A 55,633-nucleotide genomic window follows, 5' to 3' on the forward strand; every position below is an offset into this window, starting at 1 on the left:
GACGGCATCTTAGGCAAGACGCGCGCAAAGGTCATTCGGCGTGCGCACGGCCGCGCTGGCGATGGCAGATCCGCACAGCCTGCCAACCCGGGGGTATCCCTTGGGATGGTCTGATCAATCCCGCAACGGCGCTGGCCGACCCGACGCGCCGCCCGGCGCACCCGTGCGCTGCGACCCTTGCAGATGCAGTGACGCCATTGCAGCATCCCCGGCGTGCGCCGTACACCCCGATAGCACAGGTCACGCCATGAACATCCGCCCGTACAAGGGCATCGTCCCCAGCTTGGGCCTCAACACCTATGTCGACCCGGCCGCCGTCGTCATCGGCGACGTCGACATCGGCGACGACGCATCACTGTGGCCATGCGCTGTCGCGCGCGGCGATGTCCACCGAATTCGTATCGGTGCGCGCACCAACGTGCAGGATGGCGCCGTGCTGCACGTGACCCATGACGGGCCGTACACGCAAGGCGGCTTTCCGCTGCTCATCGGCGCCGACGTGACCATCGGCCATGGTGCCATCCTGCATGCCTGCACCGTGCAGGACGCGGTGCTGATAGGCATGCACGCCACCGTGCTCGATGGCGCCCTGGTGAAGAGGCACGCCATGATCGGTGCCGGCGCGCTCGTCGCGCCGGGCAAGGTCGTCGGCGAGGGCGAACTGTGGCTCGGCAACCCGGCACGCTGCATGCGGCGCCTGAGCGACGACGAGATCGAGCGCCTGTACTACTCGGCACGACACTACGTGAAGCTCAAGGACGAGTATCTCGTCGGCACCGCCGGTTGAATCGCGCCATGTCGTGCAGCCGTGACGATATTGAGCGGCCATTGGCCGATAGACGATCAGGAGTTGATCAAAGCATCAAGCATCGACAAATCCGGGCTTGACGGAGCAGTCAATACACGAATTGTCAGGCGCCAATGCCAGGCATGCTCTGATCAATCCCGTAATGGCGTCACCGTCCTGGGCGGGATTGCTCGGAGCACGCTCAAGGCTTCGCCTTGGCGGGAACGGCTTCCACAGTGATGGGGTTTGGTGCGGGGACTTTCAGTCCTCGGCATCACCGGGAACGTAGGCGCGCAGTTCCGCGTAGACCGGCTCGGTATCCGGGCGCTGACCATGCCACAGGACGAACGATTCGGCGGCTTGCTCGACGAGCATGCCGAGGCCGTCGAGGGCCTGTTCCGCACCGGCGCTGCGCGCCCAGGCGAGGAAGCCGATTGCGGCCTTGCCATAGGAAAGGTCGTAACAAAGCGTGCGCGGCGCGACCAGCGAACGTGGCAGGTCCAGGTCATGCCCGTCATGGCCGGCCGAGGTCGCATTGACCACCAGATCGTAGGCACCCCACTGGCCGAGGTCATCCCAGTAGCGCGTATGCACGCGCCCTGGCGCGCCGATCACGTCGGCCAATACGTCGGCGCGCTCAGGGGTGCGATTGGCGATGGTCAGTTCGGCGATGCCGGCATCGAACAGGGCGAACGCAGCCGCACGCGCGGCACCGCCGGCGCCGAGCAGCAGGGTACGACGCTCGCGCAGATCGAGATGGTGGCGCTCGGTTATGTCGCGCACGAGGCCGGTGCCATCGGTGCTGTCGCCGTACCAGCCGGCGCCTTCACGCAGCAGGGTGTTGACGCTGTCGGCACGACGCGCGCGATCGCTGAGGCGAAGGCACAGCCGCGCGGCGATGGCCTTGAGCGGCAGGGTGATGTTGGCACCGCGACCGCCGGCATCGGCGAAGCGTGCAAGTTCGGCGACGAAGCTGTCCGCCGAGGCTTCGATCGCGCGGTATTCCATGGCGATGCCGAGCTGGCGTGCGAACGCGGTGTGGATGCGTGGCGACAGCGAATGCGCAATCGGCTGGCCGAACACGGCGTACTGCTGGGTCGGTGCGGTCATCGACATCCTCCCTCGATGGTGAAGTGTGCCAACGCAATGCGCGTCAACGTGTCTCCCGCAGCCAGCGTGCTGCGTCGAGTGCATGGTACGTCAGGATCGCATCGGCGCCGGCCCGCTTGATCGAGGTCAGCGCTTCGAGCACGACGGCACGTTCATCGAGCCAGCCGTTCTGTGCCGCGGCCTTGAGCATCGCGTATTCGCCGCTGACCTGGTAGACGAAGGTCGGTGCGCCGAAGCGTTGCTTCACGCGGTGCACGACATCGAGGTAGGGCAGTCCCGGCTTGACCATGACGACATCGGCGCCCTCGGCGAGGTCGAGTTCGACTTCGCGCAAGGCCTCGTCGCTGTTGGCGATATCCATCTGGTAGGTGTGCTTGCCGCCCTTGCCGAGGTTGCCGGCCGAACCGACCGCGTCGCGGAACGGGCCGTAGAACGACGAGGCATATTTCGCCGAATAGGCAAGGATGCGCGTGTGCACGTGGCCGGCGGCTTCGAGCGCGGCACGGATGGCGCCGATGCGCCCGTCCATCATGTCGGAAGGCGCGACGAAGTCAAAGCCGGCGTCGGCCTGGGCCAAGGCCATCTTCACCAGGGCGTCCACGGTGGCGTCGTTGACGACGTAGCCGGATGCGTCGATGAGCCCGTCCTGGCCATGGGTGGTGTACGGGTCGAGGGCGACGTCACCGATCAGACCGAGGCCCGGATGGCGCGCCTTGAGCGCGCGCGCGGCACGCTGGAACAACCCATCGGGATTCCATGCCTCGCGTGCGTCGTCGGTCTTGACCTCGGGTCCGGGTGCCGGGAACAGCGCGAGCGCGGGGATGCCAAGCTCGACGCAGGCATCGGCGAGGCCGAGCAGGCGGTCGATCGAGAGGCGCTCGATGCCCGGCATCGAGGCGACCGGTTCGCTGCGGCCTTCACCATTGACGACGAAGGCAACCATGATGAGATCGTCGACGCTGAGCACGGTTTCGCGCACGAGTGCGCGCGAAAAGGCATCACGGCGCAGGCGGCGCAGGCGGGTGTGCGGGTAGGCCATCGCGGGGGTCCGACGGAAAAAATGGCATTGTAATGACGCCGGCGCGGCTGCGGCGTGCTTCGCGACGGGATGCCACACGCACCGCGGCGCTATAGTCGGCGTTCCTTTCGCATCCGGTCCTGCCCATGAACCGCCTCGCCCCGCTAGCCCTCGCCCTGCCCTTGCTTGCCGCCTGTTCGCCCTCGTCGACGCCGCCGCCGCAGGCCGCCGAGGCGGCCAAGCCGAGCGGACCGTCGGCAGCGCAGTCGTTCGCGCTGTACCAGCAGATGGTCGAGGCCGGCAATGCCGAACTGGCCGTGCCGCTCGGCGACGAGATCCTGGCGAAGTTCCCGGACAGCGCCGAAGCCGCGACCGTGCGCGAATCGATCGAGGCGCTGCGCGAGAAGGCGCGCACCGAAACCGAAACGCGGCGCCTGTCGCGGCTATGGGCTTACCAGGTCGCGCCGATGGGCGGCGGCCGGCAGAGCACGGCCTCGATCAACGCGCGCGATGCCGAAGCAGCCGGCAAGGAGCGTGTGCGCCTGGTCCTGCGCCGGCATACCGAGTGGGGCGAAAGCGTGTTCCTCTACGGCAACGAGCCGGGCTTCGGCTGCGCCAAGCCGTGCCGCATCACCATGCAGTTCGATGACCAGCCGAAGAAGACCCTCGCCGGCAGCATCCCGCCGACCGGCGAACCGGCGATCTTCATCGAAGACGACAAGCCCTTCGTTGCGGCAATGCAGAAGGCGAAGAAGGTCGCGATCGACGTGCGTGAGAAGGGCGGGGCCGCGCGTACCCTGGTGTTCGAGGTCGGCGGCTTCGACGCGACGAAGTTCGAGCCGATGCCGAAGAGCGCGAAACAGTAGGGCCAGGTACGGCCATCGCCTCGCGCCAATCGCCCATCGCCACGGATGCCTTGGTTGCGCAGGTGCGGCCGGCATCGCCAACGCATGGCTTCGGTGGAGTGCACCGGGGCCTGCGTTGATGTGGCCACCAGCGAGAAAACCCGCGACGCCGGTACGGTCCTGCCGTTATAGTCACCCATCCCCGCGCACCGCGCGCCCGATGCCGAGGATGCCCCCGCATGCCGCACCACACGCCCCTCATCGCCATGCTCGTCGGCGGCATCGTGCTCGCCTTCGTGTTCGGCATGATCGCGCAGCGGTTGCGGCTGTCTCCTCTGCTCGGCTACCTCGTCGCCGGAATCGTCGTCGGCCCGTTCACGCCGGGCTTCGTCGCCGACATGAGCCTCGCCCACGAACTGTCCGAGATCGGCGTGATCCTGCTGATGTTCGGCGTCGGCCTGCATTTCTCACTGGGCGACCTGCTCTCGGTGCGCACGATCGCCATTCCCGGCGCACTCGCGCAGATCGCCATCGCCACCGGCCTTGGCATGCTGCTGGCCTGGGGCCTGGGCTGGACCTGGGGCGCCGGCCTCGTGTTCGGCATCTGCCTTTCGGTCGCCAGCACGGTCGTGCTGTTGCGTGCCCTCGAGGAACGCCGCCTGCTTGAAACGAACCGCGGCCGCATCGCCATCGGCTGGCTGATCGTCGAGGATCTGGTCACCGTACTCGTGCTGGTCATGCTGCCGGCCGTGGCCGGCCTGCTCGGCGGCAAGGTCGAAGAAGGTGCTTCGACTGACACGATCGACATCCTCAAGGCGCTGGTCTGGACGATCGGCAAGGTGACCGTGTTCATCGTGCTGATGTTCGCGGTCGGCCGGCGCGTCATCCCGTGGCTGCTCGAGCGCACCGCCACGACCGGCTCGCGCGAACTGTTCACGCTGGCGGTGCTGGCGATTTCGCTCGGTGTCGCCTACATGTCGGCGGCGCTGTTCGACGTTTCGTTCGCGCTCGGCGCCTTCCTTGCTGGCGTCGTCCTCAACGAATCGAAACTGAGCCACGAGGCAGCCAACGATTCGCTGCCGATGCGTGATGCCTTTGCCGTGCTGTTCTTCGTCTCGGTCGGCATGTTGTTCGACCCCAGGATCATCCTCGAGCAACCTCTGGCGATCCTCGCCACATTCCTTATCATCACGGTCGGCAAATCACTCGGCGCGCTGTTCATCGTGCGCGCGTTCGGCCATCCGATCCAGACCAGCCTGACCATCGCCACCGCACTTGCGCAGATCGGCGAGTTCTCCTTCATCCTCGCCGCGCTTGGCGTCAGCCTCGGCCTGCTCAGCGAGGAAGGTCGCAACCTGATCCTTGCCAGCGCCCTGCTCTCGATCATCGTCAACCCGATGTTGTTCGTCGCCCTCGACCGCTGGTTCGCGCGACGCGAGGCCGTACAGGACGCCGCCGCGAAGGAAGGTGTGTCGATGCCACCCGACGAAGACGATTTCCTGCCCGACCGCGCACTGATCCCGGCGGCTGGCCACATCGTGCTGATCGGCTTCGGCCGCGTCGGTTCGCGCGTCGGCCGCTCGCTGTACGAAAAGAAGCTGCCACTGGTGCTGATCGAGTCCGACCGCGACGATTGCATCGAGGCGCGCAAGCTCGGTATCCCGTGCATCCTCGGCAACGCGGTCAGCCCGGGCGTGCTCGCCGACGCCCACCTGTCCACCGCCAGTGCCTTGCTCGTGGCCATCCCGCAAACCCTCGAGGCCGGCCCGATCATCAAGCAGGCGCGCGAGGTCAACCCCGGCATTGCCATCCTTGCCCGCGCCCATTCCGACGAGGAAGTGGCCTACCTGCTCAAGGCCGGCGCCGATGCGACGATCATGGGCGAGAGCGAGATCGCGCGCAGCATGTGCGATTCGGTCGAGGCGCTGGTCCGCCTGGTGCCGAAACTCGAGGAAGCGCAGCGCCGCGGCGACGTGCCGCCGGCGGAGCCGGTGCCGGCCGTGTAGTCGTGACTCGTGATTCGGGCAGGGCGTCGCTCTTGCCTTCGCTTTCGCCAATCACGGTCCCGCTTCAAATCATCCGCCGCAGCGTATCGTCGCGGCGGCCGAAGTGGTGGTACAGCGCGGCCAGCACGTGCAGACCGACCACGAGGTAGAAACCGTTGGCGACGAGCTTGTGGATGTCCTCGAGCTGGTCCGCGAGTGCCTTGTCGGTTGCGAGCAGGGCCGGCAACGCGATCGACGTGAAAGGCACGAGGATCGGCTTGCCATCGGTCCACGCGGTGGCAATGCCGAGCAAAGGCTGGACGACCAGCATCGCGTACAGCAGCACATGCGCGGCCTTGGCGGGCACGGCCTGCCAGCGCGGCAATGGCGGCGAGACCGGCGGCGCCGGTTTGCGTATGGCCAGCAGCAGGCGCGGCAGCATCAGGGCGAGGATGGCGATGCCGACCCAGAAGTGCCCCTGCACCATCGCCGCGCGAGGCGCCGTGCCGCGCTCGAACACGACGCGGAACTCGATCAGCAGATAGGCCGCGACCATCAGCAAGACGATGCTCCAGTGCAGCCAGCGACGGGACAACGCGTACTTCAAGGCGGCCATGATCAGTGCTCCCGGGACGACGACCCTGTTCGCGACCGACACTGGCGCAGACGCATCACCGCGGTCAAGCCGCCGCGCCGCCGGGTTTCATCCGTCCGCTCGGCGGACCGGTAAGATCGACACACCGTCGCGGACCAGACGCCCATGAAAATCGCCAGCTGGAACGTCAATTCGCTCAACGTGCGTCTGGCGCATGTCGAGCGCTGGTGCGGCCTGGCGCAGCCGGATGTGCTGGCCTTGCAGGAAACCAAGCTCGAGGACGCGAAGTTTCCGCGTGCCGCGATCGAGGCGCTCGGTTACACGGTGCGCTTTTCCGGACAGAAGACCTACAACGGCGTCGCCCTGCTCGCGCGCGCGCCGATCGAGGATGTCGTGACCGACATTCCCGGCCTCGACGATCCGCAGCGGCGCGTGCTCGTGGCCAGCGTCGGCGGCCTGCGGGTGGCCAACCTCTACGTGGTCAACGGCCAAGCCGTCGGCAGCGAAAAGTACGCCTACAAGCTCGACTGGCTGGACAAGGTCACGCGCTTTCTCGAAGGCGAACTGCGCAACGATCCGCGTCTGGTCGTGATGGGTGATTTCAACATCGCTCCGGACGATCGTGACGTGCACGATCCGGTCGCCTGGCATGAGCAGATCCTGTGTTCGACGCCCGAGCGCGAGGCGCTGCGCCGACTGCTCGATCTCGGCCTGATCGACAGTTTCCGGCTGTTCGAGGCCGATGGCGGGCACTATTCGTGGTGGGATTACCGCCAGGCCGCGTTCCGGCGCAATCTCGGCTTGCGCATCGACCTCGTGTTGGCCAGCGAAACCTTGAAGCCGCGCGCGCGCGCCGCCACCATCGACCGCTCACCGCGGGAATGGGATCGTCCGTCCGACCATGCGCCCGTGCTGCTGGAGCTTGCCGATGACTTCTGAATCCTGGCCCGCCTCGCTCGCCGACAGCGAGCTCGAGGAACTCGACGAGTTCCTGCGCGCGCACGCCGAGGAGGACACCTTGCTGCTCGACGGTGTGCACGGCCTGCTCACTTCGCTGGCGATCGGCCCGCAGCCGCCCAAACCCGACGAGTGGCTGGCCGAGGTGCTGCACGAACCCTTCGCCGATGCCGAGGAGGGCGAGCGCGTGCTGACCCTGCTCGCCCGCCTCAACGATTCGGTGCTGCTCGAGATCGAGACCGGCGCCTACGAACCGATCCTCGGCGAGATCGACACCGACGACGGTGACACCGCCTTCACCTCACGTGGCTGGTGCGAGGGCTTCAGCCGTGGCATCGACCTGCGCGCGTCGGTCTGGGAAGCCCGTCTCGGCCAGGATTCCGACCTCATGCAGCATCTCGGCCCGATCATCGCCCTGTCGATCGAGGACGAGGTGTTCGAAAGCGATGCCGACTTCGCGCCGCTGACCGACGAGGAATACGACGAATGCATCGCCCGCATTCCCGAATCGGTCGAGGCCGTGGCCAGCTACTGGCGCGAGCATCCGGTGACCCACGAGGAGAATGCCCGCTTGCACGGCACCGAGCCGCGCACACCGCCGCGGCGGCGTGCGGGGCGCTGGGTGCACTAGCGGTTTTGCCTTTCGGGGCTGACGCCGCCTCCATGCAATCAGCCTCTTGTGCGAGCGGCTGCAGCAGTGAAAGGGTTGGATCAGGCCCTGCCCGGATTCGGCGCGGATCAAACTGCCGGCGTGCGGAAGCCGTTGCCGCCCTGACCCTTGATCTCGTAGAGCATGAGGTCGGCTTCGCTGTACCAGACCGCCCAGTCGTTGGCCTCGGTGCACAGGCTGGCGCCGATGCTGACGCTGACGTCGACGCCGTTCACCGCGGCAGGGAAACGCAATGAACGCACCGAGCTCACGATCTGGCTGGCACGCGCAGCCAGTTCCTCGACACCGGTGACCTGTACGAGCAAGGCGAACTCGTCGCCGCCCAGGCGGCACGGCAGGTCGCAGGGCGCTGCCACATTGAGCACTTCCTCGGCGATCGCGCGCAGCACGAGGTCGCCGACGAGGTGGCCACAACGGTCGTTGATCTGCTTGAAGCGATCGATATCGATCAGCATGAGGCCGAGCACGGTGCCGGGCAGGCGCGTGCGCTCGAGCTGATCGAGATAGGTGTAGAGGCCGCGACGGTTGCACAGGCTGGTCAACTCGTCCGTCTGCACCAGACGCTGCGCCGTGTTGAGCTGGGTCTGGGTCTGGCGCAGCGAATCGAGGGTGACCATGAGGTCCTCGTTGCGCCGCTTGAGACTGGCGATGAGCTGCTGTTCGCTGGCGACGAGATAGGCGAACGAGCGGCGCATGAACTGCGCGAGCAGGTGTGGTTCGGTGTCGAGCAGCACGTCGAAGGCCTGCTGCTCGATGACGTGCATGACGGTCGGCGCAGTCGCCACCGCATTGGCGACACGCGTGTGGTTGCCAATGAACAGCGTGAGCTCGCCGAAGAACTCGCGCGGACCGATCAGCTTGTCAGGCATGCTGCTGCCGAACTCGAGTCGAACCTGGCCGGATTCGACGATGAACATGCTGCGACCGAGCTCGCCGAGACGGAAGATGACCTCGCCATCGCGTACCTCGCGCCGGTCGCTGGCAGCGGCGAACAGGTTGAACTCGCGCTCGGACAACTCTCGCAGCAGCAGCGGTGACCGCTGCCTGTTGGCTCCGAACCTTTCGAGCGGCGTGACGCTTATTGCCGAAGGGCTGCTTGGCATCCTCGTTCCCCCGCACCGTCCCATGCGCCGCGAGATGGTAACCGATTGCTGCATTTCGCCAAGCAGGTCTTGGCCGGACTGCGCCGAAGGCCGTTGCGCGCCGCAACACCCCAACCCCGCGGTGCCGTGGATAGCGCGCGGATGGAACACGTTCCGGCCGCGCTGCCGGAACGCGGGGCCCGAGGCCTCTTCGGCTCCTCCAACCCCACGTTCCGATACCGACGCCGAATGCGACCCTCAGGCCGCGCTCTTGTGCTCGCCGTGGAACTGCGCTTCCTCGGTCGAACCCTTGAGCGCGGTGGTCGACGACTGGCCCTGCTGGATGGCCTGGGTGACCTGATCGAAGTAGCCGGTGCCGACTTCACGCTGGTGCTTGACCGCGGTGAAGCCGCGCTCGGCGGCGGCAAACTCGGCCTCCTGCAGTTCAACGAAGGCGCTCATCTGGTTGCGCGCATAGCCATATGCCAGGTTGAACATCGAGTAGTTGAGCGCGTGGAAACCGGCCAGGGTGATGAACTGGAACTTGTAGCCATAGCTCGCGATTTCCTTCTGGAACTTCGCGATGGTGGCGTCGTCGAGGTTCTTCTTCCAGTTGAACGACGGCGAGCAGTTGTAGGCAAGCAGCTTGCCCGGGTACTTGGCATGGATCGCCTCGGCGAACCGGCGCGCGAACTCGAGATCCGGCTTGCCGGTCTCGCACCAGACGAGGTCTGCGTACGGCGCGTAGGCGAGGCCGCGACTGATCGACTGGTCAAGTCCGTTGCGGGTCTTGAAGAAGCCTTCGACGGTGCGCTCGCCGGTGCAGAACGGCCGGTCGTTCGGATCGATGTCGCTGGTCAGCAGATCCGCGGCCTCGGCGTCGGTGCGCGCGACGATGATCGTCGGCACGCCCATGACGTCGGCGGCGAGGCGCGCGGCGTTGAGTTTTTCGATCGCTTCGCGGGTGGGCACCAGTACCTTGCCGCCCATGTGGCCGCACTTCTTGACCGAGGCGAGCTGATCCTCGAAGTGCACGCCGGCGGCACCGGCCTCGATCATCGCCTTCATCAGTTCGAAGGCATTGAGCACGCCGCCAAAGCCGGCCTCGGCGTCAGCCACGATGGGCTGCAGGAAGTCGATCGAGTCGTCGCCTTCGGCGTGGTGCAGCTGGTCGGCACGCAGCAGCGCGTTGTTGATGCGCCGGACCACGGCCGGCACGGAATCGGCCGGATACAGCGACTGGTCCGGATACATCTGACCGGCGAGGTTGGCATCGGCGGCTACCTGCCAGCCCGACAGGTAGATCGCCTTGAGGCCGGCCTTGACCTGCTGCATGGCCTGATTGCCGGTCAGCGCTCCGAGCGCATTGACGAACGGCTCCTTGTGCAGCGACGACCACAGCTTCTCGGCACCGAGCCGCGCGATCGAATGCTCGACATGTATGGTGCCGCGCAGGCGCACCACGTCCTCGACCGAGTAGTTGCGCGTGATGCCTGCCCAGCGCGGGTTGTTGGTCCAATCGAGTTTCAGTTGATCTGCGCTCGGCATCGGGTTCTTGCTCATGGCGGTGTCCTCGGGTGGATCGGGGTCGGGGTGGTCAGGCCAGGCGCGCGTACGCTGGCAAGGTCAGGAACTCGGCCAGTTCGGCCGCATGGGTCAGTTCGCCCAGCATGGCGACCGCTTCGGCGATGCGTTGTTGGCCCGGCAGACCGCTGGCCGGCAGGCGTGCGATGCAGCCGTCGAGCACGGCGTCGAACAAGGCGAAATCGATCGGCGTGCCGTCGTCGAGGGCGAGGCCTTCGTGATGCAGCCACTGCCAGAGCTGGGCGCGCGAGATCTCCGCGGTCGCCGCATCCTCCATAAGGTGATGGATCGGCACACAGCCGAGGCCGTCGAGCCAGGCAGCGAGGTAACGCACGCAAACGTCGACATTGTTGATGAAGCCGGCACGGGTGATCGTGCCGGCCGGCACGGCGAGCAGGTCCTCGCGACCCACTTCGACATCGTCGCGCCGGTTGTCGAGCTGGTTCGGTGCCGGCATGACCGCATCGAATTCGGCGAGTGCGACCGCGATCAGGCCCGGGTGCGCGACCCAGGTGCCGTCATGACCGGCGCGCGCCTCGCGCTGCTTGTCGGCGCGCACCCGCGCGAGTGCCGCCTCGTTCGCCTGCACATCGCCACTGATCGGGATCTGCGCAGCCATGCCGCCCATGGCGAATGCGCCGCGGCGATGGCAGGTCTTGATCAGCAGTTCGCTGTAGGCCTTGAGGAAGGGCACGGTCATGCCGACCTGGGCGCGTTCGGGCAGCACGTGCTCGCGATGCGCACGCAGGGTCTTGATGCAGGAAAAGATGTAGTCCCAACGCCCGCAGTTGAGACCGACGATGCGGTCCTTGAGCGCGTACAGGATCTCATCCATCTCGAATGCGGCCGGCAGGGTTTCGATCAGTACGGTGACCTTGATCGTGCCGGCAGGCAGGCCGAGCGTGACTTCGGCATGCGCGAGCACCTCGTCCCACAACGCGGCTTCGGCATGGCTTTGCAGCTTCGGCAGGTAGAGGAACGGCCCACGCGCGCGCGCGTGCAGGGCCTTGGCGTTGTGGAAGGCAAACAGGCCGAAATCGAACAGCGCACCTGCGACTTCGGTGCCGTCGACGCGGACATGTTTCTCGGGCAGGTGCCAGCCGCGCGGACGCACGATCAGGACGGCAGGGTCGGGTTTGAGTGCGTAGTGCCGCCCTTCCGGCGTGGTGTACTCGATGCTGCCGGAAACGGCGTCGATCAGGTTGTTCTGGCCGTCGACGAGGTTGCCCCAGGTCGGCGAGGTCGAGTCTTCGAAGTCGGCCATGAACACCTTGGCGCCCGAATTCAGCGCGTTGATGATCATCTTGCGGTCGACCGGGCCGGTGATTTCGACGCGGCGGTCGAGCAACACCTCAGGAATCGGTGCGACGCGCCAGTCACCGGCACGGATCGCCGCGGTTTCGGCGAGAAAGTCAGGCCGTTCGCCGGCGTCGAAGCGCGCCTGGCGGATGACGCGGGCAGCCAGCAGTTCGCGACGGCGTGCATCGAAGCGGCGGTGCAGGTCGGCGACGAAGGCCAAGGCGGCCGGCGTCAGCACGCGCTCGTCAGCGGCGGCGCCAAGCACGAGGCCGGCGGGCAGGGGAGGGGTCGGGACAGCGCGTTCGATGGCGGCAGACATGCGGCGATCCTCGGTGGAGGCCTTGCAGGCTACGCCCGGGACTTTTCATTTGACAATGTGAATGTTTCAATGCAACACATTGACACTGTCAAATATTGTTCAAGTCGCTGACTTTCATGGCAAAAACCGAGCAAAAACCGGCTTCGCGGGCGCGCGCAAAGGCCCTCTCCGGCACCGCCACACCGCGCTACTACTACAAGGGCAACCGGCTCAAGCAACTGCGCGCGTTCTGCTACACGGTCAAGTTCGGCACGCTGTCACGCGCGGCCGAGGCGCTGTTCCTGTCGCAGCCCTCGGTCAGCCTGCAGTTGGGCGCGCTCGAACAGGAACTCGGCGCGCCGCTGCTGGAACGCCGGCGACGACGGGTGACCCCGACCGCGCAGGGCCAGGTGCTGTACGACCTCGCGCGCCCGCTCATCGAGGGCTTCGAGGGCATCGACGAAGCCTTCCGCGCGCGAACCGACCGGCTCGGCCCACCCGGCCTCGACATCGCCTGCGGCAACGCCACCATCCAGTACCTGCTGCCCGACATGGTCGCGGCCTTCCGCGCGCGCCACCCGGAGATCCATCTCAACCTGGCCAACGTCACCGGCACAGACGGGCTCGCCTTGCTGCGCTCGGACGAGGTCGACTTCGCCGTCGGTTCGATGCTCGATGTGCCGAACGATCTTTCCTACGAGCCGCTCTACCACTTCGACCCCTTGCTGATCACACCACCCGAGCATCCGTTGATGCAGAAGTCCGTGATCACGCTGGAGGATCTTTCGCCGTACGGCCTGATCCTGCCGCCGAAGCGCCTGACCACCTACCGCCTCGTCGATCTGGTTTTCCAGAAGCGCAACGTGCCCTACCACGTCGCCATCGAGGTTGGCGGCTGGGAGGTCATCAAGCAGTACGTGGCGATGGGCCTGGGCATCTCGATCGTCACCGGCATCTGCATCGGCGAAGCCGACCGTGCGCGCCTCGGCGTGCGCAACCTGCGCCAGTACTTTCCCCAGCGCAGCTATGGCGTGGTGCTGCGCAAGGGCAAATACCTGAGCGCCGAGGCGCGCGCCTTCATCGACCTGATCCGCCCGGGCCTGTTCACGCGCCGCGACTGGTTCGACCCAGGACACTCGGAACGCTGACGTTCCGGCGCGCGTTGCGCCGCGCTATCTTGACCGACCCCGACGAGGTGGCAATATCCATGCACGACGGTCCGCACGCCGCGCAACCGCTGGCCAGCGCGCACACGGCGAACTTTCCGGGCCTGCTGCGCTCACTGCGCGCAAGCCTGCTGGTGAGCACCTATCAAGCCGGCAAGCTGGTGGTGCTGCGTGCCGATGGCGAACGCATCAACACGCATTTCCGCACCTTCAACCGGCCGATGGGACTGGCCGCCGATCGCGAACGCCTCGCCGTCGGCGCCTTCGCCGAGATCGCTGAACTGCGCAACATGCCGGCGACCGCACCGCGCCTCGCCGATCCGCCGCGCCACGATGCCGTCTTCCTCGCACGGCGAACGCACATCACCGGTGCGATCGACGTGCACGAGATGGCCTTCGCCGCCGACGGCACGCTGTGGTTCGTCAACACGCTGTTCTCGTGCCTGTGCACGCTCGACGAACGCTCCAGCTTCGTGCCGCGCTGGAGACCGCCGTGGGTCGGCCACTACGCGCCGGAGGACCGCTGCCATCTCAACGGCCTCGGCCTGCGCGATGGTGAGCCGCGCTATGTCAGCGCGCTCGGCGCCACCGACACGCCACAGGGATGGCGTGCGAACAAGCGCGATGGCGGCGTGCTTGCCGACCTCGCCGATGGCCGCATCATCGCCGAAGGCCTGTCGATGCCGCATTCACCACGTTGGCACGATGGCCGGCTGTGGCTGCTCGAATCGGGCCGCGGCGCACTTGTCGAAATCGATCCTCTCAGTGGGGCGAAGCGCGATGTCGCTCGAGTGCCGGGTTTCGCACGCGGCATCGACTTCATCGGTCGCTTCGCCTTCATCGGCCTGTCGCAATTGCGTGAGAGCAATGCCTTCACCGACATCCCGATCACCGATGACAACAGCGAACGCCTGTCCGGCGTGTGGGTCGTCGACATCGAGCAGGGCACCACGGTCGCCCTGCTCAAGTTCACCGGCGGCGTACAGGAGATCTTTGCGGTGCAGGTTCTCGCCGGCCTGGTCTTCCCGGAGATCATCCTGGAAGGGGACCTGCTGGCGACTTCGTACGCGCTGCCCGATGCGGCGCTGCGCGAGGTGCGGTTTTCGGCGTGAAGCCGGGAATGGGGAATGGGACAAGCGTCGCGCTGACCTCCATGCACATACACCCGTCGCAGGAGCGCACCCTGTGCGCGATCGTCGCAACGTCGCCGAAACGCGATCGCGCACAGGGTGCGCTCCGTGGTCTACCGGGGTGGGGTCAGGCCCGCGCCGCACCACGCAGGCGACGGAAGATGCGGCCGAACAGACGGAACAGTTTCGGCAGCAGCCAGGCGACGAGGGCAAGGAACAGTACGAGCAGGACGAGGAACACCCAGGGATGGGCGATGGCGAGCCAGAGGCCGACGAGCAACATGCCGTCTTCGCTGAGGCTGGCCGTCCAGTTCGACAGGGGCTCCGGCGAACCGTTGATGAGCGCGCGGCCGCCGCTCTTGAACAGATGCGTGCCACTGCTGATGAAGCCGCCGACGAGGGCGGCGGCGAACTGCATGGCCGGGGTGTCCTCGCCGAACGCCCCCCAGGCAAGCAGGGCGCCGGCCGGGATGCGGATGAAGGTGTTGAGGCCGTCCCATACCGAGTCGAAGGCCGGGATCTTGTCGGCAAGAAACTCGCCGACCAGCATCACACCTGCGGCGATCAGCACCCAGGAATGTTCGACCACGGCGAGCGAGCCCGGCAGCTCGATCCACTCGAGACGGCCGAGCAGTCCGACAAGAAAGACCGCGGCGTAAAGCCGGAAGCCGCTGGCCCAGGCCAGGCCGGCGGCGAGGGCCCATTGCGAGACGATGTCCATGCGCACAGTCTGCGGTTTCGTTGCAGCGGCGTCGATCCCCGGGTGTCGCGGGGAACCGTAGCAACGCGACATTCCTTCCGACCGGCGGTCGTGCGCAACAACGAGGGACTCTGGTAGTTTGGCGTGGTGCGGCGACCCGGGCGGGCGCCGTCGTCACTGCTACGGGGATGCCGTGCCAATGACCCGCTGGATCATGATTGCGCTGTTCATTGTCGGCGTGGTGATCACCTTCACCACGCGCAGCCCAGGCCTGCTCGGCATTGGCCTGCTGATTTCCCTGGTCGGCGCATTCGGCACCGTGTTCGCGATCGCCTCGGACCGCATTTCGGCGCGCGCGCGGCCGGAAGCGACCATGCTCCAGCCGGATGTCATCGCGGCCATGCGCGAGCACGCCAAAGCACGCGCCACGCCCCCCTCCCAGCCGCCGCCGTCCGACCCCGAGCAGCCAAACTGATCCGTGTCGCGCGGCCATGCCGCGCCGGGCACAATCCATGCGTCGCGTGCGGCGACGTGATCCTGGAACTCGCGATGAGCCTTGAATCCCTGGTTGTCTTGCTGGTCGTCGGCGGTATCGCTGGCTGGCTGGCCGGCCTGATCATGCGCGGCTTCGGCTGCGGCGTGATCGGCAACATCGTGGTCGGCATCGTCGGCGCCTTCCTCGCCGGTTGGCTGTTGCCGACGATCGGCGTCAGCATCGGCTCCGGTATCGCCGGCTCGATCGTCCGCGCACTGATCGGCGCGATCATCCTGCTGGCCATCATCGGCGCAATCAAACGGGCATGAACCGGTGCGCCTGTCCCTGATCGCACAATCGAGGCAACCAGGGAGCGGCCAGGCGCAAATCGCCAAACGCACCCAGGAAACCTTTCCGCGCCGTGCTTCGGTCATCAAGCACGGCCTGGTTGGGTGAATGGACCGCGTGGACACGCAAAAAAAGGGCCGGACGAAGATCGTCCGGCCCTTCGTGCCACGCCGCCGGGGAGGAGCGGCGCGTGGCTACGTCACTTGGAAATGTCGACGTCCTTGGTTTCCTTGAGGAAGAGCGTGCCGATCACGAAGGTCATCAGGGCAACGACGATCGGATACCACAGACCGGTGTAGATGTTGCCGGTCAGCAGCACGAGGGCGAAGGCCGTGGTCGGCAGGAAGCCGCCGAACCAGCCGTTGCCGATGTGGTACGGCAGTGACATCGAGGTGTAACGGATGCGCGTCGGGAACAGTTCGACGAGCCAGGCCGCGATCGGTCCATACACCATCGTCACATAGAGGACGAGGATGACCAGCAACAGCAGGATCATCGGCTTGTTCATCTGCGATGTGTCGGCCTTGGCCGGATACCCGGCCGCGTCGATCGCCGCGGTCACGTCGGCGGCGAGCTTGGCCGAGGCGGCCTTGGCCTCGTCGGCACTCATGCCGGCGACGGCGACGCTCTGGATGACGGTCGAGCCGATGCGCACACTGGCCAGCGTTCCTGCCGGCGCCGCCTCGTTCGTGTAGGTCACGCTGCGTGCATTGAGCAGGTTCTTCACGATGTCGCAGGAATTGGTGAACTTGACGTGGCCCTTGAGCTCACCGGGCACGAACTGGAACGAGCAGTCTTTCGGATCGGCGACGACGACGGCCGGCGAGTTCTGCGCCGCCGCTTCGAGCGCCGGGTTGGCGTAGTGGGTGAGCGCCTTGAAGATCGGGAAATAGGTCACCGCGGCGAGCAGGCACCCGGCCATGATGATCGGCTTGCGGCCGATCTTGTCCGACAACCAGCCAAACAGGATGAAGCCTCCGGTGGCAATCGCCAGGGCCGCGGCGATGTACAGGTTCGCCGTCACTGCATCGACCTTGAGCGTCTGGGTGAGGAAGAACAGCGCGTAGAACTGGCCGGCGTACCAGACGACGGCCTGGCCGGCGGTGGCACCGAGCAGGGCGAGCAGGACGATCTTGCCGTTCGACCAGTTGCCGAAACTTTCGGTCAGCGGCGCCTTCGAGTGCTTGCCTTCAGCCTTCATCTGCTGGAACAGCGGCGACTCGTTGAGCTTCATGCGGATCCACACCGAGACCAACAGGAGCAGGAACGAGATCAGGAACGGAACGCGCCAGCCCCAGGCCTTGAAGTCGTCTTCGCCAAGCCACGTGCGCACGCCGAGAATGACCAGCAGCGAGAGGAACAGGCCAACCGTCGCCGTGGTCTGGATGAAACTCGTGTAGAGACCGCGCTTGCCTTGCGGCGCGTGCTCGGCGACGTAGGTTGCGGCACCACCGTATTCACCACCGAGAGCGAGGCCTTGCAGGCATCGCAACAGGACGAGCAGGATGGGTGCGGCGATACCAATGCTTGCGTAGGTGGGCAGCACGCCGACCAGGAAGGTCGAGATGCCCATGATGACGATGGTGACGAGGAAGGTGTACTTGCGACCGATCATGTCGCCGAGGCGGCCGAACACGATCGCGCCGAACGGTCGCACGGCAAATCCCGCAGCGAAGGTCAACAGCGCCATGACGAACGCGCTACCCGACGGCAACGAGGAGAAGAAGTGCGTCGCGATGATCGCGGCGAGCGAGCCGTACAGGTAGAAGTCATACCACTCGAACACGGTGCCAAGGCTCGAAGCGAGGATGACCCGCCGATGGCCCTTGGTCAGCGAAGGATTTGCGCTTGCGGTTGCCATGCTGGTTGCTCCTCTGTCAGAACGAGTACTTGGTGGTGAACTGCAAACGCGTGATGCGGCCGTCGGCGCCATTCTCGAGTTCGCGCTTGCCGACCATCAGTTCGGCACCGACGTCGACCTTCGGGAACGGCGAGTAGAAGACGTTGAAGCGCAGGCTCTGCACCGATTCGGTGACGCCGCCGCCGGTGAACGACACGGGGTTGTCGTACTGGCTGCGTGCATAGACGAGGTTGGTGCGGGTCGTCGGCGACCATGCATGACGCCAGCCGACAAATCCGGCCACGCCGCCGATTGCATCGAGGTCGCCATCGGCGTCGATGGCGGTGTCGCCGGTGATGCCGAGGCCGATGTAGCGGCTGAAGCCGTTGCCGGCGGTGACCTGGTAACGCAGGTCATCGTTCTTGCCGAGCACCCACTTGCCGCCGACGGTGAGCGCCGCGGCAAACTCGGTGTCATCGACAGCGGGCGTTGTCGACGAGCCCGCGCGTTGCACCTTGAGGTTACGCAGCAGGCCACCGACACCAAACGTACCCCAGTCGCCCTTCCAGCCGTAGCGCAGGGTGAGGTCGGGCATGGCACCGCGGTCCGACGCCGTGGTGGCGCCGCCACCGTTCGGGATGTAGAGCGTTTCGGGATTCTCCAGGGCGATCGAGAACGCGCCGCTGGTGTAACGCACCTGGGCCTGGCGGACGAAGATCACGCCGTCGGTCGGACCGACGAAGTCGACCGTATCCGGCAACGAGCCGACATCCATGAAGTTCGACCAGGTCTGGCCAGCCAGCCAGCTGTTCCAGTAGGCGTAGGCATGACGCATGGTCACGCCATACGTGTTCGTCGCGTTCTGGTTGCCGAGCGCGTTACCGAAGAAGTCCATCTCGACATAGGCGCCGCCCTTGGAGCCGGACTCGGTCACCGTGTCGATGCCGATGCCGAAGCGCGAGAACTTCGCATGCGCATCGTAGTCGACATCGGCGGCGCGACCACCGACCGGCGTCTGGCTTGGCACGTACAGTGCGCGCCCGACCGCCGAATCGGCCAGCTGGCCGTCGTGCGTCTTGGTGGCCAGGAAGTCGGCCTTGATGAAGCCGCCGTAGCGCAACGTGGTTCCCGCCGGCGAGCCCGGCGTCAGCGACACGGCCTGGATCGGCAGCTTGCCGGCCGGCACCGCCGGCGCAGCGGCCGGCGCTGGTGCCGCACGCTGGGCCTTGAACTCGGCGGCGAGTTCCTGGATCTGGCGTTCGAGCTCGGCGATGCGTTGCTCAAGGGCCGCTTCACGCTCGGAATCGGCGTGGACGACGCCCGGCAGTACTAGCGCGCAGGCGATGGCCAGTGAGCTCAAGCGCAGACCTGTTCTGTTCTTTGACGTCACCATGATTGCCCCTCCCGGAATGTAGGCGCGGCCAGCATGCACACGTCCGCTGGCGAACTTCCATTAACCAATGGTCGTGGGTCGACCAAAGTCGTAGAGCGTGCGCCGAGTGCGTGCACGCGGCGCTATGATCCTGTCGAGCATCGACAACTCGCCGGAGGCACGCATGGCGCAGATCCATCCCGTTCCGGCCGCGTTCGCGGCTGCAGCCCGCTATGACAAGGCGCGCTATGACGCGCTGTACGCGGAATCGATGGCCGACCCGATAGGTTTCTGGTCGCGCATCGGCCAGCGCCTCGACTGGATCACGCCCTACACCCAGGTCAAGGACGTCTCCTACGATGCCGCCGACCTGCATATCCGCTGGTACCACGACGGCACGCTGAACGTTTCGGCCAACTGCCTCGACCGCCATCTCGCCACGCGCGGCGACAAGACCGCGATCATCTGGGAAGGCGACGATCCGGCCGAGTCACGCCGCATCAGCTACCGTGAGCTGCATGCCGAGGTGTGCAAGGCGGCGAACCTGCTCGCCAGCCTCGGCGTGAAGAAAGGCGACCGTGTCGCGATCTACCTGCCGATGATTCCGGAAGCCGCGGTGGCGATGCTCGCCTGCACGCGCATCGGTGCGATCCACACCATCGTGTTCGCCGGCTTCTCGCCCGATTCACTGGCCAGCCGCATCGCCGACAGCCAGTGCAAGCTCGTCATCACCGCTGACGAGGGCCTGCGCGGCAAGAAGCGCGTGCCGCTCAAGGCGAATGTCGACGAGGCACTCAAGCGGCCGAACACGAACAGCGTCGAGACCGTGCTCGTCGTGCGTCGCACCGATGGTGCGGTCGACATGCAGACACCACGCGACCGCTGGTGGCACACGCTGGTCGAAGGCCAGTCGACCACGCACGAGCCGGTTGCCTGCGAGGCCGAACATCCGCTGTTCATCCTCTACACATCCGGCTCGACCGGTACGCCGAAAGGCGTGCTGCATACCACTGGCGGCTATCTCGTGTTCGCCAGCTTCACCCACGAGGCCATCTTCGACCTGCGCGAGGACGATGTTTACTGGTGTACCGCCGACATCGGCTGGGTCACCGGCCACAGCTATCTCCTGTACGGCCCCTTGGCCAATGGTGCGACTACGCTGATGTTCGAGGGCGTACCGAACTATCCCGACTCCTCGCGCTTCTGGCAGGTCGTCGACAAGCACAAGGTCACCCTGTTCTACACCGCACCAACGGCGATCCGCGCGCTGATGCGCGAAGGCGAGGAGATCGTCAAAAAGACCTCGCGCGCCAGCCTGCGTCTGCTCGGCTCGGTCGGCGAGCCGATCAACCCCGAGGCTTGGGAGTGGTACTGGCGCGTGGTCGGTGATGGCCGCTGCCCGATCGTCGACACCTGGTGGCAGACCGAAACCGGCGGCATCCTGATCTCGCCGCTGCCCGGTGCAATCGCGCAGAAGCCCGGCTCGGCAACGCTGCCGTTCTTCGGCATCCGGCCGGCCATCGTCGATGCCAATGGCAGCGTGCTCGAGGGTGCGACCGAGGGCAACCTCGTGCTGACCGACTCCTGGCCCGGCCAGATGCGTACGGTCTACGGTGACCACGCGCGCTTCGTCGATACCTATTTCCGCACCTACCCGGGCACCTATTTCACCGGCGACGGTGCGCGCCGCGACGAGGATGGCTACTACTGGATCACCGGCCGCGTCGATGACGTCATCAACGTCTCCGGCCATCGTCTCGGCACGGCCGAAGTCGAGAGTGCGCTGGTCGCGCATGCACAGGTTGCCGAAGCCGCCGTGGTCGGCTGCCCACACGACATCAAGGGCCAGGGCATCTATGCCTACGTCACCCTCAAGGCCGGCATCACACCGAGCGAGGACTTGCGCAAGGAACTGATTGCCTGGGTGCGCAAGGAGATCGGCCCGATCGCCACCCCGGACTACCTGCAATGGGCGCCGGGTCTGCCGAAGACGCGTTCCGGCAAGATCATGCGCCGCATCCTGCGCAAGATCGCCGAGAACCAGCCAGAAGCGCTGGGCGATACCTCGACCCTTGCCGATCCCTCGGTGGTCGCCAGCCTGGTGGATGAGAGGCTGGTGCGATGAGAACCGTGATTGGTGATTCGGGATTCGGAATAGGAAAGTGCGGGGTGTGCCTGTGGCACGCGCTGTTGCGTCGAATCACCCATCACCAATCACCCCTCCCGATCGTGCCATGCGCGAAGTCCTGATCGCCGACGACCACCCTCTGTTCCGCGACGCGCTGCGGCGGGCGGTGCTGCGGGCGGTGCCGGATGCGACGCTGCACGAAGCCGACAGCGTCGCCTCGATCCAGGGACTGGTCGATGCCCATCCCGATGCCGACCTGCTCCTGCTCGACCTGCACATGCCGGGCGCCAGGGGTTTCTCGACGCTGGTGCACATCCGCGCACAGCATCCGGGCCTGCCGATCATCGTCGTCTCCGCGCACGAGGAGAATGTGGTCATGCGCCGCGCGATCGCGCATGGTGCGTCTGGCTACATTCCGAAGTCGGTCTCGGTCGACACCATCGTCGGTGCCGTGCAGGGCGTGCTCGACGGTGATGTCTGGCTGCCCGACACGGCCGGCACGGTCGACGCCGCTTTGCCGCCCGGCGAGGCCGCTATCGCCGCACGCATCGCCGAGCTGACTCCGCAGCAGTTCCGCGTGCTGTCGATGATCGCCGAGGGCCTGCTCAACAAACAGATCGCCTATGACCTGAACGTATCCGAGGCAACCGTCAAGGCACACATGACCGCGATCATGCGCAAGCTCGGGGTCAGCAACCGCACCCAGGTCGCCCTGCTCGCCAACCACCTCGCCGTGGACCAGGACGCCGCAAGCGAGCTGTCAGAGGCCGGTTTCCAGACCTGAGCCGATCAGCGGGTGTGGAGCCAACGATCTTCGTTCTTCTTCGACTTCGAACGATGACCACATCCATGCGTCCATCACACCACCCATGGCTGCATGCCGCCATGCTCGGCATGCGCAATCGCTGGCGTGCCTTGGCCTGGGTCGCGTCGGGTGTACTGGATCTCGTCGAACACGATGCCATCGCGTGCTGCGGCTGTACGACCGACGTCTCGTGAACGCCTTGGCACGCGAGGAACTCGCGACTTTCTGGGCTGGCGCAGGCGGTTTCGAGGTGGCGATGGCGCGGGCGCTCGCTTCGGCCGCAACATCAACCTGTGACAGTCGGTGACGATGCTCACATCACGCGTTGCCGCTGCCGGGCAATGTCGCTATCGTCACGCTCTCGACATCAGTGATCGCGAGGCGACGGCGGGGCGTGGATCATGGGGCGAATGCGCAAGAGCGTTCTTGTCCTTGCCTTGCTGGCCGGGGCTTGCTGGCTTATCGGTGAGTTCGCTGCCCGTGCTACCGCACGCCGGCTTGCCGCGTCCCTCGAACCGAACGCCCAACTCGACTACGCCGGCGCCGGCTTCACCTGGGGTGGCGGCCTGCGCCTCCACGAACCGCGCCTGCGCTTCGGCACGATGGCCGAGGCCGCCAGCCTCTCGGCGCGCTCCGCCCGGATCGGCGGTGCCGGCTGGCTGTGGCTGCCGCTGGCCTGGCTCGGCGGCGCCAACGCCTTGCCGGCCCATGCCACGATCGAGTTGAAGGCTGCCACCGTGTCGGGCTCGCCGCTCGCGGCCGCCATCGGCGAATTCCTGCAGCCGCCCGGACTGGTGCCTTTCTCACACGAAGGCTGCCCCGGAGCGCAACCCGGCCCCCTCGACTACGCACGCCTCGGCATCACGCCGGGCGAGCGCGTCGACCGACTCGAGTATTGGTACGACCCGGACAACACACGCCTCGAATTGCGCTTCGACCTGGAGCGGCCGCAGGTGATGCGCCTGTCCGGCTCGGTCGACCTAAGCGCGTTCCGGCCGGCGCTCTTCCGCGACGCAGCGGCGCGCACCGAGCTGCGCCTGGCCCGCGGCGAACTCGAGTTCACCGACAGCGGTTTTCTTGGCGTGCGCAATGCGCTGTGCGGCAGCCGGCTCGGTGTCCCGGCATCGGATTTCGTGGCTGCGCACATGACGGCGGTCGATGCTTTCCTTGCGGCGCGTGGCGTCAGTGCGAGCGATAGTTTGCGTGCGCTCTATCGCAACTTCGTCATCGAGGGCGGCACGCTGCGCCTGAACACCCTGCCCGATCCCGGCTGGGTGCCGGCCAATATCGCCGACTATCCACGTGGCGACCTGCTGCGGCAGCTCAGCATCACCGCACGACATGGCAGCGCCTTGCCAGTCATGCTGCAACTCACGTTTGCCGACCCGGTCGCACCGCTCGAGCTGGCCGGTTCCGCTCGGCAAGCGACGCCCCACGCACAGACGGCCGCCGAACCGGCACCACCCGTCGCACTCGATCCCGCACCTGTGGCGGCCGTGGTCAGCGAGGCGCACGCCGCCGAGCCGGTCGAACCAGCGCCACCAGCGACTCCCTCAACCACCCCGGTAGTGACGCCTCCCGAGCTTGCTCCCACACCCGCCGTCCCGGCCGCTACCGGCACGAAGCCGGCCAACGACGCAACCGGACCCCTCGGCGCGAGCGCGCCTCCGCCACCCGAGAACTCGACCCTGGCACTGGTTTGGAAACCCGGCGTGATCGAACGTTTGCCGCCGCCTGTTCTGGAGCGGCCTGACTACGACGTGGTTGCCATATCCGCACTGCGTGGGTACCTCGGGCGACGCATCCGCCTGGTCACCGCCGGTGGCAAGCTGGTCGATGGCGAGTTGCGTGGGATCACGAATGACCACGCACTGGTCGCCGTGCGCGTGAACGCCGGCGAGGCCGAAGTCGCGGTGCCACTGGCCAACGTGCGCGAGGCACGCGTGGTCATTGCGCGTCGCTGAATGCACCTCTGCGACGCTCCCGGCTTCGGTAACGTCCTTGAAGCGTGGCTGCCGATGGAACCTCTACGCGCGTGAGCAACGGCTTCGGCCAGGAACTCGATGCGCTGACGCTCGAGAGGGCCCGCCGCGGCGATGTGCGCGCGTTCGAGGCGATCTACCGCATGTATGCGCGTGCCTGCTACACCCTGGCGCTGCGCATCCTCGGCGACGCAGGTGCTGCCGAGGACGTCATGCAGGAAGTGTTTTTGCGCGTGCTGTCGATGCTGCGTGGCTTCCGTGGCGATGCGCCATTCGGTGCATGGCTCAAGCGTCTGACTGCGAATGCGACGATCGATGTCATCCGCCGCAACCGGCGCTTCGATGGTGATGATGCTGCGCTGATCCTCGAGACGACTGCGGCCGGTGGTACGGATGGGGAGTTGGCCGCGGACGCCTGGTCGCTGTTGCAGCGGCTGCCGCCACGTGCCCGGGCCGTGCTGCTGCTGCATGAAGTCGAAGGCTATACGCACCGGGAGCTTGGCGCATTGTTCGGGCAAAGTGAGAGCTATTCGAAGTCGATCCTCGCGCGCACGCTGAAGCAGCTCGGGGACATGATGGGCACGAAGCCCGCACACAGGACCACGGTCGATGACGACCATGCATGAATCCACGGCATTGCCGCATATCCGCCGCTTGCTGCATGAGCTCCCGGAGTTCGAGCCGGAACCTCGGCTCTGGCTCGACATCACCGCCACGCATCGATCTCGACAACGGCGGCGGCGACAGGTGCTGGTTGGCTCGGGCCTTGCTCTCGTCGCCTCGCTGGTCGCGTTGGTGGTACTGCCACCACGTGGACTGTCGCCAGCGTCCGAACTCGATCTCTGGCAGGCGCGCTCTCAGGCTCTCGAGCACCAATGGCAGACCCTGGCCTCACTGCGGGGAGACGCCAGGCTGCGCGCCCAGTTGCGATTGATCGACGGTGAGTTGCAGTCGGCCTACGACCGCGGCGCCGGTGCCGATGAACTGGCGCCCCTGTGGAAACAACGCAGCGATGCCCTGCTCGACCTGATCAACCGTGGCTCCGACGCTACTGCACTGACCCGTCTTTGACCCGCCTGTTCCGCGGAGGACTGGAATGATCCCGATGCCGATTCGCCACATGTGTCGTTTTGCGGCACTCGCTCTCGCACTGTCCGCCCTCACCCCGTGTGCGCAGGCGCAGCAGACCACGACGACACCAGCGGTCGAACAACAGTTGCGCGAATCCTTGCGCGTGCTGTTGCTCGACATGGTGCAAGCCGGCGCGTTCGGTGACACGCCGGCAGAGCAGCTCGAGCTGTCGATCGACTCACCGCGCCAGCGCGTCGGCGATCTCGGCCTGATCGTCGACAGCACTGCTGCACCACGTGCCGGTGAGGGTCTGCGCGTGCTCGGTACGACACCGGGCGGGAATGGCGAACGAATCGGCCTGCGCGCCGGCGATGTCATCATCGCCGTCAATGGTCTCGGTCTCGGCAGTGGGCCAGACGCTGCGGCACGCCTGCGTGAGGCGGTGGGCGACTTCAGCGACGGTGCCGCGGTGGAGTTCGACCTGCGTCGCGACGGCAGGCCGACCAAGGCTGCCGGCACCCTGACCGGTACCTGGCTGCCGGCGATGCGCCTGTCGGTGGGTGCGCACGCGCTGGCTTCGAGCGTCGATTCCCGGTCCGACCGCGGGGTCGGTTGCGGACGTATCGTGATCTTCGATACCGCCCCTCGCCAAGACGGCCTGCATGCTGCCACGCTCAACCGTATCGATGGTCGGACGGCTGGGATCACCGGGCAGACGAGCTTCCGCCTGCCCGTGGGACGGCACGAACTCGAGATCGGTGAGCGCATAGACCCGCGCTACCTGTCGTTCAACGATCGTCTGCGCAATGCCGGCGGTGTGCGCTACAAGACCTTGGTGATCGATGTTGGCGCCGATACCGAGTACCACGTCGCCGTGCGGCTCAACCAGGACCGGCGCAACGAATGGAAGGACGGTGCGTTCTGGGATCCAGTGGTGTGGCGCGAGGCGGCGCAGCCCTGCCGCTGACGATCACCGTTCCGGGTCTCCACGTTTCGCACTTCGGTTAGGCTGCAGGACTTTCGACGGAATCGCCGTGATCAAGCTCAGCGTCAACGTCAACAAGGTCGCCGTGCTGCGCAACTCGCGCGGCGGCAGCGAGCCCGATCCCGTCAACGCCGCTCGGGTGGCGCTCGCTGCCGGCTGCCACGGCATCACCGTGCATCCGCGCCCCGACCAGCGCCACATCCGTGTAGACGACGTCTCGCGCATCGCGCAGGTGCTCGATGGCGCCGAGTACAACATCGAAGGCAATCCATTCGCCCCTGCTCGCGGCGACTATCCGGGCCTGCTCGCGATCGTGCGCGCGACGCGACCCGCCCAGGTCACGCTCGTACCGGACGGCGACGGCCAGATCACCTCCGACCATGGCTTCGACGTCGAGCGCGACGTCGAGCGGCTGACACCACTGGTCGCGGCATTCCGCGAGCTGGACTGCCGGGTCAGCGTGTTCGTCGATGCCGGCACGGCGCGACTCGATGCGCTGGCGGCGATTGGCGTGAACCGCATCGAAATCTACACCGGGCCCTTCGCGCACGCGCACGCGCTTGGCGACGATGCAGCGGCCGTCGCCGCCTGCGTCGCCACCGCCCAGGCCGCCCGCGCGGTGGGGCTCGGCGTCAACGCCGGACACGACCTCTGTCAACACAATCTCGCACGGCTGGCCAGTGCGATCCCGTGGCTCGACGAAGTTTCGATCGGCCACGCGCTGTTCGGTGAAGCCCTGTACGCCGGGCTCGATGCGACCGTGCGCGCCTATCTCGGCATCCTGCGCACGGCAGCCGCGCCGGATTGACCATCCCGGCGCGGCTCTTGCCGGTCAATGTGCCGGCAAGGCCTCGACGCGAAGGTCGGACACGCCCTGACGGGTCGCCATCGCCAACACTTCGGCAAGATCGTCGTAGCGCGACTGGGCCTGCGGTCGGATCTCCAGGCGAACCGGCGCGCTGCCGGCGCTGGCTGCGCGCATCAGTATTTCCAGCTCGGCGCGCGAGGTCGGCAGGTCGTTGATGCGCAGTTCGCCGCCCTCGCCGATGGCGACGGCCATGACCCTCGGTTCGACCTTGCCCTTGTCGCCACCAGCAAGCGGCAAGGTGATCTGTTTCGTCACGATCGGCGTGGCGATCATGAAGATGATGAGGACAGTCAGCATCACGTCGACGAGCGGGGTGATGTTGATCTCGGCGAGCGGCGTGCCATTGCCACGAAGCGGATTCGCGTAAGCCATGGTGGACCTCCGAAGCGGGTCAATGGTCGTTTGTCAGGGCCTGGGCGGGCCGAGCCCTTGGCGCCAGCCTACGCTCTTTGCGGAGAAGAAGGGAGAGAGGAGCGAGGGCTCGAGCGCGATGGGCTTGCGCCCTCGCCCCTCGTCCCTGCTTCACCGCCCCCTCAATGAAAACGGCGCCCGAAGGCGCCGTTCCGTATCCCCGTGACAACCGCCGCCGCTATTGCTGCGAGGTGATGAAGCCGATCTTGACCATGCCGGAGCTCTTCGCGGTCGCCATGACCGTGGCGATGAGCTGATACTGCGTGGTCTTGTCGGCGCGAATCTGCAATTCCGGCTGCGGATTCTTCTGCGCGGCCACGCGCAACTGCGCGGCCAGCATCGCCTCGGTGATCGGCTCGTCGTTCCAGTAAAGCTCGCCACCAGCCTTGACGGCGAGGTCGATCGGCTCGGGAGGGTTGGTCTCCTGGACGTTCGGGTTCGCCTGCGGCAGGTCGATGCGGATCTTGTGGGTCATCAGCGGCGCGGTGATCATGAAGATGATCAGCAGCACCAACATCACGTCGACCAGCGGCGTGACGTTGATTTCCGCCATCGGGCCACCGCCCGAGTTCGACGAGAAGGCCATGGCTTACTTCCTCGCAGCTGCGGGCGCTGCTGGTGCGTTGGCGTCGACGCGCGAACCGATCGCGAAGAAGTCGTGCAGGTCATGCGCGAATTCGTCGAAGCGAGCGTAGATCAGGCGGTTGCTGCGCACATAGAAGTTGTAGGCGAGCACGGCGGGGATCGCGACGAACAGACCGATCGCGGTCATGATCAGCGCCTCGCCGACCGGGCCGGCCACCGCTTCCATCGAGGCGTTGCCGCTGGCGCCGATCTTGATGAGGGCGTGGTAGATGCCCCAGACGGTGCCGAGCAGACCAACGAACGGCGCGGTCGAACCGACCGTGGCGAGCACGGTCAGGCCACCTTCCAGGCGCATGCTCTCGCGGGCGACGCCCTGGCGCAGCGCGCGGTCGATGAACTCGGAACGGTTCAGCGCCTCGACCAGACGGCTGCCTTCATGACGCGAGTGGTGCTGCGCGGCGACGGCGGCGTCGAGCGCGATCTTCGAGAACGGCTCGGACTTCGGCTGCTCCTCGAGGAAGCGGATCGCCTCCTGCGCCGATGGCGTTTCCCAGAAGGTGTGAATCACGCGGTCCATGCGCGAGCGCACCATCGTGTTGCGGATCAGGTTGAAGATGATGAAGTAGATCGACAGGATCGACATCACGACGAGAGTGATGAACACCACCCAGCCGACCGCGTCGAAGTTATGGATCAGATGGTCGAAGCCCATCGCGGACATCGCCTGGGCATTGCTGCCGCCGCCCGCCGGAATCGTTGAAACTGCATCTTGCTGCATGGCGCTACCCTACGATGTGAGTACTACTGGTTGAGGTTGAACTCGATCGGGACCAAAGCATAACCGCGACTCGGTTTGCCGTCCTTCATGCCTGCGTTGAACACCCAGGTCTTCACTGCAGCGATCGCGGCCTGGTCGAGCAGGCGCGAACCGCTGGACTTCTCGACCGTGATCTCCTCCGGCGAACCGTCGAGCCCGACGAGCACTTTCAGCAGGACCTTGCCCTGCTGGTGCTGCCTGACAGCCTGCGGCGGATACTTCGGCGGACGAAGCTTACGGTAGCTGATGTTCTCGCTCGGCGCGATGTCCACCGGGGGCGCCGGTGGTGCCGGGGGCGCCGGCGGCGGCGCAGCCACCGCCATCGGCGAGGCTTCCTCGACGATGACCGGCGGTGGCGGCTCCGGCGGTGGGGTCGGCGGCGGCTTGACCTTCTCGATCACCTTCGGCGGCGGCTTCTTCGGCGGCTCCGGCGGCGGTGGCGGTGGCGGTGGCGGTGGCGGTGGCGGTTCGATGAATTCGACCGTCACCTTGTTGTCGACAACCTTCTCTTTCGCCGGCGGCGGCGCGACCGGCGTGGCGAGCAGACCCAAAGCGAAGACATGAACGGTGAAAGCGCCGGCCAGCGACCAGACACGGCGCCAGTTGAACGAGTTGCCTTCGGCTTGGAAAGTGTCGTCAGCCATCTGTTTCGACCAGACAAGGGGTTGTGCTTGCAAGCGACCCGGGGGAGTCGAACAGACCCGAGATGGCTTTGCTCGATGACGCGGGGCCCGGCACGGTACAACACCGGCGCCCTCGTCGACAAGGGTATCGCGACGGCCTGATTGTGACCGATTGGGCCAACCGCCGATGCTCGCCGCGTTCTACTTGCGCGTTGACGGACGCCTGAGCTTGACGCCCGTGGTCGCGGCCTTGATGCGTTGCTCGGCCATCGTCTTCGTGCTCGGGAACGTGGCGGCCTTTCGCCAGTCGGCCATGGCGCCGGCATTGTCGTTGAGGTCGCTGAGGATGTCGCCACGCATCACATAGGCTTCGCCTTCCTGACGCAGGCCACCCTTGCTGATGGCACGATTCAGAGCTTCCTTGGCTTCGGCGGAGCGCTCGGCATAGTAGAGGTAGTAGCCAAGCTGGTAGTCGACGTTGCCGTCGGCTGCGAAGGGCGAAGCCTTGGTATACGCATCGATCGTGCAGGCGTCGTCCTCGCTCTGCGAGCACACGTCGCCCAACAGGCGATAGGCTTCGAGCGATGGCTGCACGACGCCCTTGCTCATGCCCTCGCGCAGCGTGTCCGCGGCGTCTTTCGGCTTGTCCGCATTGGCGTATAGCTTGGCGAGCTGCATGTAGTCTTCCGGTGAGGTGATCAGACCCTGCGCCTTGGCCTTGCTGAGCACCTCGATCGCCTGCGGATACTTGTCGCCGTTGACGTAGATCGTCGCGAGCTGCTTGATGAGCTTGATGTCGTTCGGCTTCTTCGCCAGTTGGCTCTGCACGAGCGCAGCCGCCTCGTCAAACTGGTCGAGCTCGTAATAGCTGGCCATGAGGATCTGGTTCCAGCTCTCGTGCGGCGCATCGCTCTTGGCGATCGCTTGCTTCATGGTGCCGATCGCGTCCTGGTAGCGCTCAAGGCGATAGAACAGGTTGCTCTTGAGGGCAAGCGAGTCGGCCGTGTTCTGCCCGGATTCCTTTTCCCAGCGATCGATCCAGGACAGGGCCTGGTCATACTTTTCATCCTGCATGTACATCTGTGCGACCTGATAGATCAGGCCGAACTGGTGCACGTTCGGCAAGGCATCGAGCTCGATGGCCTTGATGGTCGCAGCGAGCGCCTCGGCCTCGTTGTCATCGTCCCAGTAGGCTCTACCCTTGAGCTGCAGGGCGAAAGCCTGGGCGTACTTGCTGGACTTCGGGTTGCCAAGCACCTTTTCGACGATCGGCAGCGCTTCCATGCCTTTGCCATCGTTGACGAGGTCGGCGGCCTTGCTGAGCTCGCGCTGCTCGCGCTCCACCATGGTGGCCTTCGGCTCCTTGCGCGTCGCGTTCGGAAATTCATCGACGCTCTTGGTGTCCTTCTTCGCGGCAAAGGTCGCTGCGGACATCAACAGGGCGGTTGCGCACAGGGCGACACGCGCGAGCCCGGAAAGCTTCATGATCGTCACCTCGAGAACGGGTTGGGTCCGGATGCCGGATCCGGTCGGATACAGTCGTTGGAGCGTAGCGCCGCGTCCGTGGCAGCACAAGCACACGCTGGCTGCGATCAATTCGCTCCTTCGCTGCTGAGACGCACACCGGCATGCCGCGTGGCCGTCTCTGCCACGGCCATGGTTCATGAATATACTTTTGTACAATTGCAGAACCGCGATCGATTCGGCGCGGAGGCTCAGACGTCCAGGTTGCTGACCCGCAACGCGTTCTGTTCGATGAAGTCGCGACGCGGCTCGACCACATCGCCCATCAGGGTCGAGAAGATCTGGTCGGCGGCCACGGCATCCTCGATGCTGACCTGCAGCAGGCGACGTGTCTCGGGGTTGACCGTGGTCTCCCAGAGCTGGTCGGGGTTCATCTCGCCGAGACCCTTGAAGCGCTGGATGGTGCGTCCGCGCTTGGCTTCGTCGAGCAACCAGGCATGCGCCTGGGCAATGCCACCGCTCAGGACGAGACTGCGGTTGGCACGGCTGACGTGCGCGCCGGCCTGCACCAGCCCGGCGATCTGGCGTGCCGCTTCGGCGATCGGTCGGAACTCACCACCGGCAAAGAAATGGGCCGGCAGGACCTGGGTCGTCGTCGTGCCATGCTGGGTGCGTTCGACGACCAGTGCGGCCGGGTGCTCGGCGGTGGCCGTGCGCACCTCGATGCGATAGCGCGCCTGGCCGGCGCCACGGCCATTGAGCTGACCCAGCAGGGTCGCGGTCCATGCCGCCATCGTCGCCGCGTCGGCCCAACGGTCGACCGCCGGCAGCGGATGATCGAGCAGACCACGCAGCAGCACGCCGTCCTGGCGCGCGCCGAGGCGCTCGATCTGGTCGAGCGCGGCCTGGTAGTCGCCGAGCAGCTTCTCGAGCCCTGCCCCGCTCAGGGGCGGCGCATCGGGGCTGTACGCCAGTTCGGCGCCATCCACGGCATTGGAGATCAGATACGCGTTGAGTGCCGCATCGTCCTTCAGGTACAGCTCCTGCTTGCCCTGCTTAAGCTTGTACAGCGGCGGCTGGCCGATGTAGACGTGGCCGCGCTCGATCAGCTCGGGCATCTGCCGATAGAAGAAGGTCAAAAGCAGGGTGCGGATGTGCGAGCCGTCGACGTCGGCGTCGGTCATGATGATGATGCGGTGATAGCGCAGCTTGTCGACGTTGTACTCGTCCTTGCCGATGCCGGTGCCGAGTGCGGTGATCAGGGTGCCGATTTCGGCCGAACCGAGCATGCGATCGAAGCGCGCGCGCTCGACGTTGAGGATCTTGCCCTTGAGCGGCAGGATCGCCTGGGTCTTGCGGTTCCTGCCCTGCTTGGCCGAGCCGCCGGCGGAATCGCCCTCGACGATGAACAGTTCACTGAGCGCCGGATCCTTCTCCTGGCAGTCGGCGAGCTTGCCGGGCAGGCCGGCGATGTCGAGCGCGCCCTTGCGCCGGGTCATCTCGCGCGCCTTGCGCGCGGCCTCGCGCGCGCGCGCGGCATCGACCACCTTGGCCGCGATCGCACGCGCCTCGTTGGGGTGCTCGAGCAGGAACTCCTCGAGTTTCTCGTTGACCGAGGATTCGACGATACCCTTGATCTCGCTGGAGACGAGCTTGTCCTTGGTTTGCGACGAGAACTTCGGGTCCGGCATCTTCACCGACAGCACGACGATCAGGCCCTCGCGCATGTCGTCGCCGGACAGGCCGACCTTGGCGGTCTTCTGGATGCCTTGCTTGTCGATGTAGGCCGACAGGGTGCGCGTCAGCGCGGCGCGCAGGCCGGCAAGGTGCGTGCCGCCGTCCTTCTGTGGAATGTTGTTGGTGTAGCAGAAGCAGGTTTCCTGATAGGCGTCGGTCCACTGCATCGCCGCCTCGACCGTGATCGCCTCGCTCTGCTGACTGAAGTAGATCACCTTGTCATGCAGCGGTGTCTTCAGTTGGGCGAGGTGCTCGACGAAGGAGCGGATGCCGCCGGCGTATTCGAAGACGTCGTGGCGGTCGCTGCGTTCGTCACGCAGTTCGATGCGTACGCCGGAATTGAGGAAGGACAGCTCGCGCAGGCGCCGGGCGAGGATGTCGTAGTGGAACTCGACGTCGGAGAAGATCGCCGGACTCGGCAGGAAACGTACGGTGGTGCCGGTGCGGGTCGACGGCGCCAGCTGCTTGAGCGGATACAGGGGTTCGCCGAGGCGGTATTCCTGCTGGTGCTCGAAGCCCTCGCGGTGGATGGTCAGCCACAGGTGGTCCGACAGGGCGTTGACCACCGATACGCCGACACCGTGCAGGCCGCCGGAAACCTTGTAGCTGTTGTCGTCGAACTTGCCGCCGGCGTGCAGCACGGTCATGACGATTTCGGCCGAGGAGCGCCCCTCCTCGTGCATGCCGACGGGGATGCCACGGCCGTTGTCGACCACACTGACCGAGCCGTCGGTGTGGATGGTGACAATCACCTCATTGGCGAATCCGGCCAGGGCCTCATCGATCGAGTTGTCGACGACCTCGAACACCATGTGGTGCAGGCCGGTGCCGTCATCGGTGTCACCGATGTACATGCCGGGACGCTTGCGGACGGCCTCGAGTCCCTTGAGGACCTTGATCTTGCTCGAATCGTACTGCTCGCTCATGGGACTCCCGGGATCATCGCGGCACCGCCGGAACGAGCGGGCGCAGGCGTCGGAACGCAACGCGCCATTATAACAGGGGGTCGACGAGACGGCCGTGTTCCACGTGGAACACGGCCAGTCGCTCGACGCTGCTGCGCAGCGCTTCCGGCAGCTCGGTTCCCGTCACCAGTACCTGTGCCCCGCTCGCTCGCACCAACCCGATCACGCGGCTCTGGTGCTCGCGGTCGAGTTCGGAAGCGAGATCGTCGAAACACAACACCGGCCATTCGCCGTGATGCTCGGCATGCAGCCGAGCCTGGGCGAGGCAAAACGCCAGCGCACAGAGTTTCTCCTGTCCGCGTGACAGGTGTTCGCGCCGCGGCGCATGCTCGAAGGCGATCGACCAGTCGGCACGGTGCGGGCCACGTGTGCTGTGGCCGCGTTCGCGGTCGCGCGGCCTGCTCTCGACGAAGGCCCCTGCCAGACTGCCCTCACGCCAGCCGCGCTCGAACTCGAACACGACCGACCCCAGCTCGGGCACGAATCCGGCAAGGGTCTCGATCAGCAGTGGGCGCAGGCGGTCGGCGTAGGCGGTGCGCGAACAGGTGACCCGCTCGCCAGCCTCGGCCATCTCGTGTTCCCATGCAGCCAACTCATCCGCCGATTCGATCGAGCGCAGCAAGGCATTGCGCTGGCGCAGGCCGCGCTGGTAGCGGCGCCAGTCACCAAGGAATCCTTGTTCCACGTGGAACACGCCCCAGTCGAGGCTGCTGCGGCGTTCCTCGGCCGGGCCGTGGATCAACGCATGCGAGCCCGGCTCGAAGCAGACCACCGCGCACGCGCCAACCAGTTCGCCGAGGGTAACGTCGGCACCATCGAGGCGTGCTTCCAGGCGACCGCCGACCCGCCCCAAGCCGAGCCGGTGCACGCGCCCGTCCGGGCGGGTGAACTCGCCATGCACGGCGAAGCCGGTGCTGCCGATCGCACTCAGGGAATCACGGTTCGTCGCGCGGAACGAGCGGCCATGCGAGAGCAGGTAAACCGCTTCAAGCAGGCTGGTCTTGCCGGCGCCGTTGGCGCCGATGAAGGCTGTCCAGCCGTCGGCCAGCGCCAGGTCGAACCCATCGACGCAGCGCAGCCGCTCGATGCGCAGGCGGCTCAGGCGCATGCCGACCCATCCAGGCACAAAGAAAAGGCCCGCGCACCTTGTGATGCACGGGCCTCATGTCCACCGAACCGCGTCATCAGAGCCGCAGCGGCATGACCACGTGGCGCGTGTCGTCCGAATCGACTTTGCGCAGCAGGCAGCTCGACTGGGCGTCGCGCAGGCACAGCAGGATCTCCTCGCCGCCAAGGGCACCGAGCGCATCCATCAGGTAGTTGACGTTGAAGCCGACGCTGAGCTCGGCCACGCCGGTCCGCGCCTCGACCTCTTCGACCGCTTCTTCCTGCTCCGGGTTGTGGGCGACGATGCGCAGCTTGTTCGGGCTGACCTCGAGCTTGACCCCGCGGTATTTCTCGTTGGACAGGATGGCCGCGCGCTGCAGCGCCGAGCGCAGGTCCTCGCGGTTGACCCGCACGTCCTTGTCGGCACCGATCGGGATGACCGCCTCGTAGTCCGGGAAACGGCCGTCGATCAGCTTCGAGGTGAAGGTCACCCCTCCGCGGCGCAGGCGCAGGTGGTTGCGGCCGAACTCGAGCTCCACCAACCCTTCCCCTGGCTCGAACAGGCCTTGCAATTCCAGCACGCCCTTGCGCGGGATGATGATCTGGCGGCGCGCCGTGATATTGCCCTGCAACTGCGTTTCGGCCAGTGCAAGGCGGTGGCCATCGGTGGCGACGCAACGCAAGGCGTGCTCGCGCAGGTCGAGCAGGAGGCCGTTGAGGTAGTAGCGAACGTCCTGGTTGGCCATCGCAAACGAGGTCCGGCTCATCAGATCCTTCAGCGTTGCCTCCGGCAGGCTGACACGCTCGACCAGATCGATGCTGTCGATCACCGGAAACTCGCTTGCCGGCAAGGTTGCCAGGGTGAACCGGCTGCGTCCCGCACTTACCGAAACACGCTCGCCGTTCTGTTCGACCTTCACGCGCACGCCGTCCGGCAACGCACGACAGATGTCGAACAGCTTGCGTGCCGGAATCGTGACTTCGCCCTCGACGAGATCCTCGGCTCCGGTGCGCGCGATCATCTCGACTTCGAGATCAGTGCCGGTGAACGAGACCCCTTCGGCACCGACCTGCACGAGCAGGTTGGACAGCACCGGCAGCGTCTGCCTGCGTTCGACGACACCGACCACTTGTTGCAGCGGTTTCAGCAGAGCTTCGCGTTGCAGACTGAAGCGCATGTTCTGGTCCCTTCCTGAATTCTGTTTGTCTTGTCTGGAATCTTGTGCTGGTGGCAGGTGATGTGGGTAACCGGAATCCCTTCTTAAACTCCAGTAGAATCAATGAGTTGCACTGGTGCTCCACGGTGGGAAACCGATCTGGGCCGGTGTGCATCGACTGTGGATAATTCTAACCGCAGAAACGATCCCCCGTTTATCCACAGATGGTCAACCGGTCAAGCTGCGCAGCAGCTTGTCCCAGTCCTGGTGGAGCTTGCCGTCCGACTCGCGCAGCGATTTCACCGTGCGGCAGGCGTGCAGCACGGTGGTGTGGTCGCGCCCGCCGAACTGGTCGCCGATCTCGGGCAGGCTGTGTTCGGTCAGTTCCTTGGCCAGAGCCATCGCCACCTGCCGTGGTCGCGCCACCGAACGGCTGCGGCGCTTGGCCAGCAGGTCGGCAACACGAAGCTGGTAGTAGTCGGCGACGACCTTCTGGATGTTGGCGATGGTGATCGCCTGCGCGTGCACGGTCAGCAGGTCACGCAAGGTTTCCTGGGCAAAGGCGACGTCGATCGTGCGCCCGCCGAAGTTCGCCCGCGCGACCAGGGTATTGAGCGCACCTTCCAGGTCGCGCACGTTCGAGCGCATGCGCTTGGCGATCAGGAAGGCAACGTCTTCCGGCAGGTTGAAACCCCTTGCGGCGGCCTTGCTGAGCAGGATCGCCGCGCGCGTCTCGAAGTCGGGCGGTTCGATCGCCACCGACAGGCCCCAGCCGAGGCGCGACTTCAGGCGTGGCTCGAGGTTGTCGACTTCCTTTGGGAAGCGGTCGCAGGTCAGGATGATCTGCTGCTTGCCTTCAAACAACGCATTGAAGGTGTGGAAGAACTCTTCCTGTGTGGTGTTCTTGCCTGCGAAGAACTGGATGTCATCGATCAGCAGGGCATCGACCGAACGAAAGCGACGCTTGAACTCGTCCATGTTCTTCTGCTGCAGGGCGCGCACCATGCCGCTGACGAATTCCTCCGAACGCAGGTACAGCACCTTGGTGTTCGGCTTGTTTGCCACCATCAGATTGCCGGCGGCATGCATCAGGTGGGTCTTGCCGAGCCCGGTACCGCCGTAGAGCAGCAGCGGGTTGTAGGCGCGCCCCGGGTTTTGCGCGACCTGCATCGCCGCGGCCTTGCCGAGCTCGTTGGTCTTGCCCTCGACGAAGGTCTCGAAGGTATACGACGGATCGAGATTGTGCGTGGGCGCGGCCGGTTCCGCATGAGCGGCAGCCTTTGGTTTGCGCGCCGGCGCCTTCGATGTGGGCAGTGCACCGATGGCTAGATGGATATCGACCGGCGCGTGGTGCTGGTACTCGATGACCGTGCGGATGCGGGCGAGGAACCGCTCGCGCACCGCGTCGAGTGTGTACGCATTCGGTGCGAACAGATGCAGGCCATGCTCGTCCTCGCCGGCTTGGAGCGGCTTCAGATAGGTATGGATGTCCTCGGCACCGAACTCCGTCTCAAGACGTTCGAGGCAGCGCCGCCATAGCTCGCTCATGGGCCTCCCGTGGATCCGCGCATCGCCGCGCGTCACGTGGACGGCCGGCGGAACATGGCAGTCTACCCGTGCCGGGCGGCCCGGCGCCACCGCCGCTTGCTTGACGCTCCGATCCACGGCACCTATGATTCGCGCCCTTTTCCCTTTGCCAGCAGCCTGACCATGGCCACCAAACGCACCTACCAGCCGAGCAACATCAAGCGCGTGCGCACACACGGCTTCCGTGCCCGCATGAAGACGCGCGGTGGCCGCGCGGTCATCAATGCACGTCGCGCCAAGGGCCGCAAGCGCCTCGCCGTTTCTGTCTGAGGACGCCGCCGCGCGCGGACCCAGGGGGCGCCAGGAGCGCTTCGGTCATCCGCGTTCCGCGCGCCTGCTCAAGCCCGCCGATTTCGCCGCCCTGCGCGGCCGTTCGCGGCGGCTGGGTACGAGCCATTTCTCCGCTGAAGTCATGTCCACCGAAGGCGCCAGCGCGCGTCTCGGTCAGGCGGTGTCGCGCCGCGTTTCCAAGTGTGCAGTCGACCGCAACCGCATCAAGCGCGTGGTGCGCGAGAGCTTCCGTCACGTGCGCGCCAACCTGCCGGTCCTCGATATCCTCGTGATCGCGCGCAGCAGCGCGGCCGAGCAGGACAATGCCGCGTTGCGCGCGGACATCGCCCGCCTCTGGATCAAGCTCGCGGCATTGAAGGCGCCCGCGTCGGCCGGCACAATGCCGGGCTGATCCGCGCGCCGGCGCGCGCGCCGGCCTCAGTCGGCCGGTGCACCGGCTCCTTGCGCCGTAGCCCGGCGCGCCCCGCGAGAACCCGATTCCCGATGAACAACCCGCGCATGTTCCTGCTCGTGGCCCTGCTTGCGCTCGGCTACCTGGTCTGGTCGCAATGGCAGGCCGACTATGGCCCGAAACCGTCTGCTGCCCCGGCCGTCTCCTCGTCGTCCTCGCAGGCCGCGAGCACCATCGATGCGGCCGTGCCCAGCGCTTCCGCCGTGCCCGCCGCGGAGATGCCGAGCGCGAGCGTGCCACATGCGGCGGCAGAACCCGGCACAACCGTCGAAACGGCACCGAGGACAACGCCGATCATCATCACCACCGACGTCCTGCGGGTCGAGATCGATCCACGCGGCGGCAGCATCGTCAGCGCAGACCTGCTCGCCTACCCGGTGCAGCCGAAGGAGCCGGGGCCCGTGCGCCTGCTCGATACCGACCCGGCGCGGTTCTTCGTCGCCCAAAGCGGCCTGGTCAGCAACAGCCAGCCGGCGCCGGATCACAACGCGGTGTTCGCGGCCGCGCAGAACGAGTACACGCTCGGCAACGACGCACGCCTGGAGGTGCCGCTGACATGGACCGACGCGAGCGGTGTCGGCGTGCGCAAGCTGTTCGTTTTCGAGCGCGGCAGCTACGTGATCGACCAGCGCCTGGAGATAGACAACGCCGGCACGACCGCCTGGACCGGCAACGCTTATCGCCAACTGCAGCGCGTGCCCCACCTGGTCGACCGCTCGGGTCTCAAGGGTTACACCAATGTCGAGGGCTACAGTTTCAGTGGCGCGGCCTGGTACAGCCCCGAGGAGAAGTTCGAAAAGCGCGCGTTCGACAAGCTGGCCAAGGAACCGCTGAACAGCATGGTCACCGGCGGCTGGGTGGCGATGCTGCAACATTACTTCTTTGCGGCGTGGATCCCGCCGGTCGGTGAAGCCACCCAGTTCACCACCGCGATCAGCCCACACGCCAGCGGCACGCGCTACATCGTGCGCACGCTGTCGCCGGCCATCACGGTTGCACCGGGCGCAAAGGCGACTTCGTCAGCGAAGCTCTACGTCGGCCCGAAGAAGCAGGATTACCGCAACCTGCTCTCGTTCACCAGCGAGCTCGACGAGATCGCGCCCGGCCTGTCGCTGACCGTCGACTACGGCATGTTCACGGCGATTTCCGAGCCGCTGCACTGGTTGCTCGACAAGTTCCACCGCCTCACCGGCAACTGGGGCTTCGCGATCATCCTGCTCGTGCTCCTGATCAAGCTCGTGTTCTTCAAGCTCAGCGAGAAGCAGTACCGATCGATGGCGAAGATGCGCAAGCTGCAACCGCGCATGGCCGCCCTCAAGGAACGCTACGGCGACGACAAGCAGAAGCTCAACCAGGCCATGCTGGAGTTCTACCAGAAGGAAAAGATCAATCCGCTGGCCGGCTGCATGCCCATGCTGATCCAGATCCCGGTGTTTTTCGCGTTGTACTGGGTGCTGCTCGAAAGCGTCGAACTACGCCAGGCGCCGTTCATCGGCTGGATCCAGAACCTGACCGCGCCGGACCCGTATTTCGTGCTGCCGGTGCTCAATGCAGCGGTCATGCTCGTCACCCAGCACCTCACGCCGATGACCGGCATGGACCCGGTGCAGGCGAAGATCATGAAGTTCATGCCGGTCGTGTTCTCGGTGCTGTTTGCCTTCTTCCCCGCCGGCCTCGTGCTGTACTGGACGGTCAATGGCGCGCTCGGCCTCGCCCAGCAGCTGGTCATAACGCGTCGCATTGAGAGCGGCGAATCGGCGGCAGCAGCCAAGGCGAAGTAGGCCCGGCATGACGGCGCCAGGCGACACGATCGCCGCGGTCGCCACCGCCGCGGCAGCCGGAGGCATCGGCGTCGTGCGCTTGTCGGGTGCAGGCGCCGCCGGCATCGCCACCACCCTGCTCGGCCATCCGCCACGCGCACGTCACGCACACTTCTGCCGCTTCCGCGCGGCCGACGGCGAGGTGATCGACCATGGCCTGCTGCTGTGGTTTGCAGCGCCGCACTCGTTTACCGGGGAGGACGTGCTCGAACTGCAGGCACATGGCAGCCCGGTCGTGCTGCGTCGCCTGCTCGCTCGCTCGCTCGAACTCGGCGCGCGCGTGGCCCGCCCCGGCGAGTTCACCGAACGCGCCTTTCTGAACGGCAAGCTCGACCTGGCCCAGGCCGAGGCCATCGCCGACCTGATCGCCAGCGGGTCCGAAACGGCGGCGCGCGCGGCCATGCGCAGCCTCGATGGCGAGTTCTCGCGGCGCGTGCACGCACTTGCCGAGGGTCTGGTGCGCCTGCGCCTGTGGACCGAAGCGGCGATCGACTTCCCCGAAGAGGAAATCGACTTCCTCGCCACCCCTGAACTCACCGACGACCTCGCCGCCCAGCGCGCGGCACTCGCCGATCTGCTCGTCGCCACACGCCGCGGTGTGCGGCTGGCCGATGGCCTGCATGTCGTCATCGTCGGCCGTCCGAACGCCGGCAAGTCGAGCCTGCTCAATGCACTGGCCGCCAGCGAACGCGCGATCGTCACCGACGTCGCCGGCACCACGCGCGATGTGCTGCGTGAAACCATCGATCTTGACGGCATCGCTCTTACCCTCGTCGATACCGCCGGCCTGCACCATTCCGAGGACATCGTCGAACAGGAAGGCATGCGCCGCGCGCGCGCCGAACTCGCCCGCGCCGACCTGGCCGTGCTGGTCAGCGACGACACGCACGCCGTCGCCGACCTGTGCCTGCTCGAAGGGCTGGACCCGGGTGCCGCCCGCCTCGTCGTCCACAACAAGATCGATCTCGCCGGACAAGTGCCGCACCGGGACGTGCTCGACGGCACGACACATCTGTGGTTGTCCGCACGCAGCGGAGCCGGCCTCGAAGCGCTCGTCGCCGAACTCAAGGCGCATGCCGGCCACGGCGAAGCCGGCGACGGTGCCTTCACCGCCCGCGCCCGCCATGTCGACGCCCTTGAGCGCGCGCGCGACCACCTCGACGCTGCCGCCCACGCCCTTGTCGTCACCCGTGCCGGCGAACTTGCCGCCGAGGAACTGCGCCTTGCCCACGAAGCGCTCGGTGAAATCACCGGGCGCTTCACCCCCGACGATCTGCTTGACCGGATTTTCGCGAGTTTCTGCATCGGCAAGTGAGGCGACGCGTTCACGCGGCTGGCCACGAGGAGGCGCGTGCGGCAGGTGGATCCGGACATTCGTCGTCGCGCCGGCTGCCGGCCGAGTGCTTGACCCACCGGTCACGTAGCGGGTGACCCCAGGCGGCACAGCGACCCCGCCACGGGCGCGGTGGGCCCCAGGACCGGCCATCGCAGTCGATGCCGTTGCGGGATAATGCGTGCCTCGAGGGGAGGAATCCGATGCGTCTGCTGCTTGCCGCGATCCTGATGGCTGCCACGGTCGAGGTCGTGGCCGAACCGCTCACGATCGATCGCATCTTTGACGGCGGCAGCCTCGACGGGCCGTCCCCGCGTGGTTTGCAGATTGCGCCGGATGGTACGCGGGTGAGCCTGTTGCGGGCCAAGGCGTCCGACCAGAACCGGTTCGATCTTTGGGCCTATGACATCGCGACGAAGCAGCTTGCCCTGCTCGTCGATGCCGATGCCGTTGCGCCGGATGAAACGCTCTCGGCCGAGGAAGCGGCGCGGCGCGAGCGTGCGCGTACGGCTGGCTTCAGCGGCATCGTCGACTACCACTGGTCACCGGACGGGAAGAAGCTGCTGTTTCCGCTCGGCGACACGCTGTATCTGTATGACCTCGAGGTGGACAGGACCAAGGCACTGCGCGCGCTCGACACCGGCGGCGCCATGCTCGATCCGCGCATCTCGCCGAAAGGTGGTTACGTGTCGTGGCTACGCGAGGGCAATCTGTGGGTGCTCGACCTTGCCGCTGCCGACGCCAAGCCACGCCGGCTGACCCATGACGGCGGTGCCACGGTACGCAACGGCGAAGCCGAGTTCATCGCGCAGGAAGAGATGGGTCGCAACCGTGGCTACTGGTGGGCGCCGGACGATTCGCTGATCGCGTTCCAGCGTTACGACGAGAAAGCCGTTCCGATAGTTCGCCGTTTCGAGATCCAGGCAGAGCGTACCGATGTCATCGAACAGCGTTATCCGGCGGCCGGCGAGGCGAACGTCGCGGTGAAGCTCGGCCTCGTCGCACCGGGCGGTGGTGAAGCGCGCTGGATCGACCTGGGCAGCGATACCGACGTCTATCTCGCCCGCGTCGACTGGTTGCCGGATGCAAAGCGGCTGTCCTACCAGTGGCAGTCACGCGACCAGAAGCGCCTGCAACTGCGCTTCGTCGATACCGCCACGCTCGAACAGCACACCATGCTCACGGAAACCCGCGAGACGTGGATCGAACTCAATGACGACCTGCGTTTCCTCGCCGACGGCAAGGGTTTCATCTGGGGAAGCGATCGTAGCGGCTTCCATCACCTCTACCACTACGGCCTCGATGGCAAACTCATCGCGGCCATCAGCGCGGGCGAGTGGAACATCGACCGCCTGTTGGCCGTCGATGTAGACCGAGGCTACGTCTACGTCGAGTCGAATCGTGATTTCGCCGGTGACCGACAGCTCTATCGCCTTGCCCTCGATGGCAGCACGGCGGATGCTCCGCAACGCATCAGCGAAGGCGATGGCACGCATCAGATCGCGTTCTCGCCCGATGCGCGCTTCTACGTCGACACCTTCTCCGATCCGCGCACACCGCCACAGGTCAGCCTGCATCGAGCCGACGGCCAGCGCATCGACTGGATCGAACGCAATGCTTACGACGCCACGCATCCGTTCGCGCCGTATCGCGGCACGGCACCGGTCGCCGAGTTCGGCAGCCTGCTCGCAGCCGATGGCCAGGCCTTGAATTACCGCTTGTTCAAGCCGCCGGGCTTCGATCCGTTGAAGCGCTACCCCGTGTTCAACTTCTACTACGGCGGGCCCGGCGTGCAGCGTGTCGTGCGTGCCTGGGGCGATCCATCGACAGCGCGCGCCAATGCACAGGTGCGTTTCTGCCAGTACATGGCACAGCAGGGCTATGTCGTGTTCACCCTCGACAACCGCGGCATGGCCCGCCGTGGCCGCAGGTTCTCCGATGCGATCCACGGCCAGCTCGGCACGATCGAGGTGGAAGACCAGCTCGCCGGCATCGCCTGGCTGAAGAAGCAACCCTGGGTCGACGGTTCGCGCATTGGCGTGTTCGGCTGGAGCTATGGCGGCTATCTGACCACCATGCTGCTGGCCAAGGCCTCCGATCAGATCGCGTTCGGGGTTGCGGTCGCCCCGGTCACCGATTGGATGCTGTACGACACCCATTACACCGAGCGCTATCTCGGCCACCCGGCGCAGAACCGGGCCGGATACATCCGCAGTGCGCCATTCGCCTGGCTCGATGGCTTCGAAGCGCCGTTGCTGCTGATCCACGGCATGGCCGATGACAACGTGCTGTTCAGCAACACCACCAAGCTCATGGCCGAATTGCAGGAACGCGGTATCCGCTTCGAACTGATGACCTATCCGGGCGGCAAGCACGGGTTGTCCACGCCGGCGATGAGCAAGCATGTCCATCACACCATCGCTGAAGCGTTCGCGCGCCATGTACGCGATGCATCACGCGCGCCGGCCGCAGACACTTCGCTCGGCGACGGAGATTGACATGCTCGTCGCCACCCTGGTCGTGATCAGCTTGCTCCTGCTCGGAGCGGTCCTCGTCTTCAACCGTCTCGTCACCGACCGCAATCAGGCGCGCGCCGCCTGGAGCGACATCGACGTGCAGCTCACGCGGCGCTACGACCTGACTCCGCAGTTGGTCGCCGCCGTGCAGGCCTATGCCGACTACGAGCGTGCGACGCTGACGGCGGTGACCGAACTGCGCACGCGCGCACACACTGCAGTCGACCTCGCCGATCGCGCGCGTCTCGAGGACGAACTCGGCCGCCAGATCGAACGCCTGCTCGTGCTGGCCGAGAGTTACCCGGATCTCAAGGCCAGCGGCAATTTCCTGCAACTGCAGCGCGACCTCGTCGCCATCGAGGACCACCTGCAGTACGCGCGGCGCTTCTACAACGGCGCCGTGCGCCAGCTCAATACACGCATCGAGCGCTTTCCGGATCTCATCGTGGCCCGTTTGGCCGGTTTTTCCCGTTTGCAGTTCTACGAAGCCGAACCTGCGCAGAGGAGCGCACCATGACGCGATGGCTCATTGGCATCCTGCTGTTGTGCACGGTCACGTTCACGCGCGCCGATGAGCGCATCCTCGAGTACCACAGCGACATCGCCATCGCCGCCGACTCGACGATGATCGTGGCCGAGACGATCCGCGTGAATGCCGAAGGCAACCGCATCCGCCGCGGCATCTATCGCGACTTCCCGACCGCCTACCGCGACCGCAATGGCCGGCGCGTCAACGTGTCGTTCGAGCCGCTCGAGGTCAGTCGCAACGGCGCGCCGGAACCCTGGCGTGCCGAGCCGTTCGCCAATGGCGTGCGCGTCTACTTCGGCGATCCGGAGGTATTCCTCCAGCCCGGCGAGCACACGTATGTGTTCCGCTACCGCACCGCGCGCCAGCTCGGCTTCTTCAAGGAGCACGACGAGCTGTACTGGAACGTCACCGGCAACGGTTGGGATTTCAACATCAATCGCGCCAGCGCGACGGTCAGCCTGCCCGGCGACGGTGCGCGCGGCAGGCTGAAGGTCGAGGCCTACACCGGCGAACAGGGCTCGACCGCGCGCGATGCGACGGCCGGTGTCGACAGCGAAGGCAATGCCGTCGTGGCCACGCGCAATGTCTTGCCTCCGTACCATGGCCTGACCCTCGTCGCGATGTTCCCGAAGGGCATCGTCGGCGAACCGTCGCTGGCCGACCAGGCACGTTGGTTCAGTCGCGACAACCGTCGCGAGGCGATCCTGCTCGGCGGTCTCGTCGTGCTCGTGCTGTTCCTCTTCCTGCAATGGCGACGGCTCGGCCGCGATCCCGAGAAGGGCGTGATCTTCCCTCAGTACGATCCACCGCACCGCATTTCGCCGGCAGTGATGCGCTTCGTGCGCAGGATGGAGTACGACGACCGCTGCTTTGCCGCCGACGTGGTCCTGCTGGGCGTGCATGGTGCGCTCGAGATCGCGCAGCAGGGGCGCACCTACGTGCTGCGCAAGCGCGCCGCACCGGGTCCGGAACTGCCGGATTCGGCGAAAAGCCTCTACACCAACCTGTTCAGACAGGGTGCCGAGCTGGTCCTGAAGCAGTCCGACCACGAACGCATCGGCGGCATCCGCAGCGAGCACCGCAACTTCATCAACGACAAGTACGCCAAGGACAACTTCCGCCGCAACGACGGCATTGGCTGCTTCGGCGTGCTGTTCACCATTGCCGTCGTGACTGCAGCCTTGTTGCTTGATTCGCTCGACCCTACGGTCGAACTGATCATCCTGACGATTGTCACCGGACTGCTCGCGATGGTCACAGCCGGCCTCATCATGGGGATGATCGCGGCGCACGAGGAAGGAACCGGGATCGTCGCCAAGAGCATCTGGGCAGTGCTCGTTGCGGCTGTGACCGCAGCCACCGGCTATTTCCTCTCGATGTGGTCCAGCGTGATCTTCGCCGTGCTCGTCGCCGCGATCTGTGCTTCACAGGTTCCGTTCGGATTCCTGATGCGTGCGCCGACCGTGGCCGGGCGCAAGCTGCTCGACCAGTTCGACGGCCTGCGCCTGTACCTCGGCGTGGCCGAACGTGACGAACTGGCGCGTGCCAAGGAACCGCCGATGACGATGGACGAATACCAACGCCTGCTGCCGTACGCGATGGCGCTCGAAGTCGAAAAGACCTGGGGTGACCGCCTCGCCGCGGTGATGGGTGCCTCGGCGGCCGCCGCAGCCGGCGCGGCGATGGCCTGGTACCACGGTTCGAGTGGTCGCGGCTTCGACGCCGGCAGCTTCGGCAGCTCGCTCAACTCGTCGTTGTCGAGCGCCATCAGCTCCTCGTCGACTCCACCCGGATCGTCGTCCGGCGGTGGCGGTGGTGGTTCATCGGGTGGCGGTGGCGGCGGTGGCGGCGGCGGCGGGTGGTGAAACATCGCCATGACGCCAGGCCGATCGCGTATCACACTTCGCGCGAACGTCCTGCTGCGTCGAGCGCATCGAGGTAGTCGCGCCAATTGCGCTCATGGTCGCGGCCGAGCGCGTAAAGGACGTCCCAGGAATAGATGCCGGTCTGGTGGCCGTCGCTGAACTTGAGCAGCACGGCGTAGTGGCCGACCGGGATGATCTCAACGATCTCGACATCGGCCTTGCCGGTCACCAGCACCTTCTGCCCGGGCCCGTGACCCTGCACTTCCGCACTCGGCGAGTTCACACGCAGGTATTCGGCCGGCAGACGGAATACTTCGCCGTCGTCGTAGGCAACCTCGAGCACGTGCGAGGCGCGATGCAGGGTGATGCCGATGGGGACGGGGGCGTTCATGGCGATGATCGGATTGGCAGCCTCGCGTCCGGCACCCGCGGTGTTGTCACGCCGGGAGGCAATCGGTGCACGACGCGCGCGCAAAGGGCGGTCGCAGCCGGATTTCTGGATAGAACGGTTTCAATACAGGCGCGCCACCAGCCGAGATGGCGATCACGGACGGTCGCGCGAGTCGATCCGCGCGCGTGGCGCAAGCGGATCGCCCGGCGAACCGGCAACCTGCCAAAGGGCGTCGAGGTAGCCGGTGCCGAAGCCGATTGAGGCGATCTCGTCAAAACCATAATCGCCGGAATCGGCGTACCAGTGTGCGTTCGGGTCGATCTCGCGCAGGATCAGCGCATCGCTTTCGACACCGATGAGCTGGCCGATGTAACTGACCTCGCCGGCTTCATCCTCGACGACGTTGACCGAAACGATCGGCGCATGACGCATCGCCGATTGCGCGATCGAGGCCCAGTCATCGAGCGAGAAGTCCTCCAGCATGCGCAATTCCTCGCCGCGGATCGCCAGTGCCTTCTCCACGAATTCGCGGGACGGGTCCTCCTCGATCTGGCTGAGATCGGCGATGGCGAGCACGACGTAACCGTCGAAGCGCATCGCATCGCCGACTTCGGCGATCAGGCAGAAGTCGCGGGACAGGCCGATCACGTAGCCGTGGATCCAGCCGGGCTGGATGCGCTCGCGGGCAAAGCGCATAGGCACGCGTTGCTCGAATGATTCGCGCAGGACGGCACGCTGGCCGCGGGACTTGAACGGAACGACGGTGGTCATGGTGCTATGGTCGGATGATCGGACGCTTCGTGCAACCGCCGCGCTGCGTACGCCGGCACGCGCCGTGTCAAAGGATGTAACGCGAAAGGTCCTCGTCCTTGACCAGCGAGGCGAGGTGCGCGTCGACATAGGCCGCGTCGATCGTGAAGCGCTCGCCGGCGTGGTCCGAGGCAGCGAACGAGATCTCGTCGAGGAGGCGTTCGAGCACGGTGTGCAGGCGCCGCGCGCCGATGTTCTCGGTGCGCTCGTTGACCTGGAAGGCGACTTCGGCCAGTCGAGCGATGCCTTCGTCGGTGAACTCGAGATCGACGCCCTCGGTCGCCAGCAATGCGGTGTATTGCTTGGTCAGTGCATGTTGTGGCTCGCCGAGGATGCGACGAAAGTCGTCCGCCGACAGGGCCGACAGTTCGACGCGGATGGGGAAGCGACCCTGCAGTTCCGGAATCAGATCGGACGGCTTGGCCAGCGAGAATGCGCCAGAGGCGATGAACAGGATGTGGTCGGTCTTGATGATGCCGTGCTTGGTCGACACCGAGGAGCCTTCCACCAGCGGCAGCAGGTCGCGCTGCACGCCTTCACGACTGACGCCGGCGCCGCTCCACTCGCCGCGCTGGGCGACCTTGTCGATCTCGTCGATGAAGACGATGCCGTTCTGTTCGCAGTTGCGGATCGCGTGGGCCTTGATCTCCTCGTCATTGATCAGCCTGGCGGCTTCCTCCTCGACGAGGATCGGCCGGGCCCGGGCGATGGTCAGCTTGCGCTTCTGCGAACGCTGGCCCGACAGTGACTGGAACATGTCGCGCAACTGGCTGGTCATCTCCTCCATGCCGGGCGGCGTCATGATCTCGACGCCGAGGTTCATCGCCACCTCGATCTCGATCTCGCGCTCGTCGAGCTTGCCCTCGCGGTATTGCTTGAGGAGCTTTTGGCGGGTGTCACTGTCGCGCGCATCGGCTGTGATCGGCTCGTTGGCGAAACCGACCGTCTGCCGGCGTGGCAGCAGCGCATCGAGGATGCGGTCCTCGGCGCGGTCCTCGGCCTGGGTGCGCACGCGCGCCATGGCCTGCTCGCGCGTCATCTTCACCGCCGCCTCGGCAAGATCGCGCACGATCTGCTCGACATCCTTGCCGACATAGCCGACCTCGGTGAACTTGGTCGCCTCGACCTTGATGAACGGCGCATTCGCCAGTGCGGCGAGGCGACGTGCGATCTCGGTCTTGCCGACGCCGGTCGGACCGATCATCAGGATGTTCTTCGGCGTCACCTCATCGCGCAGCGCCGGATCGAGCTGCATGCGCCGCCAGCGGTTGCGCAGGGCGATGGCGACCGCACGCTTGGCCGCATGCTGGCCGATGATGTAGCGGTCGAGCTCGTGGACGATTTCGCGGGGGGTCATGTCGGACATGGGCAAGCCGTGATTCGTAGTTCGTGATTCGTGGACGCAAGGTGATTGAGTAGGCAATCGGATGACCGGGGCGCCGCGTCGGCGAACGCTAGAACCGATCACGAATCACCGATCAAAGCTCTTCGATCGTCACATTCCGGTTCGTGTAGATGCAGATGTCGCCGGCGATCTTCAGGGCTCGTTCGACCACGCTGCGCGCATCCAGCTCGGTGTTCTCGAGCAGGGCCCGGGCGGCGGCCTGGGCATAGGGGCCGCCCGAGCCGATCGCGATGAGGCCGTTTTCGGGCTCGACGACGTCGCCGTTGCCGGAGATCAGCAGGGACACGTCCTTGTCGGCGACGGCGAGCATGGCTTCAAGGCGACCGAGGCGGCGGTCGGTGCGCCAGTCCTTGGCCATCTCGACGGCGGCACGGGTGAGGTTGCCGCTGAAGCGCTCGAGCTTCTGTTCGAACAGCTCGAACAGGGTGAAGGCGTCGGCCGTGGCCCCGGCGAAGCCGGCGAGCACGTCGCCCTTGGCGCCGAGCCGGCGCAGCTTGCGCGCATTGGCCTTCATGATGGTGTGGCCGAGCGTGACCTGACCGTCGCCGCCGATGACGACGCGGCCGTCACGGCGGACGGAGACGATGGTGGTGGCGTGGAAGCTTTCCATGGGCGGCGCGCGTGGTCGGGCCGGCCGATCTGGGGTTGGCTGCGGCGATTGCAAGCCGCACCGAACCGCAACCCCCGTAGGAGCCCCTTCAGGGGCGATGCTCCTTCTGTACAACCCGCAAAGCAGGAGCATCGCTCCTGAAGGGGCTCCTACCGCGGCTTGCGCTTCGCCCGCGGATGCGCGGCGTCATAGACGCGGGCGAGGTGCTGGAAGTCGAGGTGGGTGTAGATCTGGGTGGTGCCGATGTCGGCGTGGCCGAGCAGTTCCTGCACGGCGCGCAGGTCGCCGGAGGATTCGAGCAGGTGGCTCGCGCAGGAGTGGCGCATGAGGTGCGGATAGACGCGCTTCCACACGCCCTGGTCGCGCGCGCGGCGCTTGAGGCGCGTGCGCACGCCGCTGGTGCTCAACGCCCGACCATGGCGGCCGCGCAGGATGGTGTCCTCGTCGTCGGCATGATCTTGCCGACGCAATGCGTCGAGGGCTTCGAGGGCCAAGCGTCCGACCGGCACGATGCGCGTCTTCGCGCCCTTGCCGGTCACACGCAGCAGGCCGTTGGCCGCATCGAGATCGGACCAGCGCAGGCTGACGATCTCAGACACGCGCAGGCCGCTGGAATAGAGCAGTTCGAGCATCGCGCGGTCGTGCACGGCTTCGGCGTCGTCGGCCGGAAACTCGAGCAGGGCCGACATCTCATCGACATCGAGCACCTGCGGCAGCTTGCGGCGCAGCTTCGGCGTGCGCACGCCGAGTGCCGGATTGACCGCGATGCGTCCTTCGCGGGCGAGATGACGAAAGAAGCTGCGGCAGGTCGACATCAACTGGGCAAGGCTGGCCGCAGCAAGACCTTCTCGGTGCAGGCGCGCGACCCAAGTCTGCAACTGCGCGCCGCGCAGATCTTCCCAGCGAGAGAGGCCGAGCGCCTGCGCATGCGCTTCGAGGCGGACGAGTGAACGTGCGTAGCCCTGCACGGTGTTTGGCGAGTAGCGGCGTTCGATGCGCAGCCAGTCGAGGAAGCGCTCGACGTCGGCTCGCATCGTCACGGCGCCCATGAGCGTGGCGCTCAGCCCTCGCGCGGGTAGCGCGCGACGGCGGTGGAGATGGCCTCGGCGATCAGGCGCAGGAAAACCGTGCCCATGCCCGGATTGAAGCGGTTCGGGTCGAGGCTGCCGATCGCGAGCAGGCCGACATCACCGATTGCCAGCAGCACCGATGAACGCACGTCCGCCGCACGCGCGCCGAACAGGGTGTCGAGCTTGTCCTGCTGCAGACGTCCGCACAGTGGTTCGCCGCGCTTGACGAATTCACCGAAGGCCGGCAGCGCGGCGATGCCACCCGGTTCGACCAGCAACCATTCGGCCGCCGGCAGATCGGGATCGGCGCGGAACAGCACGATGCGTACCAGGTCGGTGTTGAAATCCTCGGTCAGGCTGGCGACCACGCGCGAAACGGTGTCGCCAAGGCTCTTTGCGCGCATCAGCGCCAGGGTCAGCGTGTGCACACGCACCATGAGCTGTTCGTTCTCGTGGGCGATCTCGATCAGCTCGCGCAGGCGCCGGCCGAACTCGGCGTTCTTGTCGCGCAGCACTTCGAGCTGGTAGCTCGCCAGCGACGCCGCCGGGCCTTGCTCGCGCGGCAGCAGCAGGGTGATGGCGAGATCGGGGAACTCCTTGAGGAAATCGGGATGGCGGCGCAGGTAGCTCGCCACCTCCATCGCGGTCAGCCCTTCCTTCACGCTCAACTCAGTCATGCCAGGTTCCCTCGAAGACGAAAGCAGTCGGGCCGGTCATCCACAGCGTGTGGCCGGGACCGTCCCAATGGATGTCGAGTGTGCCGCCGGGCAGTGCGACATGCACGTCGGCATCGACGCGATCGCGCTGGCGCAGGACGGCAACGGCGGCACAGGCGCCGCTGCCGCAGGCCAGGGTCTCGCCAACGCCGCGCTCCCAGACACGCAGGGCGATCGCGTCACGTGCGCGGACCTCGGCGAAGCCGACATTGCAGCCGCGCGGAAAGGCCATGGCCTGTTCGACCAGCGGACCGAGGCTTCCGACGCTCGCGGTGGCAACGTCATCGACCTCGATCAGCGCATGCGGATTACCCATCGAGACCGCGCCAATCTCGATGTGCTGGCCGGCGACATCGATCAGGTAGCGAGTCGGGTGCGGGTCATGCGGCCCGGATCCGCTTCCGTCCCGCGTACCGCCACCCTGATCGTGTGAAGCAAAGGATGCGCTGTGGCCGATGGCCGCCCGTTCGTCCAGTGGTACATCCTTCGGCGCGAAGCGCGGCTCGCCCATGTCCACGCGCACGCGGCCGTCGTCGAGCAGTTCCACCAGCACCGCACCCGATGGACTCTGCAGGCGCGTCGCCCCAGGGCCGAGCAGGCCGGCGCGGCCCAGCCAGGCAGCGATGCAGCGCACGCCGTTGCCGCACTGCCCCGAACGAGAACCATCGGTGTTCCAGATGCCATAGGCCCAGGCGCTGATACCGTCGGTGGCCGGCTCGATGCTCAGCAATTGGTCGAAGCCGACGCCGAAATGGCGGTCGCCGAGGCGGCGGATCGCGGCGGCATCGAGCGGCAGTGGCGCCGCGCGGCAGTCGACGATGACGAAATCGTTGCCCGCGCCATGCATCTTGGTGAAGGCGAGGCTCATTCGAGCATGCCTCAACCAGCCGCGGTCGTTGCGGCGCGCGGCGTGTCCGGTTGCGGTTTGACGAGGTCGCCCTTGTTGCCGCAGGCGGCGAGCAGCGCGAGCAGGATGAGGGCGAAGGGTCGGAGCGATCGACGCATGGTGGCGTGGGGTGGTTGGCAGCGCGCCAGAGTATAGCCTCCGTGCAATCGCGGTCGTGGCGCATCGCGTGGCGACGGCGCGTCGCGAACCGGCAGCCCGCCCCAGGCGGTATGCTCGAGCACATGCCGATCACGCCGATCCTCATCGCCCTCTACGTCTTCGCCGGACTGAGCCTCATGTTCGCGCTGGCCAACCTGTTCGGCGCGCGCCGACGCTGGCGGGCGCGGCGACGCTTCGCCGCCTGCCACAGCAGCTTGTGGGGCCTCGTTTTCACGTTGGTCGCCGTGCTCGCGGCGGTGTCGGCGACGGCCCTGCTCGGCTACCGCCGTCTCGCCGCGGAAACCGAGGTCGCCACCCTCGCAACCCGCCAGCTCGCCGAGCGACGCTACGAGGTGCGCATCGAATACCCGGACGGCACGCGCCGCAGCGTGGAACTCGCTGGCGACCAGTGGCAGCTCGACGCGCGCGTCATCAAGTGGCGACCGGCTGCGGTCGTGCTTGGCGCGCCGGCGCTGTATCGCCTGGATCGCCTCAGCGGTCGCGTCGCCGATGCCCGGCAGGCGGCCGATGCCGCACCGAGCCTGGTCGCGCTCGGCGGCGACAACCCGCTCGACCCGCTCGATCTCAAGCGCCTGTTCCCGCGCTGGACCGGCTGGATCGACGCCGACTACGGCAGCGCGGCCTATCTGCCGCTGGTCGACGGCGGCCGCTATCGCGTCAGCCTCGCCGCCGCCGGCGGCCTCGTGGCGCGCCCCGCCGATGCGGCCACCGAACAGAAACTGCGCGCGGCGGGTTGGTGACGGCGGCGCGGATTCGGGTATCGAATCGCCCGCGCAACCGGCGTCGCACCGCATCAGGGCGCATGTCTTGATGTCGAAGCCGCGAACGGGCGGCTTCCACCGCGCCCGGCCTCGATCGGGCCTGGGCGAAAGGACACCTCAGCGCATCGACGTCACGGCTCGATCGCCGATCGCTTTCTCGTAACGCAACGCATCCTCGCCGTCCTCGTAGTAGCCGGCGCGGCGGCCGATGCGACGGAAGCCGCGGCGTTCGTAGAGGCGTTGCGCGGCGCGGTTGTCCTCACGCACCTCCAGGCGCAGACGTCGACGGCCGGCGGCACCGGCGGCGCGTTCGACCGCTGCGACCAGTCGATCGCCGATACCGCGTCCGCGGGCATCCTCTGCCGTGGCCAGCGAATACAGGCGGGCGATGTCGTGCGCGGCATGCGTGAAGACGAGCGCCACACCGAGCAGTCGCTCACCCTCGACGGCAACGATCGCGATCGCACGCGGACTGGCAACATGCCGACGCCATTGGCGCGCGCTCATGCGATCGCCGGCGAAGCTCGCCTGTTCGAGGGCGACGAGCGCTTCGAGGTCGCCCGCACGGGCGCGACGCAGACGGGGGAACGAGCGGGTTCGCTGCGTTGGCATGTACGGATCCGGGGGCGGGAACCGGCGATTATCCGCGCATCGGCGCGCGCACGGAGGGCCCGCCGCGCAGGCGCTCTGAACGGCCGGAAAACGGTCGCGCATCCGCTGCGGCCATCACTGCCGGCCACACGGGCGCTGTGGCACACTCGCGCCGCGCCGCGGACCGGTCGTTCCGGAGTTTCGTCCGCGGCGGGGTTCCATGCGCGGACTTCCGCGTTTCCCTGACCGGTTTTCCGCGCGCATGAGCCGCCTCGTCATCGTCGTCGAAAAAGCCTCCGACTGGGGCTCGTACTATCCGTCCGACAACGTCGTCACCGCGCAGGACTACCTGCGCCAGCCGCTCGGCGACGACGACGAACGGACCCATGTCATCAACCTCTGCCGCAGCTACAAGTACCTCGGCACCGGCTACTACGTGTCGCTGCTCGCCGAGGCGCGTGGACACAAGGTGATTCCGTCGGTGCGCACGATCAACGACCTGCGCCGGCGCTCGCTGTACGGCCTCGACATCGACGATCTCAACAGCCAGCTTGGCCGTTTCCTGCCGGCCGGCGGCCGCGACACCACTGACTTCGGCATCCTCGTCTATTTTGGCCAGACCTCCTATCCGGCACTGGAGGACCTGGCCCGCCAGGTGTTCGAAACCTTCCCGTGTCCGATCCTGCGCATCGAGTTCGAGCGCGATCGCGTCTGGCAGATTGGCGCGATCAAGCCGGCCGGCCTGCACACGCTGTCCGATGAGCAGGAAGACGCTTTCGCCAAGACCCTCGATGCGTTCTCGAAGAAGCTCTGGCGCAAGCCTCGCGCACGTCGCAAGTTCCGCTTCGATCTGGCCATGCTGGTCGACCCGGCCGAGGCAATGCCACCTTCGAACAAGCGTGCGCTCAAGCATTTCGTCGAAGCTGGCGCCGAGCTCGGCATCGAGGTCGACACGCTCGGCCGCAACGACTACCAGCGCCTCGCCGAGTACGACGGCCTGTTCATCCGAGAGACCACCGCGCTCGACAACCACACCTACCGCTTCGCCAACAAGGCGGAGAAGGAAGACATGGTCGTCATCGACGATCCGGGCTCGATCCTGAAATGCACGAACAAGATTTACCTGCACGACCTCATGCTGTCGCGCAAGTTGCCGATGCCGCGCACCGAGATCCTCTATCGCGACGACGCGCGCAAGCTCGACGAGAGCGTGGCCCGCCTTGGCTTCCCGATGGTGCTGAAGATCCCGGATGGTTCATTCTCGCGTGGCATCGTCAAGGTAGAGGACGCGAGCAGGCTGCGCGAGGCAGCCGATGCGCTGTTCCAGCACACGGCGCTGGTGCTCGCCCAGGAGTTCATGTTCACCGAGTTCGACTGGCGCATCGGCATCCTCAACCGCGAGCCGCTGTACGCCTGCAAGTACTACATGTCGCGCGGCCATTGGCAGATCTACAACCATGGTGCCAAGGGCCCGGCGAAGTCGGGCGGTTTCGAGACCCTGCCGGTGCGCGAGGCGCCGGCCGACGTGGTCAAGCTTGCACTGAAGGCGACCGCCGCGATCGGCGTCGGCCTGTACGGAGTCGACATCAAGAAGGCCGGAGAGCGCGTCGCCCTGATCGAGGTCAACGACAACCCGTCGATCGACGCCGGCGTCGAGGACGCCTACCTCGGCGAGGATCTGTACCGACGCATCATGGCCGAGTTCCTTCGCCGCATGGAGCGCAAGCGGCTGGGGATGCCCTGATCCGCGCACCACGAATGTTTCGTGCCAGCGCGCGTTAGCGCACACGCCGCGGCCGGGTTCGCACACGGGCAGCCGGGCCGATCGGTGATCGAGCGGTGGTCAGGCGGCACG

General features: G+C 66.2%; 54 protein-coding genes (1 of these 54 cut by a window edge). 26 read left to right on the plus strand and 28 right to left on the minus strand.

Going from position 1 to position 55,633, the window contains the following annotated elements:
• Positions 1-247 precede the first annotated feature (247 nt).
• Complete coding sequence (locus tag KF907_RS03925) at positions 248-787, plus strand: gamma carbonic anhydrase family protein (RefSeq protein ID WP_291218399.1); 540 nt, start codon at positions 248-250, stop codon at positions 785-787.
• Positions 788-1,048: 261 nt separating this feature from the next.
• Here the strand turns inward: KF907_RS03925 and aroE are convergent, their stop codons facing one another.
• Both aroE and hemB read right to left on the minus strand, forming a co-directional pair.
• Positions 1,049-1,897 carry a shikimate dehydrogenase gene (gene aroE, locus KF907_RS03930; protein ID WP_291218402.1) on the minus strand — a complete coding sequence of 283 codons (849 nt, stop codon included), beginning with the start codon at positions 1,895-1,897 and terminating at the stop codon, positions 1,049-1,051.
• Positions 1,898-1,940: 43 nt separating this feature from the next.
• Positions 1,941-2,936, minus strand: a complete 996-nt coding sequence (gene hemB, locus KF907_RS03935; RefSeq protein WP_291218404.1) for a porphobilinogen synthase — start codon at positions 2,934-2,936, stop codon at positions 1,941-1,943.
• Positions 2,937-3,061: 125 nt separating this feature from the next.
• On the opposite strand from hemB, the gene KF907_RS03940 reads away from it, so the two are divergent.
• Both KF907_RS03940 and ybaL read left to right on the plus strand, forming a co-directional pair.
• A complete protein-coding gene (locus KF907_RS03940; RefSeq protein ID WP_291218405.1) occupies positions 3,062-3,781 on the plus strand; it encodes a CBM20 domain-containing protein in 720 nt (239 codons plus the stop codon).
• 218 nt (positions 3,782-3,999) lie between these two features.
• Positions 4,000-5,766 carry a YbaL family putative K(+) efflux transporter gene (gene ybaL, locus KF907_RS03945; RefSeq protein ID WP_291218406.1) on the plus strand — a complete coding sequence of 589 codons (1,767 nt, stop codon included), beginning with the start codon at positions 4,000-4,002 and terminating at the stop codon, positions 5,764-5,766.
• A gap of 64 nt (positions 5,767-5,830) precedes the next feature.
• Here the strand turns inward: ybaL and KF907_RS03950 are convergent, their stop codons facing one another.
• Positions 5,831-6,361 (minus strand): cytochrome b, encoded by a 531-nt coding sequence (locus tag KF907_RS03950; protein WP_291218407.1) that lies wholly within the window; start codon positions 6,359-6,361, stop codon positions 5,831-5,833.
• Positions 6,362-6,505: 144 nt separating this feature from the next.
• Between KF907_RS03950 and xth the strand changes: the two genes are divergently transcribed.
• Together xth and KF907_RS03960 are read left to right on the plus strand one after the other, a co-directional pair.
• A complete protein-coding gene (xth, locus tag KF907_RS03955; protein ID WP_291218408.1) occupies positions 6,506-7,279 on the plus strand; it encodes an exodeoxyribonuclease III in 774 nt (257 codons plus the stop codon).
• Positions 7,269-7,928 carry a YecA/YgfB family protein gene (locus tag KF907_RS03960; RefSeq protein ID WP_291218412.1) on the plus strand — a complete coding sequence of 220 codons (660 nt, stop codon included), beginning with the start codon at positions 7,269-7,271 and terminating at the stop codon, positions 7,926-7,928. The genes xth and KF907_RS03960 overlap by 11 nt, the downstream gene beginning before the upstream one ends.
• 107 nt (positions 7,929-8,035) lie before the next feature.
• On the opposite strand, the gene KF907_RS03965 is transcribed toward KF907_RS03960, so the two are convergent.
• The 3 genes from KF907_RS03965 to aceB form a co-directional block, all read right to left on the minus strand.
• Positions 8,036-9,070 (minus strand): GGDEF domain-containing protein, encoded by a 1,035-nt coding sequence (locus KF907_RS03965; RefSeq protein ID WP_291218413.1) that lies wholly within the window; start codon positions 9,068-9,070, stop codon positions 8,036-8,038.
• 237 nt (positions 9,071-9,307) lie between these two features.
• A complete protein-coding gene (gene aceA / locus KF907_RS03970; RefSeq protein WP_472843853.1) occupies positions 9,308-10,597 on the minus strand; it encodes an isocitrate lyase in 1,290 nt (429 codons plus the stop codon).
• Between the two features lie 49 nt (positions 10,598-10,646).
• Positions 10,647-12,251 (minus strand): malate synthase A, encoded by a 1,605-nt coding sequence (aceB, locus tag KF907_RS03975; protein ID WP_291218415.1) that lies wholly within the window; start codon positions 12,249-12,251, stop codon positions 10,647-10,649.
• A gap of 116 nt (positions 12,252-12,367) precedes the next feature.
• On the opposite strand from aceB, the gene KF907_RS03980 reads away from it, so the two are divergent.
• Both KF907_RS03980 and KF907_RS03985 read left to right on the plus strand, forming a co-directional pair.
• On the plus strand, positions 12,368-13,378 hold the full coding sequence (locus tag KF907_RS03980) for a LysR family transcriptional regulator (protein ID WP_291218419.1): 1,011 nt from the start codon (positions 12,368-12,370) through the stop codon (positions 13,376-13,378).
• 59 nt (positions 13,379-13,437) lie between these two features.
• Positions 13,438-14,508 (plus strand): TIGR03032 family protein, encoded by a 1,071-nt coding sequence (locus KF907_RS03985; protein ID WP_291218421.1) that lies wholly within the window; start codon positions 13,438-13,440, stop codon positions 14,506-14,508.
• Positions 14,509-14,653: 145 nt separating this feature from the next.
• Here KF907_RS03985 and KF907_RS03990 read toward each other — a convergent pair whose 3' ends face one another.
• The gene (locus KF907_RS03990) at positions 14,654-15,247 is read right to left on the minus strand and encodes a DUF4126 domain-containing protein (RefSeq protein WP_291218424.1); all 594 of its coding nucleotides are present in this window, start codon (positions 15,245-15,247) and stop codon (positions 14,654-14,656) included.
• 178 nt (positions 15,248-15,425) lie between these two features.
• Here KF907_RS03990 and KF907_RS03995 point away from each other — a divergent pair, with 178 nt between their 5' ends.
• Both KF907_RS03995 and KF907_RS04000 read left to right on the plus strand, forming a co-directional pair.
• Positions 15,426-15,701 carry a hypothetical protein gene (locus KF907_RS03995; protein ID WP_291218425.1) on the plus strand — a complete coding sequence of 92 codons (276 nt, stop codon included), beginning with the start codon at positions 15,426-15,428 and terminating at the stop codon, positions 15,699-15,701.
• 74 nt (positions 15,702-15,775) lie between these two features.
• The gene (locus KF907_RS04000) at positions 15,776-16,030 is read left to right on the plus strand and encodes a GlsB/YeaQ/YmgE family stress response membrane protein (RefSeq protein ID WP_291218426.1); all 255 of its coding nucleotides are present in this window, start codon (positions 15,776-15,778) and stop codon (positions 16,028-16,030) included.
• Between the two features lie 218 nt (positions 16,031-16,248).
• Here the strand turns inward: KF907_RS04000 and KF907_RS04005 are convergent, their stop codons facing one another.
• Together KF907_RS04005 and KF907_RS04010 are read right to left on the minus strand one after the other, a co-directional pair.
• Positions 16,249-17,910, minus strand: coding sequence for an MFS transporter (locus KF907_RS04005; protein ID WP_291218427.1), 1,662 nt, complete (start codon positions 17,908-17,910; stop codon positions 16,249-16,251).
• A 16-nt stretch (positions 17,911-17,926) separates the two neighbouring features.
• Positions 17,927-19,282 carry a DcaP family trimeric outer membrane transporter gene (locus KF907_RS04010; protein ID WP_472843824.1) on the minus strand — a complete coding sequence of 452 codons (1,356 nt, stop codon included), beginning with the start codon at positions 19,280-19,282 and terminating at the stop codon, positions 17,927-17,929.
• A gap of 163 nt (positions 19,283-19,445) precedes the next feature.
• On the opposite strand from KF907_RS04010, the gene acs reads away from it, so the two are divergent.
• From acs to KF907_RS04050, 8 genes are all read left to right on the plus strand, one after another.
• Complete coding sequence (gene acs / locus KF907_RS04015) at positions 19,446-21,386, plus strand: acetate--CoA ligase (RefSeq protein ID WP_291220243.1); 1,941 nt, start codon at positions 19,446-19,448, stop codon at positions 21,384-21,386.
• 109 nt (positions 21,387-21,495) lie between these two features.
• Positions 21,496-22,173, plus strand: coding sequence for a response regulator (locus tag KF907_RS04020; RefSeq protein WP_291218429.1), 678 nt, complete (start codon positions 21,496-21,498; stop codon positions 22,171-22,173).
• 65 nt (positions 22,174-22,238) lie between these two features.
• Positions 22,239-22,388, plus strand: coding sequence for a hypothetical protein (locus KF907_RS04025; RefSeq protein ID WP_291218430.1), 150 nt, complete (start codon positions 22,239-22,241; stop codon positions 22,386-22,388).
• 216 nt (positions 22,389-22,604) lie between these two features.
• A complete protein-coding gene (locus KF907_RS04030; protein ID WP_291218431.1) occupies positions 22,605-24,158 on the plus strand; it encodes an LSm family protein in 1,554 nt (517 codons plus the stop codon).
• Positions 24,159-24,229: 71 nt separating this feature from the next.
• Positions 24,230-24,802: an RNA polymerase sigma factor gene (locus KF907_RS04035; protein WP_291218433.1), complete on the plus strand. Its 573-nt coding sequence runs from the start codon at positions 24,230-24,232 to the stop codon at positions 24,800-24,802.
• Entirely contained in the window at positions 24,795-25,247 is a 453-nt protein-coding gene (locus KF907_RS04040) for a hypothetical protein (protein ID WP_291218434.1), read from the plus strand. The genes KF907_RS04035 and KF907_RS04040 overlap by 8 nt, the downstream gene beginning before the upstream one ends.
• A gap of 49 nt (positions 25,248-25,296) precedes the next feature.
• Positions 25,297-26,214 (plus strand): PDZ domain-containing protein, encoded by a 918-nt coding sequence (locus tag KF907_RS04045; protein ID WP_291218436.1) that lies wholly within the window; start codon positions 25,297-25,299, stop codon positions 26,212-26,214.
• Between the two features lie 67 nt (positions 26,215-26,281).
• Positions 26,282-27,040 carry a pyridoxine 5'-phosphate synthase gene (locus tag KF907_RS04050; RefSeq protein WP_291218438.1) on the plus strand — a complete coding sequence of 253 codons (759 nt, stop codon included), beginning with the start codon at positions 26,282-26,284 and terminating at the stop codon, positions 27,038-27,040.
• Positions 27,041-27,064: 24 nt separating this feature from the next.
• On the opposite strand, the gene KF907_RS04055 is transcribed toward KF907_RS04050, so the two are convergent.
• From KF907_RS04055 to dnaA, 9 genes are all read right to left on the minus strand, one after another.
• A complete protein-coding gene (locus KF907_RS04055; protein ID WP_291218440.1) occupies positions 27,065-27,472 on the minus strand; it encodes an ExbD/TolR family protein in 408 nt (135 codons plus the stop codon).
• A gap of 217 nt (positions 27,473-27,689) precedes the next feature.
• The gene (locus KF907_RS04060; protein ID WP_291218442.1) at positions 27,690-28,097 is read right to left on the minus strand and encodes an ExbD/TolR family protein; all 408 of its coding nucleotides are present in this window, start codon (positions 28,095-28,097) and stop codon (positions 27,690-27,692) included.
• Positions 28,098-28,100: 3 nt separating this feature from the next.
• On the minus strand, positions 28,101-28,874 hold the full coding sequence (locus KF907_RS04065) for a MotA/TolQ/ExbB proton channel family protein (RefSeq protein WP_291218445.1): 774 nt from the start codon (positions 28,872-28,874) through the stop codon (positions 28,101-28,103).
• A 23-nt stretch (positions 28,875-28,897) separates the two neighbouring features.
• Positions 28,898-29,557: an energy transducer TonB gene (locus tag KF907_RS04070; RefSeq protein WP_291218447.1), complete on the minus strand. Its 660-nt coding sequence runs from the start codon at positions 29,555-29,557 to the stop codon at positions 28,898-28,900.
• 180 nt (positions 29,558-29,737) lie between these two features.
• On the minus strand, positions 29,738-31,021 hold the full coding sequence (locus KF907_RS04075; RefSeq protein WP_291218449.1) for a tetratricopeptide repeat protein: 1,284 nt from the start codon (positions 31,019-31,021) through the stop codon (positions 29,738-29,740).
• Between the two features lie 230 nt (positions 31,022-31,251).
• Positions 31,252-33,663 (minus strand): DNA topoisomerase (ATP-hydrolyzing) subunit B, encoded by a 2,412-nt coding sequence (gene gyrB / locus KF907_RS04080; protein WP_291218451.1) that lies wholly within the window; start codon positions 33,661-33,663, stop codon positions 31,252-31,254.
• A 67-nt stretch (positions 33,664-33,730) separates the two neighbouring features.
• A complete protein-coding gene (recF, locus tag KF907_RS04085) occupies positions 33,731-34,810 on the minus strand; it encodes a DNA replication/repair protein RecF (RefSeq protein ID WP_291218453.1) in 1,080 nt (359 codons plus the stop codon).
• A 76-nt stretch (positions 34,811-34,886) separates the two neighbouring features.
• Complete coding sequence (dnaN, locus tag KF907_RS04090; protein ID WP_291218456.1) at positions 34,887-35,987, minus strand: DNA polymerase III subunit beta; 1,101 nt, start codon at positions 35,985-35,987, stop codon at positions 34,887-34,889.
• Positions 35,988-36,194: 207 nt separating this feature from the next.
• Entirely contained in the window at positions 36,195-37,514 is a 1,320-nt protein-coding gene (gene dnaA / locus KF907_RS04095) for a chromosomal replication initiator protein DnaA (protein WP_291218459.1), read from the minus strand.
• Positions 37,515-37,676: 162 nt separating this feature from the next.
• Here dnaA and rpmH point away from each other — a divergent pair, with 162 nt between their 5' ends.
• The 7 genes from rpmH to KF907_RS04130 all read left to right on the plus strand — a co-directional run bounded on the left by rpmH (position 37,677) and on the right by KF907_RS04130 (position 46,358).
• Positions 37,677-37,823, plus strand: coding sequence for a 50S ribosomal protein L34 (gene rpmH, locus KF907_RS04100; RefSeq protein WP_291218461.1), 147 nt, complete (start codon positions 37,677-37,679; stop codon positions 37,821-37,823).
• On the plus strand, positions 37,777-38,235 hold the full coding sequence (gene rnpA, locus KF907_RS04105; RefSeq protein ID WP_291218464.1) for a ribonuclease P protein component: 459 nt from the start codon (positions 37,777-37,779) through the stop codon (positions 38,233-38,235). The genes rpmH and rnpA overlap by 47 nt, the downstream gene beginning before the upstream one ends.
• 92 nt (positions 38,236-38,327) lie before the next feature.
• Entirely contained in the window at positions 38,328-40,076 is a 1,749-nt protein-coding gene (gene yidC / locus KF907_RS04110; RefSeq protein WP_291218466.1) for a membrane protein insertase YidC, read from the plus strand.
• A 7-nt stretch (positions 40,077-40,083) separates the two neighbouring features.
• Positions 40,084-41,430, plus strand: coding sequence for a tRNA uridine-5-carboxymethylaminomethyl(34) synthesis GTPase MnmE (gene mnmE, locus KF907_RS04115; protein ID WP_291218468.1), 1,347 nt, complete (start codon positions 40,084-40,086; stop codon positions 41,428-41,430).
• 221 nt (positions 41,431-41,651) lie between these two features.
• On the plus strand, positions 41,652-43,946 hold the full coding sequence (locus KF907_RS04120) for a S9 family peptidase (protein WP_291218470.1): 2,295 nt from the start codon (positions 41,652-41,654) through the stop codon (positions 43,944-43,946).
• Between the two features lies 1 nt (position 43,947).
• Positions 43,948-44,481 (plus strand): LemA family protein, encoded by a 534-nt coding sequence (locus KF907_RS04125; protein ID WP_291218472.1) that lies wholly within the window; start codon positions 43,948-43,950, stop codon positions 44,479-44,481.
• Entirely contained in the window at positions 44,478-46,358 is a 1,881-nt protein-coding gene (locus KF907_RS04130; RefSeq protein ID WP_291218474.1) for a DUF2207 domain-containing protein, read from the plus strand. The genes KF907_RS04125 and KF907_RS04130 overlap by 4 nt, the downstream gene beginning before the upstream one ends.
• 31 nt (positions 46,359-46,389) lie before the next feature.
• On the opposite strand, the gene KF907_RS04135 is transcribed toward KF907_RS04130, so the two are convergent.
• The 8 genes from KF907_RS04135 to lptM all read right to left on the minus strand — a co-directional run bounded on the left by KF907_RS04135 (position 46,390) and on the right by lptM (position 52,365).
• A complete protein-coding gene (locus KF907_RS04135; protein WP_291218476.1) occupies positions 46,390-46,749 on the minus strand; it encodes a gamma-butyrobetaine hydroxylase family protein in 360 nt (119 codons plus the stop codon).
• A gap of 153 nt (positions 46,750-46,902) precedes the next feature.
• Positions 46,903-47,520: a hypothetical protein gene (locus KF907_RS04140; RefSeq protein WP_291218477.1), complete on the minus strand. Its 618-nt coding sequence runs from the start codon at positions 47,518-47,520 to the stop codon at positions 46,903-46,905.
• Positions 47,521-47,587: 67 nt separating this feature from the next.
• Positions 47,588-48,925, minus strand: a complete 1,338-nt coding sequence (gene hslU, locus KF907_RS04145) for an ATP-dependent protease ATPase subunit HslU (RefSeq protein ID WP_291218480.1) — start codon at positions 48,923-48,925, stop codon at positions 47,588-47,590.
• Between the two features lie 112 nt (positions 48,926-49,037).
• Entirely contained in the window at positions 49,038-49,574 is a 537-nt protein-coding gene (gene hslV / locus KF907_RS04150; protein ID WP_291218482.1) for an ATP-dependent protease subunit HslV, read from the minus strand.
• A gap of 149 nt (positions 49,575-49,723) precedes the next feature.
• A complete protein-coding gene (locus KF907_RS04155; RefSeq protein ID WP_291218484.1) occupies positions 49,724-50,623 on the minus strand; it encodes a tyrosine recombinase XerC in 900 nt (299 codons plus the stop codon).
• An 11-nt stretch (positions 50,624-50,634) separates the two neighbouring features.
• Positions 50,635-51,321: a DUF484 family protein gene (locus tag KF907_RS04160; protein WP_291218486.1), complete on the minus strand. Its 687-nt coding sequence runs from the start codon at positions 51,319-51,321 to the stop codon at positions 50,635-50,637.
• Positions 51,314-52,228, minus strand: a complete 915-nt coding sequence (gene dapF / locus KF907_RS04165; RefSeq protein WP_291218488.1) for a diaminopimelate epimerase — start codon at positions 52,226-52,228, stop codon at positions 51,314-51,316. Before dapF ends, KF907_RS04160 begins: the two co-directional genes overlap by 8 nt.
• Before the next feature lie 11 nt (positions 52,229-52,239).
• Positions 52,240-52,365 carry an LPS translocon maturation chaperone LptM gene (gene lptM / locus KF907_RS04170; protein WP_291218490.1) on the minus strand — a complete coding sequence of 42 codons (126 nt, stop codon included), beginning with the start codon at positions 52,363-52,365 and terminating at the stop codon, positions 52,240-52,242.
• A gap of 111 nt (positions 52,366-52,476) precedes the next feature.
• On the opposite strand from lptM, the gene KF907_RS04175 reads away from it, so the two are divergent.
• The gene (locus KF907_RS04175) at positions 52,477-53,166 is read left to right on the plus strand and encodes a hypothetical protein (RefSeq protein WP_291218492.1); all 690 of its coding nucleotides are present in this window, start codon (positions 52,477-52,479) and stop codon (positions 53,164-53,166) included.
• A gap of 138 nt (positions 53,167-53,304) precedes the next feature.
• Here the strand turns inward: KF907_RS04175 and KF907_RS04180 are convergent, their stop codons facing one another.
• Positions 53,305-53,799: a GNAT family N-acetyltransferase gene (locus tag KF907_RS04180; RefSeq protein ID WP_291218494.1), complete on the minus strand. Its 495-nt coding sequence runs from the start codon at positions 53,797-53,799 to the stop codon at positions 53,305-53,307.
• Between the two features lie 241 nt (positions 53,800-54,040).
• On the opposite strand from KF907_RS04180, the gene KF907_RS04185 reads away from it, so the two are divergent.
• A complete protein-coding gene (locus KF907_RS04185) occupies positions 54,041-55,522 on the plus strand; it encodes a RimK family protein (protein WP_291218497.1) in 1,482 nt (493 codons plus the stop codon).
• Positions 55,523-55,621: 99 nt separating this feature from the next.
• On the opposite strand, the gene KF907_RS04190 is transcribed toward KF907_RS04185, so the two are convergent.
• A protein-coding gene (locus tag KF907_RS04190; RefSeq protein ID WP_291218499.1) for a hypothetical protein crosses the window boundary here: on the minus strand, positions 55,622-55,633 show its 3' portion. Its footprint extends 279 nt past the window's final position; only the last 12 of its 291 coding nucleotides appear in the window; its start codon lies off the right edge, out of view — the gene reads right to left on this strand; the stop codon is at positions 55,622-55,624.

The sequence above is a fragment of the Dokdonella sp. genome (assembly GCF_019634775.1).
Lineage (GTDB): Bacteria > Pseudomonadota > Gammaproteobacteria > Xanthomonadales > Rhodanobacteraceae > Dokdonella.

What these genes read in the sequence shown, in the direction of transcription:
- KF907_RS03980 (WP_291218419.1), top strand. Translation starts at nt 12,368, where the DNA reads ATGGCAAAAACCGAGCAAAAACCGGCTTCGCGGGCGCGCGCAAAGGCC.
- dnaA (WP_291218459.1), bottom strand. Translation starts at nt 37,514, where the DNA reads ATGAGCGAGCTATGGCGGCGCTGCCTCGAACGTCTTGAGACGGAGTTC.
- dapF (WP_291218488.1), bottom strand. Translation starts at nt 52,228, where the DNA reads ATGAGCCTCGCCTTCACCAAGATGCATGGCGCGGGCAACGATTTCGTC.
- KF907_RS04155 (WP_291218484.1), bottom strand. Translation starts at nt 50,623, where the DNA reads ATGGGCGCCGTGACGATGCGAGCCGACGTCGAGCGCTTCCTCGACTGG.
- KF907_RS04065 (WP_291218445.1), bottom strand. Translation starts at nt 28,874, where the DNA reads ATGCAGCAAGATGCAGTTTCAACGATTCCGGCGGGCGGCGGCAGCAAT.
- KF907_RS04135 (WP_291218476.1), bottom strand. Translation starts at nt 46,749, where the DNA reads ATGAACGCCCCCGTCCCCATCGGCATCACCCTGCATCGCGCCTCGCAC.
- xth (WP_291218408.1), top strand. Translation starts at nt 6,506, where the DNA reads ATGAAAATCGCCAGCTGGAACGTCAATTCGCTCAACGTGCGTCTGGCG.
- hslV (WP_291218482.1), bottom strand. Translation starts at nt 49,574, where the DNA reads ATGGAAAGCTTCCACGCCACCACCATCGTCTCCGTCCGCCGTGACGGC.
- hemB (WP_291218404.1), bottom strand. Translation starts at nt 2,936, where the DNA reads ATGGCCTACCCGCACACCCGCCTGCGCCGCCTGCGCCGTGATGCCTTT.
- aceB (WP_291218415.1), bottom strand. Translation starts at nt 12,251, where the DNA reads ATGTCTGCCGCCATCGAACGCGCTGTCCCGACCCCTCCCCTGCCCGCC.
- KF907_RS03985 (WP_291218421.1), top strand. Translation starts at nt 13,438, where the DNA reads ATGCACGACGGTCCGCACGCCGCGCAACCGCTGGCCAGCGCGCACACG.
- rnpA (WP_291218464.1), top strand. Translation starts at nt 37,777, where the DNA reads ATGCACGTCGCGCCAAGGGCCGCAAGCGCCTCGCCGTTTCTGTCTGAG.
- KF907_RS04045 (WP_291218436.1), top strand. Translation starts at nt 25,297, where the DNA reads ATGTGTCGTTTTGCGGCACTCGCTCTCGCACTGTCCGCCCTCACCCCG.
- KF907_RS04070 (WP_291218447.1), bottom strand. Translation starts at nt 29,557, where the DNA reads ATGGCTGACGACACTTTCCAAGCCGAAGGCAACTCGTTCAACTGGCGC.
- yidC (WP_291218466.1), top strand. Translation starts at nt 38,328, where the DNA reads ATGAACAACCCGCGCATGTTCCTGCTCGTGGCCCTGCTTGCGCTCGGC.
- KF907_RS03950 (WP_291218407.1), bottom strand. Translation starts at nt 6,361, where the DNA reads ATGGCCGCCTTGAAGTACGCGTTGTCCCGTCGCTGGCTGCACTGGAGC.
- gyrB (WP_291218451.1), bottom strand. Translation starts at nt 33,663, where the DNA reads ATGAGCGAGCAGTACGATTCGAGCAAGATCAAGGTCCTCAAGGGACTC.
- ybaL (WP_291218406.1), top strand. Translation starts at nt 4,000, where the DNA reads ATGCCGCACCACACGCCCCTCATCGCCATGCTCGTCGGCGGCATCGTG.
- KF907_RS04185 (WP_291218497.1), top strand. Translation starts at nt 54,041, where the DNA reads ATGAGCCGCCTCGTCATCGTCGTCGAAAAAGCCTCCGACTGGGGCTCG.
- KF907_RS04140 (WP_291218477.1), bottom strand. Translation starts at nt 47,520, where the DNA reads ATGACCACCGTCGTTCCGTTCAAGTCCCGCGGCCAGCGTGCCGTCCTG.
- KF907_RS03960 (WP_291218412.1), top strand. Translation starts at nt 7,269, where the DNA reads ATGACTTCTGAATCCTGGCCCGCCTCGCTCGCCGACAGCGAGCTCGAG.
- KF907_RS04040 (WP_291218434.1), top strand. Translation starts at nt 24,795, where the DNA reads ATGCATGAATCCACGGCATTGCCGCATATCCGCCGCTTGCTGCATGAG.
- KF907_RS03965 (WP_291218413.1), bottom strand. Translation starts at nt 9,070, where the DNA reads ATGCCAAGCAGCCCTTCGGCAATAAGCGTCACGCCGCTCGAAAGGTTC.
- rpmH (WP_291218461.1), top strand. Translation starts at nt 37,677, where the DNA reads ATGGCCACCAAACGCACCTACCAGCCGAGCAACATCAAGCGCGTGCGC.
- KF907_RS04060 (WP_291218442.1), bottom strand. Translation starts at nt 28,097, where the DNA reads ATGGCCTTCTCGTCGAACTCGGGCGGTGGCCCGATGGCGGAAATCAAC.
- KF907_RS04160 (WP_291218486.1), bottom strand. Translation starts at nt 51,321, where the DNA reads ATGACTGAGTTGAGCGTGAAGGAAGGGCTGACCGCGATGGAGGTGGCG.
- recF (WP_291218453.1), bottom strand. Translation starts at nt 34,810, where the DNA reads ATGCGCCTGAGCCGCCTGCGCATCGAGCGGCTGCGCTGCGTCGATGGG.
- KF907_RS04010 (WP_472843824.1), bottom strand. Translation starts at nt 19,282, where the DNA reads ATGGTGACGTCAAAGAACAGAACAGGTCTGCGCTTGAGCTCACTGGCC.
- aroE (WP_291218402.1), bottom strand. Translation starts at nt 1,897, where the DNA reads ATGACCGCACCGACCCAGCAGTACGCCGTGTTCGGCCAGCCGATTGCG.
- KF907_RS04175 (WP_291218492.1), top strand. Translation starts at nt 52,477, where the DNA reads ATGCTCGAGCACATGCCGATCACGCCGATCCTCATCGCCCTCTACGTC.
- acs (WP_291220243.1), top strand. Translation starts at nt 19,446, where the DNA reads ATGGCGCAGATCCATCCCGTTCCGGCCGCGTTCGCGGCTGCAGCCCGC.
- KF907_RS04075 (WP_291218449.1), bottom strand. Translation starts at nt 31,021, where the DNA reads ATGAAGCTTTCCGGGCTCGCGCGTGTCGCCCTGTGCGCAACCGCCCTG.
- KF907_RS04025 (WP_291218430.1), top strand. Translation starts at nt 22,239, where the DNA reads ATGCGTCCATCACACCACCCATGGCTGCATGCCGCCATGCTCGGCATG.
- KF907_RS04120 (WP_291218470.1), top strand. Translation starts at nt 41,652, where the DNA reads ATGCGTCTGCTGCTTGCCGCGATCCTGATGGCTGCCACGGTCGAGGTC.
- KF907_RS04020 (WP_291218429.1), top strand. Translation starts at nt 21,496, where the DNA reads ATGCGCGAAGTCCTGATCGCCGACGACCACCCTCTGTTCCGCGACGCG.
- KF907_RS04125 (WP_291218472.1), top strand. Translation starts at nt 43,948, where the DNA reads ATGCTCGTCGCCACCCTGGTCGTGATCAGCTTGCTCCTGCTCGGAGCG.
- mnmE (WP_291218468.1), top strand. Translation starts at nt 40,084, where the DNA reads ATGACGGCGCCAGGCGACACGATCGCCGCGGTCGCCACCGCCGCGGCA.
- lptM (WP_291218490.1), bottom strand. Translation starts at nt 52,365, where the DNA reads ATGCGTCGATCGCTCCGACCCTTCGCCCTCATCCTGCTCGCGCTGCTC.
- KF907_RS04180 (WP_291218494.1), bottom strand. Translation starts at nt 53,799, where the DNA reads ATGCCAACGCAGCGAACCCGCTCGTTCCCCCGTCTGCGTCGCGCCCGT.
- KF907_RS03990 (WP_291218424.1), bottom strand. Translation starts at nt 15,247, where the DNA reads ATGGACATCGTCTCGCAATGGGCCCTCGCCGCCGGCCTGGCCTGGGCC.
- KF907_RS03940 (WP_291218405.1), top strand. Translation starts at nt 3,062, where the DNA reads ATGAACCGCCTCGCCCCGCTAGCCCTCGCCCTGCCCTTGCTTGCCGCC.
- KF907_RS04055 (WP_291218440.1), bottom strand. Translation starts at nt 27,472, where the DNA reads ATGGCTTACGCGAATCCGCTTCGTGGCAATGGCACGCCGCTCGCCGAG.
- KF907_RS04005 (WP_291218427.1), bottom strand. Translation starts at nt 17,910, where the DNA reads ATGGCAACCGCAAGCGCAAATCCTTCGCTGACCAAGGGCCATCGGCGG.
- hslU (WP_291218480.1), bottom strand. Translation starts at nt 48,925, where the DNA reads ATGTCCGACATGACCCCCCGCGAAATCGTCCACGAGCTCGACCGCTAC.
- KF907_RS03995 (WP_291218425.1), top strand. Translation starts at nt 15,426, where the DNA reads ATGACCCGCTGGATCATGATTGCGCTGTTCATTGTCGGCGTGGTGATC.
- KF907_RS04130 (WP_291218474.1), top strand. Translation starts at nt 44,478, where the DNA reads ATGACGCGATGGCTCATTGGCATCCTGCTGTTGTGCACGGTCACGTTC.
- KF907_RS03925 (WP_291218399.1), top strand. Translation starts at nt 248, where the DNA reads ATGAACATCCGCCCGTACAAGGGCATCGTCCCCAGCTTGGGCCTCAAC.
- aceA (WP_472843853.1), bottom strand. Translation starts at nt 10,597, where the DNA reads ATGCCGAGCGCAGATCAACTGAAACTCGATTGGACCAACAACCCGCGC.
- KF907_RS04030 (WP_291218431.1), top strand. Translation starts at nt 22,605, where the DNA reads ATGCGCAAGAGCGTTCTTGTCCTTGCCTTGCTGGCCGGGGCTTGCTGG.
- dnaN (WP_291218456.1), bottom strand. Translation starts at nt 35,987, where the DNA reads ATGCGCTTCAGTCTGCAACGCGAAGCTCTGCTGAAACCGCTGCAACAA.
- KF907_RS04000 (WP_291218426.1), top strand. Translation starts at nt 15,776, where the DNA reads ATGAGCCTTGAATCCCTGGTTGTCTTGCTGGTCGTCGGCGGTATCGCT.